The 46,010-nt window shown below is 63.9% G+C and carries 45 protein-coding genes and 1 tRNA gene (2 of these 46 only partly in view); 20 read left to right on the top strand and 26 right to left on the bottom strand.

Annotated features, from left to right (window positions below; translation table 11 throughout):
- Positions 1-1,228, top strand: the 3' portion of a protein-coding gene (locus tag FJ930_RS02225) for a M23 family metallopeptidase (protein WP_181176374.1). 743 nt of this gene lie to the left of the window's left edge; only the last 1,228 of its 1,971 coding nucleotides appear in the window; its start codon lies off the left edge, out of view; its stop codon occupies positions 1,226-1,228.
- Between the two features lie 10 nt (positions 1,229-1,238).
- Here FJ930_RS02225 and FJ930_RS02220 read toward each other — a convergent pair whose 3' ends face one another.
- Positions 1,239-2,798 (bottom strand): MFS transporter, encoded by a 1,560-nt coding sequence (locus FJ930_RS02220; protein ID WP_141834274.1) that lies wholly within the window; start codon positions 2,796-2,798, stop codon positions 1,239-1,241.
- 151 nt (positions 2,799-2,949) lie between these two features.
- On the opposite strand from FJ930_RS02220, the gene FJ930_RS02215 reads away from it, so the two are divergent.
- Positions 2,950-3,582: a TMEM175 family protein gene (locus FJ930_RS02215; protein WP_140742679.1), complete on the top strand. Its 633-nt coding sequence runs from the start codon at positions 2,950-2,952 to the stop codon at positions 3,580-3,582.
- On the opposite strand, the gene FJ930_RS02210 is transcribed toward FJ930_RS02215, so the two are convergent.
- The 8 genes from FJ930_RS02210 to FJ930_RS02175 all read right to left on the bottom strand — a co-directional run bounded on the left by FJ930_RS02210 (position 3,556) and on the right by FJ930_RS02175 (position 15,546).
- Positions 3,556-5,097, bottom strand: coding sequence for a L,D-transpeptidase family protein (locus FJ930_RS02210; RefSeq protein ID WP_141834271.1), 1,542 nt, complete (start codon positions 5,095-5,097; stop codon positions 3,556-3,558). The genes FJ930_RS02215 and FJ930_RS02210 overlap by 27 nt on opposite strands.
- Positions 5,098-5,354: 257 nt before the next feature.
- Entirely contained in the window at positions 5,355-5,720 is a 366-nt protein-coding gene (locus FJ930_RS02205) for an MmcQ/YjbR family DNA-binding protein (RefSeq protein ID WP_141834268.1), read from the bottom strand.
- 140 nt (positions 5,721-5,860) lie between these two features.
- Complete coding sequence (gene clpB / locus FJ930_RS02200) at positions 5,861-8,467, bottom strand: ATP-dependent chaperone ClpB (protein ID WP_141834264.1); 2,607 nt, start codon at positions 8,465-8,467, stop codon at positions 5,861-5,863.
- A gap of 222 nt (positions 8,468-8,689) precedes the next feature.
- Positions 8,690-9,679: a DUF4167 domain-containing protein gene (locus FJ930_RS02195; protein WP_141834261.1), complete on the bottom strand. Its 990-nt coding sequence runs from the start codon at positions 9,677-9,679 to the stop codon at positions 8,690-8,692.
- Between the two features lie 302 nt (positions 9,680-9,981).
- Positions 9,982-10,860, bottom strand: coding sequence for a peptide chain release factor N(5)-glutamine methyltransferase (prmC, locus tag FJ930_RS02190; RefSeq protein ID WP_141834258.1), 879 nt, complete (start codon positions 10,858-10,860; stop codon positions 9,982-9,984).
- On the bottom strand, positions 10,853-11,932 hold the full coding sequence (gene prfA, locus FJ930_RS02185) for a peptide chain release factor 1 (protein ID WP_141834255.1): 1,080 nt from the start codon (positions 11,930-11,932) through the stop codon (positions 10,853-10,855). Before prfA ends, prmC begins: the two co-directional genes overlap by 8 nt.
- An 8-nt stretch (positions 11,933-11,940) precedes the next feature.
- Positions 11,941-14,211: a phosphoenolpyruvate--protein phosphotransferase gene (gene ptsP / locus FJ930_RS02180; protein WP_140742693.1), complete on the bottom strand. Its 2,271-nt coding sequence runs from the start codon at positions 14,209-14,211 to the stop codon at positions 11,941-11,943.
- 81 nt (positions 14,212-14,292) lie between these two features.
- Entirely contained in the window at positions 14,293-15,546 is a 1,254-nt protein-coding gene (locus FJ930_RS02175; RefSeq protein WP_140742695.1) for an aspartate kinase, read from the bottom strand.
- Positions 15,547-15,807: 261 nt separating this feature from the next.
- Here FJ930_RS02175 and FJ930_RS02170 point away from each other — a divergent pair, with 261 nt between their 5' ends.
- Positions 15,808-17,646, top strand: a complete 1,839-nt coding sequence (locus FJ930_RS02170) for a CHASE3 domain-containing protein (protein WP_141834252.1) — start codon at positions 15,808-15,810, stop codon at positions 17,644-17,646.
- A 183-nt stretch (positions 17,647-17,829) separates the two neighbouring features.
- Positions 17,830-18,579, top strand: a complete 750-nt coding sequence (gene ubiG, locus FJ930_RS02165; protein WP_140742699.1) for a bifunctional 2-polyprenyl-6-hydroxyphenol methylase/3-demethylubiquinol 3-O-methyltransferase UbiG — start codon at positions 17,830-17,832, stop codon at positions 18,577-18,579.
- Positions 18,580-18,588: 9 nt separating this feature from the next.
- On the opposite strand, the gene FJ930_RS02160 is transcribed toward ubiG, so the two are convergent.
- Entirely contained in the window at positions 18,589-19,101 is a 513-nt protein-coding gene (locus FJ930_RS02160; RefSeq protein WP_141834249.1) for a flavin reductase family protein, read from the bottom strand.
- Between the two features lie 120 nt (positions 19,102-19,221).
- On the bottom strand, positions 19,222-20,346 hold the full coding sequence (locus tag FJ930_RS02155) for an LLM class flavin-dependent oxidoreductase (protein WP_140742703.1): 1,125 nt from the start codon (positions 20,344-20,346) through the stop codon (positions 19,222-19,224).
- Positions 20,347-20,457: 111 nt separating this feature from the next.
- Here FJ930_RS02155 and FJ930_RS02150 point away from each other — a divergent pair, with 111 nt between their 5' ends.
- Positions 20,458-21,048 carry a winged helix DNA-binding protein gene (locus tag FJ930_RS02150; protein WP_141834246.1) on the top strand — a complete coding sequence of 197 codons (591 nt, stop codon included), beginning with the start codon at positions 20,458-20,460 and terminating at the stop codon, positions 21,046-21,048.
- 6 nt (positions 21,049-21,054) lie between these two features.
- On the opposite strand, the gene FJ930_RS02145 is transcribed toward FJ930_RS02150, so the two are convergent.
- Positions 21,055-21,969 carry a DMT family transporter gene (locus FJ930_RS02145; RefSeq protein ID WP_140742707.1) on the bottom strand — a complete coding sequence of 305 codons (915 nt, stop codon included), beginning with the start codon at positions 21,967-21,969 and terminating at the stop codon, positions 21,055-21,057.
- Between the two features lie 101 nt (positions 21,970-22,070).
- On the opposite strand from FJ930_RS02145, the gene FJ930_RS02140 reads away from it, so the two are divergent.
- Positions 22,071-22,556, top strand: a complete 486-nt coding sequence (locus tag FJ930_RS02140; RefSeq protein WP_140742709.1) for a MarR family transcriptional regulator — start codon at positions 22,071-22,073, stop codon at positions 22,554-22,556.
- A gap of 4 nt (positions 22,557-22,560) precedes the next feature.
- On the opposite strand, the gene FJ930_RS02135 is transcribed toward FJ930_RS02140, so the two are convergent.
- Genes FJ930_RS02135 through FJ930_RS02120 form a run of 4 tightly spaced genes read right to left on the bottom strand, consistent with a single transcriptional unit; the run spans position 22,561 to position 24,955 of the window.
- Positions 22,561-22,986, bottom strand: coding sequence for a DUF1178 family protein (locus FJ930_RS02135; RefSeq protein ID WP_141834243.1), 426 nt, complete (start codon positions 22,984-22,986; stop codon positions 22,561-22,563).
- Positions 22,983-23,849, bottom strand: a complete 867-nt coding sequence (locus tag FJ930_RS02130) for a carbon-nitrogen hydrolase family protein (protein WP_141834240.1) — start codon at positions 23,847-23,849, stop codon at positions 22,983-22,985. Before FJ930_RS02130 ends, FJ930_RS02135 begins: the two co-directional genes overlap by 4 nt.
- 10 nt (positions 23,850-23,859) lie before the next feature.
- The gene (gene grxC / locus FJ930_RS02125; protein ID WP_140691806.1) at positions 23,860-24,129 is read right to left on the bottom strand and encodes a glutaredoxin 3; all 270 of its coding nucleotides are present in this window, start codon (positions 24,127-24,129) and stop codon (positions 23,860-23,862) included.
- Between the two features lie 25 nt (positions 24,130-24,154).
- On the bottom strand, positions 24,155-24,955 hold the full coding sequence (locus FJ930_RS02120) for a ComF family protein (protein ID WP_141834237.1): 801 nt from the start codon (positions 24,953-24,955) through the stop codon (positions 24,155-24,157).
- A gap of 68 nt (positions 24,956-25,023) precedes the next feature.
- Between FJ930_RS02120 and FJ930_RS02115 the strand changes: the two genes are divergently transcribed.
- Positions 25,024-25,896 (top strand): methyltransferase domain-containing protein, encoded by an 873-nt coding sequence (locus FJ930_RS02115; RefSeq protein ID WP_141834234.1) that lies wholly within the window; start codon positions 25,024-25,026, stop codon positions 25,894-25,896.
- A 26-nt stretch (positions 25,897-25,922) separates the two neighbouring features.
- Here the strand turns inward: FJ930_RS02115 and FJ930_RS02110 are convergent, their stop codons facing one another.
- From FJ930_RS02110 to argJ, 5 genes are all read right to left on the bottom strand, one after another.
- The gene (locus FJ930_RS02110; RefSeq protein ID WP_140742721.1) at positions 25,923-26,102 is read right to left on the bottom strand and encodes a Flp family type IVb pilin; all 180 of its coding nucleotides are present in this window, start codon (positions 26,100-26,102) and stop codon (positions 25,923-25,925) included.
- Positions 26,103-26,212: 110 nt separating this feature from the next.
- Positions 26,213-26,527: a hypothetical protein gene (locus FJ930_RS02105; RefSeq protein ID WP_140742723.1), complete on the bottom strand. Its 315-nt coding sequence runs from the start codon at positions 26,525-26,527 to the stop codon at positions 26,213-26,215.
- Positions 26,528-26,653: 126 nt separating this feature from the next.
- Positions 26,654-27,076 (bottom strand): (deoxy)nucleoside triphosphate pyrophosphohydrolase, encoded by a 423-nt coding sequence (locus FJ930_RS02100; protein ID WP_141834231.1) that lies wholly within the window; start codon positions 27,074-27,076, stop codon positions 26,654-26,656.
- Positions 27,069-27,821, bottom strand: coding sequence for a GNAT family N-acetyltransferase (locus FJ930_RS02095; protein ID WP_141834228.1), 753 nt, complete (start codon positions 27,819-27,821; stop codon positions 27,069-27,071). The genes FJ930_RS02100 and FJ930_RS02095 overlap by 8 nt, the downstream gene beginning before the upstream one ends.
- A gap of 29 nt (positions 27,822-27,850) precedes the next feature.
- On the bottom strand, positions 27,851-29,092 hold the full coding sequence (gene argJ, locus FJ930_RS02090; RefSeq protein ID WP_141834225.1) for a bifunctional glutamate N-acetyltransferase/amino-acid acetyltransferase ArgJ: 1,242 nt from the start codon (positions 29,090-29,092) through the stop codon (positions 27,851-27,853).
- A gap of 257 nt (positions 29,093-29,349) precedes the next feature.
- On the opposite strand from argJ, the gene FJ930_RS02085 reads away from it, so the two are divergent.
- Entirely contained in the window at positions 29,350-29,991 is a 642-nt protein-coding gene (locus tag FJ930_RS02085; RefSeq protein ID WP_141834222.1) for a TetR/AcrR family transcriptional regulator, read from the top strand.
- 10 nt (positions 29,992-30,001) lie between these two features.
- Here FJ930_RS02085 and FJ930_RS02080 read toward each other — a convergent pair whose 3' ends face one another.
- Positions 30,002-30,922, bottom strand: coding sequence for a peptidylprolyl isomerase (locus FJ930_RS02080; protein ID WP_140691790.1), 921 nt, complete (start codon positions 30,920-30,922; stop codon positions 30,002-30,004).
- A gap of 264 nt (positions 30,923-31,186) precedes the next feature.
- On the opposite strand from FJ930_RS02080, the gene secA reads away from it, so the two are divergent.
- The 3 genes from secA to FJ930_RS02065 all read left to right on the top strand — a co-directional run bounded on the left by secA (position 31,187) and on the right by FJ930_RS02065 (position 36,932).
- On the top strand, positions 31,187-33,919 hold the full coding sequence (gene secA, locus FJ930_RS02075; RefSeq protein WP_141834219.1) for a preprotein translocase subunit SecA: 2,733 nt from the start codon (positions 31,187-31,189) through the stop codon (positions 33,917-33,919).
- A gap of 332 nt (positions 33,920-34,251) precedes the next feature.
- Entirely contained in the window at positions 34,252-35,652 is a 1,401-nt protein-coding gene (locus tag FJ930_RS02070; protein WP_141834216.1) for a lipopolysaccharide biosynthesis protein, read from the top strand.
- Entirely contained in the window at positions 35,652-36,932 is a 1,281-nt protein-coding gene (locus FJ930_RS02065) for a GNAT family N-acetyltransferase (protein ID WP_141834213.1), read from the top strand. Before FJ930_RS02070 ends, FJ930_RS02065 begins: the two co-directional genes overlap by 1 nt.
- A gap of 34 nt (positions 36,933-36,966) precedes the next feature.
- Here the strand turns inward: FJ930_RS02065 and FJ930_RS02060 are convergent.
- Positions 36,967-37,051 (bottom strand) — tRNA-Leu (locus FJ930_RS02060).
- Between the two features lie 180 nt (positions 37,052-37,231).
- On the opposite strand from FJ930_RS02060, the gene FJ930_RS02055 reads away from it, so the two are divergent.
- A complete protein-coding gene (locus tag FJ930_RS02055; RefSeq protein WP_140742741.1) occupies positions 37,232-37,825 on the top strand; it encodes a YqaA family protein in 594 nt (197 codons plus the stop codon).
- A gap of 76 nt (positions 37,826-37,901) precedes the next feature.
- Positions 37,902-38,420 (top strand): disulfide bond formation protein B, encoded by a 519-nt coding sequence (locus FJ930_RS02050; protein ID WP_140742743.1) that lies wholly within the window; start codon positions 37,902-37,904, stop codon positions 38,418-38,420.
- A 156-nt stretch (positions 38,421-38,576) separates the two neighbouring features.
- Here the strand turns inward: FJ930_RS02050 and FJ930_RS02045 are convergent, their stop codons facing one another.
- Both FJ930_RS02045 and FJ930_RS02040 read right to left on the bottom strand, forming a co-directional pair.
- Positions 38,577-39,134 carry an HNH endonuclease gene (locus tag FJ930_RS02045; RefSeq protein ID WP_027167440.1) on the bottom strand — a complete coding sequence of 186 codons (558 nt, stop codon included), beginning with the start codon at positions 39,132-39,134 and terminating at the stop codon, positions 38,577-38,579.
- Positions 39,135-39,322: 188 nt separating this feature from the next.
- On the bottom strand, positions 39,323-39,964 hold the full coding sequence (locus FJ930_RS02040; protein WP_141834210.1) for a DNA-3-methyladenine glycosylase: 642 nt from the start codon (positions 39,962-39,964) through the stop codon (positions 39,323-39,325).
- 75 nt (positions 39,965-40,039) lie between these two features.
- Between FJ930_RS02040 and gluQRS the strand changes: the two genes are divergently transcribed.
- Both gluQRS and FJ930_RS02030 read left to right on the top strand, forming a co-directional pair.
- Positions 40,040-40,915 carry a tRNA glutamyl-Q(34) synthetase GluQRS gene (gluQRS, locus tag FJ930_RS02035; RefSeq protein WP_141834207.1) on the top strand — a complete coding sequence of 292 codons (876 nt, stop codon included), beginning with the start codon at positions 40,040-40,042 and terminating at the stop codon, positions 40,913-40,915.
- A 150-nt stretch (positions 40,916-41,065) separates the two neighbouring features.
- Positions 41,066-41,962, top strand: coding sequence for a DMT family transporter (locus tag FJ930_RS02030; protein WP_141834204.1), 897 nt, complete (start codon positions 41,066-41,068; stop codon positions 41,960-41,962).
- Positions 41,963-42,006: 44 nt separating this feature from the next.
- Here FJ930_RS02030 and FJ930_RS02025 read toward each other — a convergent pair whose 3' ends face one another.
- Positions 42,007-42,858 (bottom strand): YihY/virulence factor BrkB family protein, encoded by an 852-nt coding sequence (locus FJ930_RS02025; protein WP_140742751.1) that lies wholly within the window; start codon positions 42,856-42,858, stop codon positions 42,007-42,009.
- A gap of 58 nt (positions 42,859-42,916) precedes the next feature.
- Between FJ930_RS02025 and FJ930_RS02020 the strand changes: the two genes are divergently transcribed.
- From FJ930_RS02020 to FJ930_RS02000, 5 genes are all read left to right on the top strand, one after another.
- Entirely contained in the window at positions 42,917-43,783 is an 867-nt protein-coding gene (locus tag FJ930_RS02020) for an SDR family oxidoreductase (RefSeq protein ID WP_141834201.1), read from the top strand.
- A 26-nt stretch (positions 43,784-43,809) separates the two neighbouring features.
- Positions 43,810-44,001: a twin transmembrane helix small protein gene (locus FJ930_RS02015; RefSeq protein WP_140610534.1), complete on the top strand. Its 192-nt coding sequence runs from the start codon at positions 43,810-43,812 to the stop codon at positions 43,999-44,001.
- A 19-nt stretch (positions 44,002-44,020) separates the two neighbouring features.
- Complete coding sequence (locus FJ930_RS02010; RefSeq protein ID WP_140742755.1) at positions 44,021-44,602, top strand: cob(I)yrinic acid a,c-diamide adenosyltransferase; 582 nt, start codon at positions 44,021-44,023, stop codon at positions 44,600-44,602.
- Between the two features lie 32 nt (positions 44,603-44,634).
- Positions 44,635-45,435, top strand: a complete 801-nt coding sequence (locus FJ930_RS02005; protein WP_141834198.1) for a rhomboid family intramembrane serine protease — start codon at positions 44,635-44,637, stop codon at positions 45,433-45,435.
- 181 nt (positions 45,436-45,616) lie between these two features.
- Positions 45,617-46,010, top strand: the 5' portion of a protein-coding gene (locus FJ930_RS02000; protein WP_141834195.1) for an electron transfer flavoprotein subunit beta/FixA family protein. 356 nt of this gene lie beyond the right edge of the window; the window shows 394 of its 750 coding nt (coding positions 1-394); it begins with the start codon at positions 45,617-45,619; the stop codon falls past the right edge of the window.

Genomic DNA, 46,010 nt, shown 5'->3' with positions numbered 1-46,010 from the left:
CGTGAAGATCGTGCCGGAAAACGTCTCCGTGGCGCCGCGCGCCAATGTCGACGATCAGGCACCGGCTTTTGCCGAGGAAATCATCCCCTTCACCAAGGATCTCGACATCGCCGAGGCCTTCGCCGATTCGGGCTATACGGGCGAAGATGCCATTGGCATGGCCCAGGCGATCGCCAAGCTCTTGAACGCGCCGGCGCTCAAAGCCGGAACCGTGTTGCGCGTTGGTCTCGAGGTCCATGGCGACGCCGCCAAGGTCGTGCGCGCCAGCATCTACGACAAGACCACACACATCGTCACCATCGCGCTCGACGATCGTGGCCAGTATGTGCCGGCGCAGGAGCCCGAAACCAATCCCGAATTGCTGACGGCCTTCGATGATTCGTCGGGGCCGGTGGTGGTGCGCGGCAATCTGCCCAATGTCTATGACGGCATCTACCGCGCCGCCTATTCCTACGGCATGTCCAAGGCGATGACGCAACGGCTGATCAAGCTCTTGGCATCCGACGTCGACTTCCAGTCCCGCCTCAACCCCTCCGACCGCCTCGAAGTGCTGTTCTCGCAGCCCGACGGCGATGACCAGACCTCTGACAATTCCGAACTTCTCTACGTCTCGGCGACATTTGGCGGCACGACGCGCAACTTCTACCGCTTCCAGATGCAGGATGGCAGCACCGACTATTTCGACGAGGACGGCTCGAGCGCCCAGCAGTTCCTGCTGCGCAATCCCCTGCCTGCCGGGAAATTCCGCTCCGGCTTCGGCGCACGCAAGCATCCGATCCTCGGCTATGTCCGCATGCATACCGGTGTCGACTGGGCAGCCCCGATCGGCACGCCGATCATCTCCGCCGGCAATGGTGTCGTCGAGAAGGTCGGCTGGGCCGGCGGTTACGGCAAACAGATCATCATCCGTCACGCCAATGGCTACGAGACGTCGTACAATCACCAGAGCGCCTTTGCCAAAGGTATCGAGCCGGGTGTGCGCGTCCGCCAGGGCCAGACCATTGGCTATCTCGGCCAGACCGGCCTCGCCACCGGCCCGCATCTTCACTACGAGCTGATCGTCAACGGCACCAAGGTCGATCCGATGCGTGTCCGCCTGCCGGTCGGCAAGGTGCTTAAAGGCGATGACCTCGTCGCCTTCAAGCGCGAGCGCGAGCGCATCGACGATCTCTTGAAGCAGGAAGATGGCAATTCGCTGAAGGTTGCCAGCGCCAAGATCGAAGGCTGAGCCTTCGCTTTCAGTCCTGCCTGGTTTCTGCGCGCCGCGACCACGGCAGCGCTTCGCCGGGAATCGTTGTCCATGCGGTCACGGCCGAAACCAGGCAAAGCAGCGCCGTCACCGAGGAGACAGCCGAAAAGGCTGCGTCGCTGGCGGCGAGCCTTGCCGCATCGAGCGCAGGCGCCAAGCCGGCCGGTGCCAGTTCGCCGAAGCCGGGCACGCTTGAAATCGCATTCCCATCCAGTGCCTTGGCGTAGACCCAGGCCGCCAGCGACCCCATCGCCGCCACCGCGATCAGGCCGCCAATGCGCGAGACGGCATTGTTGATCCCGGAAGCGGCCCCCGTGTCCTTGTCTTCCACCGCCGTCATGATCGCGGTCGACAATGGCGACACGACCAGCGCCATGCCGAGCCCCATCAGCGCCATCAGTGGAAATGTTCCGGTCCAGAAATGATGGATGCCGGCATGGGTGAGCAGGGCAAGTCCGGCGAAGGCGAAAGCCACGATCAGGCTGCCGCAGGCGATCGGGAAACGCGGTCCGATCCGGTCCGACAATTGTCCGACAGGTCCCGACAGAAGCGCGATCGATGCCGACAGCGGCAGGAAGATGAAGCCGACTTCGGCCGTGCTCAGACCCCAGCCGGCGATCATGAGCATCGGCAGGTAGAAGAGATTGGCCGACAGCGCGAAATAGAGGAAGAAGGTCGCCGCATTGGCGCCGGCGAAAGCGCCGATGCGAAACAGGCTGAGATCGATCATCGGCTCGCGTTGCCGCTGCTCGAACAGGATGAAGACGGCAAGCAGCACAGCGCCGGCGGCAATGCTCGGTCCCGCCATGTGGCCCCCGCCGCTGGCGCTCATCGAGGTCAGCCCATAGGCGAGCGCGCCGAAGGCCAGTGTCGCAAGCCCGCCGCCGCCCAGATCAAGGCTGCGTTTCTCAGTCGGCTCATCGGCCGGAATTTTGGCAAGCAGGAGATAGATCGAGATCAGGCCAAGCGGCAGGTTGACGGCGAAAATCGCCCGCCAGATGCCATCGCCGAAAGCCGAGAGCACCAGGCCGCCGAGTACTGGGCCGAGCGCGGTGGTCAGCGCGGAGGCCGCCGCCCAGATGCCGATCGCGCGGCCCCGCTCTTTTTTCGGATAGGCCTTGGCGATGATGGCGAGGCTGCCCGGCACCATGATCGCCGCGCCAATGCCCTGGAGGGCGCGAAACGCGATCAGCACGATCGCGTTCGGCGCCAGCGCGCAGGCAAGCGAGGCCGCGACGAACAGCGCAATGCCGGCCACGAAGGCGCGGCGCAGCCCGAACCGGTCGCCGGCGGCTCCGCCGGCAAGGATCAGCGCCGAGAGCGTCAACGCATAGGCATTGGAAATCCACTGTGCCGCGGCAAGGCTGGCACCGAGATCGACGCGGATCGCCGGCATGGCGATGGCCAGGATCGAGCCGTCGATGAAGCCGAGCGCCGAAGCCAGGATCGCCGCAACCAGCACGTATCGCCGCTGCGAAGGCGGACAGAAAGTTCCGTTCGTGACCGGACTGGTCAGCGGGATTGCGGAGGCTTTATCTGGTGAATGCATGACACATTGCTTAGACCGTCGGTGTGTCGGCAACAACCGGCCAGCGGCTCGCAGTCACTGAACCCAGCCAACTGGGCAGGGTCGCGCCGCACCGGATGCAAACGGCGGCAGTCATGCTAAGTTCCGGAGAGCCGCAAGCGGGGAGAAATCTATGAAGCGTCCACTCGAAGCATCGGCGGAGGGACGCGGCCGCATTGTCGGCATCACCGACGGCGTCTTCGCCATCGCGCTCACCCTGATCGTGCTCGAGATCAGGGTGCCCGCGCATGAGACGATCCATTCCGAGCATGATCTGCTCGCTGCGATCGCGGCATTGGCGCCGCGCTTCCTGACCTACGCCTTGAGTTTCCTGACGCTGACGATCTTCTGGTTCGGCCAGCAGGCCCAGCATGGGCTGATCGCCAAGTCCGACAGGCGGCTTGCCACGCTGAACCTCTGCTTTCTCGCCTTTATCGCCTTGCTGCCGTTCTCGACCGACCTTCTGGCGGACTTCCTCGAATTCAGGACCGCGGTGCTGGTCTACTGGCTCAACCTGCTGATGCTCGGCGTCACGCTGTTCGCCAGCTGGCATTACGCGGAGAAGAACGGCTTTGTCGCGGAAGACGTCGACGCTGAAGCAAAGCGCACGGTCTATCTGCGCATCGTCAAGGCGCAGATCCTGTGGGCAATCGGCGCCGCGCTCTGCCTGGTCACCCCATTGCTCAGCGTCGGCTTCATTCTGGTGGTGCAGCTGATCTATGCCGCCGCGCTGCGCGGCTCATTGCTGCGCAAAGTCATCGGCTGAAGATCCCCCGACGAACTCCACGGTGACGCCTGGCGACACCAACTTGGCGAGCTCGCGCGCGTCCCAGTTCGTCAGGCGCACACAGCCATGGCTTTCGGTCTTGCCGATCTTCGATGGGTCTGGCGTGCCGTGGATGCCGTAGGTCGGTTTGTCCAAGGCGATCCAAACCGACCCGACAGGTCCGTTGGGACCTGGCGGAATGGTGAGAATCTTGTCGTTCTGGCCTTGTTTGAAATTGATGTTCGGGTTGTAGGTGTAGTTCGGGTCGAGCGCGACACGCGACACCGTGTGTATCCCGGTGGGCGACGGCGTGTCGGCCGAGCCGATGGTCGCGGGATAGGCTGCGACCAGCTTGCCGTCCGCATCGTAGGCGTACACTTCCTTCTTGGCCTTGTCGGCGACGATACGCGCGACTGGCGTTGACACCAGCTTGCCGAAATTGGCGACCTTGATGATGGTGCCGGGGCGATTGAAGTCCAGGCCCTTGTTGATCGACTTCAGATAGATCTCATCCATGTGGAAGCGCTCGGCGAGCGCTTCCGTGACGGAGGTGTAGCCCATGCGGTCGAGCTTGGCCTTCTGGCTGTAGTCCTCCGGGATCGAGGCTACATAGGGGCCAGCCGCGTCTTCGGGGGTGATCGTGTAGGAAGCGAAAGCGTCGCCGCCGGTCTGGGCAAGGGCCGCCTGGATGCCGACCGCGTCGGTCGATTTCAGATTGCTACCGGTGATCTGGTTGTAGGCGGCCAAGGCCTTGTCGACGTTAGAGCCGAAGCGCCCGTCGATCACCCCCGGCGAAGCGCCCCCGCGGTCGAGCAGCACCTGCAGCGCCGCCACGTCCTGCCGCGCGCCGAGCGACAGCGACGGATCGATGGTGGCCTTGCCGCCAGTGTCCGGCGGAAGGGACGTCTGCGTTTCCGGATTGGCCGGCTGCAGTTCGGGCTGGCCCGGCTGGGCCGGTTCTATCGAGGCCTCATCGAGCGGCTGGCGTTGGATGGTGTGCGGCTTTGCCGGCTGCGGCGCCTCGGGATAAGTGTTGTCGTAGCTGCCGTCATCCTGCTGCGAAGGCGGATAGGCTTCAACCGAATTGTCGCCATAAGGGTCGGCCTCGTCCGCCGGCGGGGGGATGACCCGGCCTTCTTCTTCCAACTGCTTGCGGCGGAACCGCGCCATGTCTTGCGGATCGTCGAGATAGTAGCGGTCATCGTCGGCTGGGGCACGGCCCAACTCGCGCAGTCTTGTATCGCGGCGCAGCGCGCGCCGGTCGAGCCTCGTCTGCGGCGGCTGGATGGCGATCACCTTGCCTGTATCGGCATCAACGATGACGCGATTACCCCTGGCGTCATAGTAAATATCGAGATTGCCGTCCTGGGCGACAAGGATGCCACCGTCGCTGATGCCACCGCCGCTGGCGGTGCGGCTAACCCTGGGTGCATTGTCCTGCGTCGGCGCCGCGAGCGCGCCGCAAGAAAGCATCCCGGCTGCGAGGGCCGAAAAGACGAAGATCGTGCGGAACATGGTGGCCAAAACTCTCCGGTCCGTAGATTGCCGTCGCCCGGCGTTGTCCCTGCGAGGCGAACCCCTTCGCCAGCAAACCAGCTATCCACAATATGGTTCCAACATGAACCGGGCATGAAGATGGCGGTTTTCCGGCACCTCTGGGAACATCAGCTAATGCATGTCGCCCAAAAGTGACCTCGGTTTTGGGAGAACGACATGCATCAAAACAAAGAACCTAAAGGGCGTCGCATGACTCCGTTCTCACGAGACGCGCTTTAGCCTGCGCCAAGCCCCAACTCGTTGCGCGCCTGCTTCGTCAGCTTGAGCGCAACAAGGCGGTGGCTCTCGCGCAGATAGTCCTGCAACGCCTCATCATCCATGCTCTGGCTTGTCTGACGCTGGATCCATTTCATGCCGCGTGAGGCAAGATACGGCGCGGGCCGCAAGCCCGGCTGTTCCTTCAGCACGTCGTAGGCAATGTCGGAGCATTTGAAGGTGACGAAGAGCTGCGCGCCTTCGTTCCAGCCACCAATGGCAAAGACCTTGGTCCCGACCTTCCAGACATGGGCGCCACCCCACTGCACGACATGGTTCGTGGCAGGCAGAGAGGCGCAGAAGTCGTTGTAGTCGTCCAGCGTCATCCGCGTCCCGTGCTAGCTATGAAAAACGCCGCGCGCCCAAACTGGGCGCGCGGCACTCCGAAGCGCGACGCGCTTCAGACTTCTGTTTTATCCATGTCGTTGTCCCAAAACCAAGGTCGGTTTTGGGCGACACGCATCGGTCAGGCCGCCGCCTCGGTCGCGACGACAGTCGGCTTCGAGCGGAAATTCAGCCGGTCGGAACCGGCGGTGACCTTCACCGTCGAGCCATCGAGGATCTCGCCGAGCAGGATCTTCTCCGCCAGCGGGTCCTGCAGTTCCTTCTGCATCACCCGCTTCAGCGGCCTGGCGCCATAGGCCGGATCGTAGCCCTTGGCCGCAAGCCACTCGACCGCGTCGTGATCGAGCGACAGCGCGATCTTGCGATCGACAAGCAGGTTCTCCAGCCGCTTGAGCTGGATCTCGACGATGCGGTCCATGTCCTGACGGCGCAGCCGATGGAACAGGATCACTTCGTCGACGCGGTTGAGGAATTCCGGCCGGAAATGCGCCCTCACCACGCCCATCACCTCGTCGCGCACGGCGTCGACATCCTGGTCTTCGCCGAGATTGACCAGATATTCGGCGCCGAGGTTCGACGTCATGATGATCAGCGTGTTGCGGAAGTCGACGGTGCGGCCCTGGCCATCGGTCAGCCGGCCGTCATCGAGCACCTGCAGCAGCACGTTGAAGACATCCGGATGCGCCTTCTCGATCTCGTCGAAGAGCACGACCTGATAGGGCCGGCGCCGCACCGCTTCGGTCAGCGCGCCGCCTTCCTCATAGCCGACATAGCCCGGAGGCGCGCCGATCAGCCGGGCGACGGAGTGCTTCTCCATGAACTCCGACATGTCGATGCGCACCATGGCGCTCTCATCGTCGAACAGGAAGCTGGCCAATGCCTTGGTCAGTTCGGTCTTGCCGACGCCCGTCGGTCCGAGGAACATGAACGAGCCGATCGGCCGGTTCGGATCCTGCAGGCCGGCACGGGCACGCCGCACCGCCTTGGAAACGGCCTGCACCGCCTCGCCCTGGCCGACGACCCGCTTGCCGATCTCGTCTTCCATGCGCAGCAGCTTGTCGCGCTCGCCTTGCAGCATCTTGTCGACGGGAATGCCGGTCCAGCGCGACACGATATGGGCGACGTGGTCGGGGGTGACCACTTCCTCGACCATGCCGGCCTTGCCGTCCTGGGCCTCGGCCTCCTTCAGCTTCTTTTCCAGTTCCGGAATCTTGCCATAGGCAAGCTCGCCCGCGCGCTGGAATTCACCCTTGCGTTGGGCAATGGCCAGTTCGTTGCGCGCCTCGTCGAGCTGCTTCTTCAAGTCGGCGGCAAGCCCGAGTTTCTGCTTCTCGGCCTGCCATTTGGCGGTGATCTCGGTCGATTCCTCCTCGAGGCCGGCGAGTTCCTTTTCCAGGCGGGCAAGCCGATCCTTCGAGGCCTCGTCCTTCTCGACCTTCAGCGCCTCGCGCTCGATCTTGAGCTGCATGATGCGGCGGTCGATCTCGTCCAGCGCCTCGGGCTTGGAATCGACCTGCATCCTGAGCCGCGAGGCAGCCTCGTCGACGAGGTCGATCGCCTTGTCCGGCAGGAAACGGTCGGCGATATAGCGGTTGGACAGCGTCGCCGCCGCCACCAGCGCCGAGTCGGAGATGCGCACCTTGTGGTGCTGCTCGTATTTTTCCTTCAGGCCGCGCAGGATCGAGACGGTGTCCTCGACCGTCGGCTCGTCGACAAAGACGGGCTGAAAACGGCGGGCCAGCGCCGGATCCTTTTCGACGTGTTTTCTGTATTCATCGAGCGTGGTCGCGCCGACGCAGTGCAGTTCGCCGCGCGCCAGGGCCGGCTTCAGGAGGTTGGACGCATCCATCGCGCCATCCGCCTTGCCGGCACCGACCAGCGTGTGCATTTCGTCGATGAACAGGATGATGCTGCCGTTGGCCGAAGTGACTTCCGAGAGCACGGCCTTCAGCCGCTCCTCGAATTCGCCGCGATATTTGGCGCCAGCGATCAGCGCGCCCATGTCGAGCGCCATCAACTGCTTGTCCTTCAGCGATTCCGGCACGTCGCCATTGACGATGCGCAGCGCCAGGCCTTCGGCGATGGCCGTCTTGCCGACGCCGGGCTCGCCGATCAGCACCGGATTGTTCTTGGTGCGGCGCGACAGCACCTGGATGGTGCGGCGGATTTCGTCATCACGGCCGATGACCGGATCGAGCTTGCCGGCACGGGCATCGGCCGTGAGGTCACGCGCGTATTTCTTCAGTGCATCATAGCCCTGCTCGGCGCTCGCCGAATCGGCGGTGCGGCCCTTGCGGAGATCGTTGATGACCTGGTTCAGCGCCTGCGCGGTGACGCCGGCCTTGGCCAGGATTTCGGCTGATTTGGCCGATTTTTCCATGGCAAGCGCCTGCAGCAGCCGCTCGACGGTGACGAAGCTGTCGCCGGCCTTCTTGGCCAGTTCCTCGGCGGTCGAGAACACCTTGGCCAGAGGCTGCGCCAGATAGAGCTGGCCATTGCCGCCTTCCACCTTGGGCATCGCCTCAAGTGCCGCCTCGACACCGAGCTTGACGTCGCGGACATTGCCGCCGGCGCGCTCGATCAGCGACGCGGCTAGGCCCTCATCGTCGTCGACGAGTACCTTCAAGATGTGTTCGGGGGTGAATTGCTGGTGATTGCGGGAGAGCGCCATTGTTTGCGCGGACTGGATAAAGCCGCGCACGCGCTCGGAGTATTTCTCAAGATTCATATCTGTCTCCTTCCATCACCGGCCCGCTTTGCGGCACCGGATCAGATTGCGGTGACGGACCCGCCCATTCGAGCCGGATCCTGTTCAGCCGAGATATGGTGCATAGGCCATGCTGTCTCAAGACGCCTTGATGTCGGTCAACGCATAATATTCCACGGGCGCTAGAAAACGAAAACGGCGGAGATTTCTCCCCGCCGTTCAACGTCTTCAAGTGCTGTTCGATCAGTTGTCGATGTCTGAGATCACGGGCTCGGCGCCGCCGCCGTCGGCAGGGGCCGCGGCCACCTCGCCGGCATCCGCATTGCGGCCGCCGCCGTCTCCCTGGTCGGCATTGGCGCGCGGGCGGCGCGGGCGCCGCGGGCGGCGAGCGGCGCCGCTCTCGGCTGCCGCCTCATTGAGCTCGGCCTGGGCGGCCAGACCGGCTGGCGAAAAATTCTCGAACAGCGGAGCCGGTTCGGCCGCCGCGGCGGTTTCGGCCGGCGAAGCGGGCTCTGCCTGCACCTCAGCCTGTCCCGGAGCCTCGTTGCGCTGCTGCTGGCCGCCTTGCTCGGCGGACGAAGCATAATCGCGCTGGCCGTTCTGGCCATAACCGCCATTGGGGCGGCGATCGCGATGGCGACCGCCATTGTTGCGTCCACCACTGTCACGGCCACCATTGTCACGATTGTCGCGGCCGCTTTCCCGGTTGAGCGCGACCTCGGCCGGCACGCCTTCGATCACTGGCTGCGGACCGGCGCCATGGTTGATCACTGGAACTTGCGGATCGGAAATGGTGTTGCCGCCGCTGCTTGCTCCGCTGTTGCTGACCCCGATGTTGCCAGCCCCGCTGTTGCCAGCCCCGCTGTTGCCAGCATTGTCGAACTCGTCACGGTCCTCGTCGCCGTCATCGTCGAAGTCGTCACGGTTCTGCTGGACGTTCTGGATCGGCATCTGCGCTTGCGCGGCGGCAATGATGCGATTGTAGTGTTCGGCGTGCTGGAGATAGTTCTCCGCCATGACCCGGTCGCCGGAGCTTTGCGCATCACGGGCAAGGGTGGCGTATTTTTCGGCGATCTGCTGAGCCGATCCACGAATCTTCACGTCCGGGCCGTTGCTCTCGTAATTGCGCGTCAGCGGATTCGGGCCTTTGCGGTTGTTGTTATTGTTGTTGCCACCGCCGCCGCCACTATTGTTGCGACCGCGCATGCGCCTGTTCTGCTGTTGTGGCCTCATTCGACTCTCTTCATCTTGAAATTTTCGAAAACTCGTTACGAACGGAGGCGCTCATGCAGCCAGCCGTTTCGTTTCTTCACCGGCGTTCGCCCGCATCGATTGCGTTGGCGCCACGTGCCATCCTGTTCCGGTTACATCACTTGCCGGACGATTCCCGCACGAAGCTTGGGCGTCGTTTGCGCAAGAAGGCAGCTATTTCCAAGGAAACCGAATCGCTAAGAGCACTGCCTGCTTCGTCTCATCCGGTTGAGGCGACCCTAGCCGCATTCCCCGGCATTGCCAAGCGGTTTTTTCGCACCGCGTCAAGGCTTTCCCCGTTGAAAGACAAGAACCCTGTCGTTTCCACCGAGATCGCCAAACACCTCGCCGGCGGCATAGCCGGCTATACGAAATATGTCGTTGACCTCATTGCGTTGCGTGTGGCCGATCTCGACCGCAATCCTGGCCTCGGCTTCCAGAAACCTTGCCGCCTTGGCGGCGATGATCCTGTAGGGGACCAGTCCATCCACACCGCCATCCAAGGCAAGATGCGGGTCGAAATCGCGAACTTCGTCCTGCAGATTTCCAATGTCCTGCGATGCTATATAGGGAGGGTTTGCGGCAATTACATGGTATCGGCCAGAAACTTTTTCGAACCAATCCGACCGCAGTGCCGTGAACCGGCCGCCGAGCCCCAATTGCCCGGCATTGCGGGTCGCCGTCGCCAGCGCGCCGTCGGAGATGTCGACACCAGTGGCGGTTGCGGTCGGCACCACGCTCAGCAGCGCCAAGGCGATCGCGCCCGTCCCGGTGCCGAGGTCGAGGATGCGGCATGTGCCCTCCCGTGCGGCCGTTGCCTTGACGAATGGCAGCACCGCCTCGATCAGCGTTTCTGTGTCCGGCCGCGGCTCCAGCGTTTCGGGTGACAGCGACAAGCGCAAACCGTAGAATTCACGATAGCCGAGGATGCGATGCACCGGTTCGCCACCGACTCGCCGCGTCAGGGCGGTGTCGATCGCGGCGATGGCGTTCCCGTCGACCTTGCATTCGGGGTCGGCAATGGCCTGCGTGCGCGTCGTCCCGGAAAAATGTTCGACGATCAGCCGCGCATCGAGCGCCGGATCCTCGACCGCGGCGGCCACAAGCCTGGCCCGCGCTTCCCGCAGCAGCGGCCCCAGCGCCTCGGGCAGAGGATCAGCCATTGAGGCCGATATCAGCCAGCAGCTTCGACTGGTGATCGGCGATCAGCGCGTCGACGATTTCGTCGAGCTCGCCCATCATCACCCGGTCGAGCTTATAGAGCGTCAGGTTGATGCGGTGGTCGGTGACGCGCCCTTGCGGGAAATTGTAAGTACGGATGCGCTCCGAGCGGTCGCCGGAGCCGACCTGCGACTTGCGCGATTCGGAACGCTCCTCGTCAGCCTTGCCGCGCTCCAGATCATAGAGCCGGGCCCGCAGGATCTGCATGGCCTTCGCCCGGTTCTGGTGCTGCGATTTCTCCGCCTGCACCACCATGATGCCAGTCGGCAAATGCGTGATGCGGACCGCCGAATCGGTGGTGTTGACGTGCTGGCCGCCGGAACCCGAGGCCCGCATAGTATCGATACGGATGTCTTCGGCGCGGATCTCGATGTCGACCTCTTCCGCTTCCGGCAGCACGGCAACGGTGGCGGCCGAAGTGTGGATGCGGCCGCTGGCCTCGGTTGCCGGCACGCGCTGCACGCGATGCACACCGGATTCGAATTTCAGATGGGCAAACACGCCCTTGCCCGACACGGTGGCGATGATTTCCTTGAAACCGCCGGCATCGCCGTCGCTGGCCGACACCGTTTCGAACCGCCAGCCGCGTTCGGCGGCATAGCGCTCATACATGCGAAACAGGTCGCCGGCGAAGAGTGCCGCCTCGTCACCGCCGGTGCCGGCGCGGATTTCGAGGATGGCGTTCTTGTCGTCGGCCGCATCCTTGGGCAAAAGCAGGATCTGGATGTCCTTTTGCAACCCTTCGATGCGCTCCTCGACGCCGGGCAGGTCGGCTTCGGCGAGTGCCCGCATCTCGGCGTCGGTGCCCTTGTCGGCGAGCATCGCCTCGAGATCGGCCTGCTCGTGCTCGGCCGAGCGCAGCGCCCGAACCTTGGCCACCATGTCCTGAAGCTCGGCATATTCGGACGCCATTTTCACATAGGCATCCGGCGCCGGGCCGGCCGACATCTGCGCTTCGAGCATCTCGAAACGCTTGACGACTTGATCCATGCGGTCGCGGGGCAGGTTGATCATGACAAATGCTACAGCGGAATGGAGCGGTCGTCGGCAAAGGCCTGCAGCAACGCCCGCATCGGCAGCCCCTGCGCCGGCGCCATCAGATTATCGTCGAAGAATGCTTTCAGCTCGTCCAACGGCAGTTCCGTCAGCATGGCTTTGACCGGGCCGATCGAGGCCGGCGACATCGAGATCGAGCGGAAACCGAGGCCGATCAGCGCCATTGCCGAGATCGGCTTGCCGGCGAGTTCACCGCACAGCGTCACGGGCGTGTGGTTGCGGGCGCCGGCGTCGGCGATCTGCTTGAGCACACGCAGGAACGGCGCCGACAGCGTATCGAAGCGGTTCGCCAATTGCGTGTTGCCGCGGTCGACCGCCATGACGAACTGGAACAGATCGTTTGAACCGACCGAGACGAAGTCGACGGCTTTCATCAATTCGTCGAGCTGGAACAGGAGCGACGGCACTTCCAGCATGGCGCCCAGCTTGAGGCTGGTCGGGAGGTGGTGGGCGAAGCGTGAGAGATGCCGCACCTCGCGATCGATGATCTCGCGCGCCTGGGCGATCTCGCCAAGCTCGGTCACCATCGGCAGCATCAGCTTGAGTTCACGCCCACCGCTGGCCTTGAGCAGGGCGCGGATCTGCGTGCGCAGCAATCCCGGCCGGTCGAGCGTGAGTCTGATCGCCCGCCAACCGAGCGCCGGGTTCTCTTCCTGGATGGCGCCCTTGAAGTAGGGCAGCACCTTGTCCCCGCCTATATCGATGGTGCGGAAGGTTACCGGCTTGCCGCGCGCGGCCTCGAGCACGTCGCGGTAGAGTTTTTCCTGCGCTTCGGCGCGCGGAAATGTCGAGGCGACCATGAACTGCAATTCGGTGCGGAACAAGCCGATGCCGGCCGCGCCCGCCTCGGCCAGCTGCGGCAGGTCGACGGCAAGCCCGGCATTCATCAGCAGGTCAACCTGCACGCCATCCCTGGTCATCGACGGCTTCTTGCGCAGCTCGCGGTAGACTTCCTGCCGGCGTGCCCTGAACCGCACCTTTTCGGCATAGGCTGCCTCGAGATCGGACTGCGGCCGCAGATGGATCGCGCCTTCCTCGCCGTCGACGATGATGGCATCGCCGTTTTCCGCCATGGAAACGGCGCCCTTCATCTGGCCGGCGACCGGAATGCCCATGGCGCGCGCGACGATGACGACGTGGCTGGTAGCCGCGCCATCCTCGAGCACCAGTCCACGCAATTTGTCCCGGGGATAGTCGAGCAGTTCGGCGGCGCCCATGGAGCGGGCGACGATGATGGCATCCTTCGGCAGCGATGCCGCGACATCTTCCGGCCCGCGTCCCATCAGCTGCCGCAGCAGCCGGTTGGCGAGGTCGTCGAAGTCGCTCATCCGCTCGCGCAGATAGGGATCGGTCATGTGCAGCATGCGCGCGCGCATGTCGCTCTGCACCTTTTCCACCGCCGCTTCCGCCGTCAGGCCGTTGCGGATCGCCTCTTCCAGGCGCCGCACCCAGCCACGGTCATTGGCGAACATGCGGTAGGCTTCCAGCACCTGGCGATGCTCGCCCTCGAAAGCGACGTCGCGGCGCTCCAGCATGTCGTCGATGGAGAGCCGCAGCGAGCCGAGCGAGCTTTCCAGCCGCCGGACCTCTTCCTCGCTGTCCTCGTTGAACAGGTTGGTGACGACGATGCGCGGCTCGTGCAGCACGACGTGGCCAAGCCCGACGCCGTCGTTGAAGGACAGGCCGGTGAAGCTCACCGGGCGGCGCAGGTCGAGTTCCAGGCCCGGCCGGGTCAGCCGCGCCAGATCACCGGTGGCGATCATCTCGGCGATGACCATCGCCGTCGTTTCCAGCGCCTCGACCTCGTCGTCGCGGTAGTGACGCATGGTCTTGTTCTGGACAACCAGGACGCCCAGCGTGCGCCCTGCCCGCAGCACCGGCACACCAAGGAAGGAATTGTAAATCTCTTCCCCGGTCTCTGGCAGGTAGGCGAAGGCCGGGTGTTCCTGCGCGTTGGAAAGGTTGAGCGGCCGCGCGCTGGCGGCGATCGTGCCGACCAGGCCTTGCCCCAGCCTCAATTGCGCCAGGTGGACGGCGTTGGGGTTCAGACCTTCGGTGGCATAGAGCTCGAGCACCGAATCGGCGCGCAGCACATAGAGCGAGCAGACTTCGGCGACCATGTTGGACGCGATATCGCGCACGATCCGGTCAAGCCGCTCCTGCGGCTCCAGCGGCTCTTGCATGAGCTCGCGGAGCCGTTTCAGCAGAACGCGCGGGCCAACGGCCGTCTCACGCATCGCGGCTTCTTCTCCAATGAAACACTTGCCGGCGCAGTTTCCGCCGCTGCCGGCACGCGCGCAACAACTGATTCAGTCTTGCTACTGCTTATCCAGACCGTAGACGGAATGCAAAGTGCGAACAGCAAGTTCCGTGTACGGGCCGTCGATCAGTATCGAAATCTTGATCTCGGAAGTGGTGATGGCGCGAATGTTGATCGCCTTGTCCGCCAGCGCCTTGAAGGCGGTGGCCGCGACGCCGGCGTGGCTCCTCATGCCGATGCCGATGACCGAAACCTTCGACATGCCGGCTTCCGACTGTACGACATCGTAGCCGACCTCGGCTTTCAGCCGATCGAGCACGGCAAGCGCCTTGTCGACGTCTCCGGAAGGCACCGTGAAGGTCATGTCGGTGAACTTGCCGTCCTCGGAAATGTTCTGGACGATCATGTCGACATTGATGTTGGCCTCGGCCAGCGGCCCGAAAATGCCGGCGGCAACGCCGGGGCGGTCGCCGACGCGGCGCAGCGAAATCTGGGCCTCGTCCTTGGCGTAGGCAATTCCGGTGACGACCTGCTGTTCCACGATCTCTTCCTCGTCGCAAATGAGCGTTCCCGGAGGATTGAGCAAATCCCCCATTCCGGGCGCGTCGGGATCGTCGAAGGACGACCGCACGAAGGTACGCACCCTGTGCACCATGGCAAGTTCGACCGAACGCACCTGCAGCACCTTGGCGCCGAGCGAGGCCATTTCGAGCATTTCCTCGAAGGAAATCTTGCCCAGCCGCCGCGCCTTGGGCTCGATGCGCGGATCGGTGGTATAGACCCCGTCGACATCGGTGTAGATGTCGCAGCGATCGGCCTTGACCGCCGCGGCTATGGCCACGGCACTGGTGTCGGAACCGCCGCGGCCAAGTGTGGCGATGCGGTTGTCCGGCCCGATACCCTGGAAACCGGCGATGACAGCCACCTGGCCCTCGCCGAAACGCTTGACCAGGAACGCGCCGTCGATGTCGAGGATGCGCGCCGCGCCATGCGCGTTGTCGGTTTTGATCGGGATCTGCCAGCCCTGCCAGGACCGCGCATGGATGCCCATGTTCTGCAGCGTGATCGCCAAAAGCCCGGCGGTGACCTGCTCGCCGGAAGCGACAACGGCATCGTATTCGCGTGCGTCGTGCATCGGCGAGGCCTCGCGCGTCCAGGCGACCAGTTCATTGGTCTTGCCGGCCATTGCCGAAACCACCACCGCCACCTCATGGCCGGCGTCGACCTCGCGTTTGACGTGACGCGCCACATTGCGGATGCGGGCGATGTCGGCGACGGAGGTTCCGCCGAATTTCATCACGATGCGCGCCATGGAAGCGAATTGCCTTTGACTGAAGCCGGACCCAACCCAGAAAGCGGAATCCCGAAAAGCGGAAAGACACGTCCGGCTGCGCCGGCCGCTGAATGCGCGGCCTCCTTAGCCAAATGCTTTCGGTTTCGCAAGGCTGGACACGTATTGCCGGCTTCAAGAAGACGGCATATTGCCTTGGAGGCTGCTGCCGCTTACCAAATGCTGCCCGCGGGAATTCCTTTTGGTCCGGCAGAACAGATGATTGCTCGTCTTCGACGTGCCATGCGATGGCAAACGTTTCCGATTGTCGCCGGTTTCGTGGTGCTGGCGCTGATCGTCGGCGCCCGCGCCATGCTCGTTGAAGACCAGAGAGCCAATCGTTCCGCCGCACGCCAGACTCTTGAATATCAGCAGTTGCTTTCCGGCCTCCTTGCTCTGGCACAGGACGCCGAAAGCGGTCAGCGCGGCTATCTCCTGACCGGCGAGAAATCCTATCTCGACCCCTACCGGAAGGCAGTCGATGCAATTCCGGGGCAGCTCTCCCGCATCGACGCCATGGCGGCTTCGGACGACCCGTTCGTCCAGCAGATCAATCACATCAAGGATGCGCTTTCGCAAAAGCAGGCTGAACTGGCCGAGACCATCGCCCTGTACGACAGGGGCGATGTGGCCGGGGCGTTGCAACTGGTCCGCAGCGGCCAGGGCAAGGCCGCCATGGATGAAATCCGGACCAGCATGGATACGATCCGCCGCAGCGGCGCGGCCGACATCGCGGCGCGCGACGCGCACACGGACCAGGTCGAGGCCTGGCTGCGCGTGGGTTCGCTGGCGGCCCTCGTCGCGATCTTCCTGCTTGGCGCCTACACCATCCACGTATCCCGCCGCCGCTTCCGCGAGGTCGCCACCGCCCAGGAAGAGTTGATGCGCAAGAACATCGAGCTCGGCAACGAGATCCTGACGCGTGAAAAGGCCGAATCCCAGATACGCCAGATGCAGAAGATGGAAGCCGTCGGGCAATTGACTGGCGGCATCGCCCACGATTTCAACAACATGCTGGCGGTGATCCTCAGTGCCATGAACCTTGCCCAGCGCAAGCTGAGGCGTGGCGAGCATGATATAGAAAAGCTGATCGAAGCCGCGACCGACGCGGCCAGCCGTGCCGCCAATTTGACTTCCCGGCTTCTTGCCTTCTCCCGTCTGCAGCCGCTGGCGCCGCAGGTCGTCGACACCAACCGGCTGGTGACCGGCATGTCCGACCTCCTGCGACGGACCCTGGGCGAGGGCATTCGCATCGAAACGGTGCTGGGGGGCGGCCTGTGGAAAACTCACGCCGACCCCAGCCAGATCGAGAACGCGATCCTCAATCTGGCCATCAACGCCCGCGATGCCATGGATAATGACGGCAAGTTGACCATCGAGACCGCCAACAGCTACCTCGACGAGGCCTATGCCTCGACGCATGCCGAAGTCACGCCCGGCCAGTATGTGATGGTCGCGGTGACCGACACCGGTGCGGGCATGTCACCGGAGGTCATTACCAAGGCCTTCGAACCCTTCTTCACCACCAAGCCGGTCAACAAAGGCACGGGACTGGGGCTGAGCCAGGTGTTCGGCTTCGTCAAACAGTCAGGTGGCCACGTCAAGATCTACTCCGAACCGGGGGAAGGCACGACGATCAAGATCTACCTGCCACGCTTCTTCGGCCCCGAGCAGCCGGCCGCGCCCGCCGAGCGTGGCAAGAGCGTCTCCAAGGTCACCGAGACGATCCTCGTGGTCGAGGACGACGCCCGCGTGCGAGCCGCCACGACGGACACCATGCGCGAACTCGGCTACACCGTCATCCAGGCCGGAAGCGGCCCGGAGGCCCTTCAGAAGCTGGCCGCGACGCCTGGCATCGCCCTGCTTTTCACGGATATCGTCATGCCGGTGATGAACGGCCGCAAGCTCGCCGAGGAAGCGGTCGCGCGCCAGCCCGGGCTGAAAGTCATCTTCACCACCGGCTTCACCAGGAATGCCGTCGTCCACAACGGTGTGCTCGACCATGACGTGCATTTCCTGGCCAAGCCGTTCACCATCGAGCAGCTGGCCGCGAAGTTGCGCGACGTGCTGGACACGAAGTAGGCGGGCTTGGCGGCAGGGAGAAAATGTTGCCTTGACATTCGAGGCCTCACGCCCGACTTCCTAGCGCATGACCCCGAAATCGACTTCGATTTCGGAAAGGGATCATGCGCAGAATCAAAGTGCTACAGCGTCCTTTGCGCGTCCGAAGGACGCGCGGCGCTGTAGTGTCGAGGAGACCAATCTATGCCAGAGCCCCGACGATCGACGATCGATGCCGGAGAAGTGGAACGCTTTTCCGCCCTTGCCGCCGAATGGTGGAACCCGAACGGCAAGTTTCGCCCGCTACACAAATTCAATCCGGTCCGGCTTTCCTATATCCGCGACCAGATCGCGACGCGCTTCGGCCGTGACCCGCGCGCGGCACGGCCGTTCGAAGGCCTGCGCATCCTCGACATCGGCTGCGGCGGTGGCCTTTTGTGCGAGCCGATGGCGCGGCTTGGCGCCGAGGTCGTGGGAGCCGACGCCTCGGAAACGAACATCGAAGTGGCAAAACTGCATGCCGCCGAAGGCAATGTGAGCGTCGACTATCGCGCCACGACGGCCGAGGACCTCGCCGACGCCGGCGAGACATTCGACGTCATTCTCAACATGGAAGTGGTCGAGCATGTCGCCGACATCGACCTGTTCGTCGCCAAATGCGGACAGATGGTCCGGCCCGGCGGCATCATGTTCGTGGCCACCATCAACCGTACGCTGAAGGCGCTGGGGCTGGCCATCATCGGCGCTGAATACGTCCTGCGCTGGCTGCCACGCGGCACCCACCAGTTCGGCAAGCTGGTGCGCCCGGAAGAACTGGAAAAGGCGCTTGGCGGCGCCGGCCTGACGGTCATCGACCGCACCGGCGTCACCTACAACCCGCTTGCCGACCGCTGGTCGCGGTCGAAGGATATGGACGTCAACTACATGGTGCTGGCGGAAAAAGGATCGGTCTGACCTTTCTCGCTATTCGGCATTGAGCGGACGGTAGCCGCCGCGCCAGTAGATCAGCGCCTGGCTGGTGTCGCGGGTGCGCACCGCCTCGACCGAACCGATGACGATGGAATGCGTGCCGCGGTCGATCATCTCGTCGAGGCTGCAGTCGAAGGCGGCCACCGCGTCCGAAAGCAGCGCGGCTCCGGTTTTCAGCGTCGTCCATTCGGCGCCATCATAGCGGTCCTTGCCCTTGATGCCGCCAAAGCCGGAGAAACGCTCGGCCACGTGCTGGTGCTGGGGACCGAGCGAATTGACGCCGAAATGCCGGTAGCGCTCGATTACCGGCCAAGTCGATGACGAGCGGTTGACGCAAGCGATCACCTTGGGCGGTTCGGCCGACAGCGAGACCACCGAAATGACCACGAGACCAGAACGGTCGTCACCGATGCCGGCGGTGATGACGCTGACATTGCCGACGATGAGCCGCATGGCGGCGCGGAAATCGGCGACGCCGACGAGGCCCTCCCCCAAAACTGTGGACATAACCTCCTCCTTCGCAGCCTGGATCGGTTCATCGTTTCACGGAAACGCCGAACCACTCCATCTGTTTGCCTTGACGCAATTCCGGGCGGAAAACCGTTTCACACTTTTCCTGGAATTGCTCTAAGCCGCCGACTGCATCGTGGCCGGCGCGATGCGGACACCTCTCTCTTCGAGAATGGGTAGCACGGTGTCGCGGAAATAGGGGAATTCCCCGGCATAGTCGACAAAGGACAGCGTCGAACCGCGAAACCCGGCCGCATGCAAGGCAGTGATCCCGTCGGCGACCTGTTCCGGCGTGCCGGTGAGCGGGAAGCCGCCATGGCCCGCCGCCATACGGTCGCGGATGAGCGCCAAGAGATCATGCGGGAACGACTGCGCATGGGCGAACTGCAGCTTCACCAGATTGTCGACCGCCGCCCAGTCGGCGTTGGTGCGGCCGAAATGTTCGAGATAGTCCCTGGCTTCCTTTTCGGTCGGCCGGCACACGACATGGGCGAAGGTCAGCACGTCGACATCGCTGCCGGCGGTCCTCGCTTGCTCCTTCAGCGCAATGATCTCATCCTTGGAGCGCGCCAGGTCGATTGCCGGCGTGAACAGGAAATCGGCGTTGCGGACCGCGAATTTGCGGCCCGCTTCTGAACCGGCGGCGTTGAGGATGGGCAGCCGCGAAGCCGGGCGCGGGTCGCCAAGCACATTCCTGAGCTTGAACCAGTTGCCGTCCCAGTCAAAGGCCTCCGTGCGCTCCCACAACGCGTTGACGATATCGAACCATTCCTGGGCATAGCCGTAGCGCGTGACGTGGTCGTCGGGCAGCGTCAGCCCAAGCGCTTCATATTCCGGCTTGTTCCAGCCGGCGACGATGTTGAGGCCGATGCGGCCACGGCTGATCTGGTCGATGGTCGCCAGTTGCTTGGCGACGACGACGGGATGGTTGGCCGCGGTATGCGTCGTGGCAAAGACGGTGATGTTGCGGGTAAGCGCCAGCAGCCCAGCGGCCCAGGTGATCGTCTCCAGCACATTGCCGTGGAAGTTGGTCTCGCCGCCATAGCCGATCCAGCGCGCGATCGGCAGCATGAAGTCCATGCCGGCCTCGTCGAGCAGATACGCCAGCCGCAGATTGTTGTCCCAGGAACTGACCCAGCGCTCCGGGATCTTGGTGACGGTCATGCCGCCGGAGCAATTGGACGCGAAAGTGCCGAGGAAGAAGGGTTGCGCATCAGGCGCAGTCTTGTCGAGCATGCTCATTGGGGGGTGTTCTCCTCATTTTTTATTATAATTTATAATAGAAAGTCTATCATAAATCCATGTAGACGCAACCACCGGGATCGGCGCATGCTCATAGCGGGGAACAGGCAGATGAATGATCGGCGCAAATCTCAGGAAACAGAGGCCAAGTTGCTGGATCGCGGCTGGCATCTGGCGCGCACGCCGCTGGAAATCGATGTCACCGAAGTCGAGTATGCGCTGATGCGCTCCTATGAGGCGTTCGGCCATTGGCAGGCCGAATGCCTTGCCACGGTGATCGAGTTTTCCGCCAGCGGCCCCGAGAACGCGCTGCTCCATGTCATCCGGATGAACGACCGCCCGAAAAGCGTGCGCGATCTTGCCCAGATGACCAATCGCGATGACATTCCCAACATCCAGTACAGCCTGCGCAAATTGCTCAAGGGCGGCTTGATCACCCGCACCGGCAGCGGCAGGGCCGGCGTTACCTATGAGGTCACTCCACTCGGGCATCGCGTGACCGAACGCTACGCCGACATCCGCTCCGTTCTGCTCATCGAAGCCGTGACGCGCATTCCCGAAATGGCCGATAAGCTCGAGGAGGTCGCGCGCACGCTCGAGCTGATGACCGGCATCTACGAACAGGCGGCGCGCGCCGCCGCCACCCACCGCCGCCGGCATCCAAGGCCGGAGCCCGGAGGCGACGCCGATGGCAAGGGCTGAAGACGCTCAGGCGGCCTGGCTCTGCGCTCTCGCACCGGTCTGGCCTTGCGCCCTGGTGGTGATGAACACGCCGGCGGTGATGATAACGGCGCCGGCCCAGGTCAGCAGCTGGTAGTGCTCGCCCAGGAAGATCGTGCCGGCAAACAGCCCCACCGCGGCCGCCACATAGCCGATCTGGCTGAGATAGACCGGGCCGCCGACGGCCTGCAGCCGGAAGAAGAAGGCGAACATCGCCGATGCGGATGCGACCTGCGCGACGACCACCAGCGGCACGCCGCCGAGCGGGGCGAAAGCCCTGACGCCGAACAGGGCGAGAATGCCGGCGAGCAACAGCGTCGCCGACGCCAGATGGCTGCCGACGGCAAGCTCGATCGGGCCGGTGCCTTCCGGCCAGTCGACGGTACGGTAGATGTTGCCGGCGGCGAGGCTGACCGGAATGAGCAGCCCCACGGCCACCCAGAAATAATCGGCCGGCTGGCCGGCCTCTCCGCGCGTAAGAGCGACCATCACCGCACCGATGAAGCCGACGGCAATGCCTGATATGCCGAGCATATTGGGGCGCCGGACACCGAGCAGGATCGAGAACACCAGCGTGACGACCGGCGAAAGCGTGAACATGATGCCCGTATAGCCGGCGCCGAGATGCGGGATGGCTGAAAACATCAGGAGATTGGGAAACGCGTAGGACACCGCCGCGGTGACGAAGAAATAGCGCAGCTTATGCGCCGTCAGCCGGATCTTTTGCCTGCTGAGCAGCAATGCGCACAAAAGCACGCCACCGGCGCCGAGCGAAATAACGAAGGCCCAGACCATGGCCGGCACGCCGGCCGCCGTGGCGAGCTTGCCGAAGGGCAGCGTCAGGCCAAGAAGGCCACCGGTGACCACCAGCAGGCCGAGCGCCGAATCCCAGAGAAATTTCATCGGACGGTCCCGTCGTTGACTGGCGGCGCTTGGCCGCCGGGATATCTTGCGATAAGATAATGCAAAGATTCTTAGCGTCAAGATATTTGATGGTGAGATATATGGATAGAGCAGCAAAGGCCATCGAACAGTGGCGGCGGGAACGGCCGGATCTCGACGTGTCGCCGATGGGCGTGATCGGCCGGCTGAACGAGGCGTCCTCGCTGATCGCGCGTGACCGCCTCGCGCCGGTTTTTGCCCGCTTCGGACTCCAATCGGGGGAATTTGACGTGCTCGCGACGCTGCGCCGTTCCGGCCAGCCTTACGCGCTGACACCGACCGAGCTCTATGAGGCGACGATGGTGACCTCCGGCGCCATGACCGCCCGGCTCGACCGGCTGGAGAAGGCCGGACTGATCCTGCGCGCGCCGCACCCCAGCGACCGGCGCGGGGTTGTTGTGCAATTGACGGAAAAAGGTCTCGCGCTGATCGACGAGGCTGTCACCGCCCATGTCGCCAATGAACACGAGATTCTTTCGGGCCTGACGAAGGCCGAGCATGAGACGCTTTCGAGCCTGCTCGAGAAGCTGATCGGCAACGTGAGCTGATCGTTCAGTTGCGGTCGTCCGGAAACACCGGGATCGGCATGAAATCGACGCCGTCCTCGGCCAGGCTCTTGGCCTCTTCCAGCGTCGCTTCACCATAGATGCCGCGCGGGTCGGTCTCGCCGAAGTGGATTTTTCGCGCTTCCTCGGCGAACTTGTCGCCGACATAGTCGGCATTCTCGCGCACCTTCTCGGCCATCGCCTTCAGTCGCGCCATGGCTTGCTTCTGCGCCTCGCCCATGGCCAGCGCAATGGTTTCCTGCTTGCGGGCGGTCGAGACGGCGGGCGCCATCAGGGCCTTCTGCACCTTATGGGAGCCGCAGTTGGGGCAATCGACAAAGCCGCGCTTCTTCTGGGTGTCGAAATCGTCATTGCTGCGAAACCAGCCCTCGAACTCGTGCTCGTTTTCGCAGATGAGGGAAAAGCGGATCAAAAGGCGGCACCCCTGAGACGCGGCGCCTCCACCGCGCCAGCATTGATGGTGAAATCCCGCGCATTTCTGAGGTTCGGGATCTTCTTGCGCGCCGCGAGCGACTGCGCCGGGTCGATCTCGGCGACGATCACATCGGGCTCGTCATGCGCGGCTTCCGCCAGGATGCGTCCCCACGGATCGACGATCAGCGAATGGCCATAAGTCTCGCGGCCGTCCTCGTGCAGGCCGCCTTGCGCGGCGGCGACGACAAAGGCGCCGTTCTCGATGGCGCGGGCCCTCAGCAGCACGTGCCAGTGTGCCTCGCCCGTCTGACGGGTAAAGGCCGCGGGCACGGTCAAAAGGTCGGCGCCCGCCATCGCCTCGGCACGGAACAGCTGCGGGAACCGCAGATCGTAGCAAACCGCGAAACCCAATTTCGCGCCCGCGATCTCGGTCACAACGGCCTCGGTGCCTGGTTCATAGGAGGCGGATTCGCGCCAGCTCTCGCCATTGTCGAGATCGACGTCGAACATGTGGATCTTGTCATAGGTGGCAAGCGTGGTGCCGTCCGGGCCAAACAACAGCGCCCGGTTGGCGAGCTTGCCGTCGGCGCGCAGGATGGCGGTCGAGCCGATATGCAGGTAGACGCCGAGTTCGCGCGCCAGTCCGCGCGCGGTCGCGACGACGATGTCTTTGTCCTCGGAGGTAAAGGAGGCGGCACGCGCTTCCTTGTCGCGGATCAGCGCCCCTGTCATTTCAGGCGTCTGGATGTAGGTGGCATTTTGCGCCGCCGCTTCACGCACCAACCGTTCGAGATCGACCGCGTTGCGCTCTGGACTTTCGCCTGAGCGCATCTGGATCGCCGCGGCCTTGAAAACATCCATGATCATACCCTCAAATCGTCGTGCCGTTGGCGAGCAGTTTGTCCAGCCGGCCTTCGGCCTCCAGATCATGGAGGTCGTCGCAGCCGCCGACATGCCTGTCGCCGATGAAAATCTGCGGAAAGGTCGTACGCCCATGAGCGCGCGAAATCATCTCCTGGCGCAGTTCCGGCGAAAACGAGGCGTCATGCTCGGTATAGGCGACGCCCTTGCGCTCCAGCAGCCGCTTGGCCGCCGTGCAATAGCCGCACATCATGCGGGTGTAGATGGTGACATCGGCCATGACGTTTCCGTTCTCTGTTGCCGACTTATATAGTCACGGACTCGTCCGCCCGGAAGTCCCCCGGCAACACGCGGGCAAATGTCAGCACGTCGACGGCGACCGCACCTCCTCTTTTCAGCGCCTTGGTGGCGGCACGCAGGGTGGCGCCCGTGGTGTAGACATCGTCGACCAGAAGCACCCTGCGGCCGGCAATCTCGATTTCCGCTTCCGCCGGCACACGAAACGCGGCCCGCACATTCTCCTCGCGTTCCTGTCGCTCCAGCCCGACCTGCTGGCGGGTGAGTTTCACGCGCCGCATGGCGGAGGGCGCGAAGGACAGCCCGCTGAGTTCGCAAACCGCGCGCGCCAATTCCGCCGACTGGTTGAAGCGCCGCCTGAAAAAGCGCCGCCAGTGTAGCGGCACCGGCACCACCACATCGGCCTCGGCAATGAGATCGGCGCCCGCGCGCACCATCCAGCGCGCCATCCAAGGCGCGAGATCGGTGCGGTCCTGGTATTTCAGCCCTTGCACCATCTGGCGAGCCACGCCGGAATAGGCGACGGCCGCCCGTGCTCGCTCGAAGGGCGGTGGATCGGCGATCGCCTCGGCCGACAGAAAGCCCTCGCCCATATGGTGGATGAATGGTGTGCCCATCACCGGGCACCAGGGTCGTTCCAGCAGCCTGAGTTTCGGCCAGCAGGCGCCGCACAGTACGCCGGGCTGCGAGACATGCCGGCGGCAGCCGGCGCAGACGGGCGGAAACAGAATGCCCGACGGCCAGCCGAGAGCCGATCGGGCCAGGCTCCTGATGTCGATGGACTTGATCTTGGACATCGGATCGGCCACGTGGTTCTCTGCCATCATACCAACTATATCAGTGCCCCCAGGGCAGGGACAAACAAGGATCCGCCCCCTTGCAGCCTATAATGGATACCTCACTATGGCTGGCGCACAAGCGGCGCGCGCTTGCTCATCCTGTCGACGGCGCCGATTTCCTGATGAACCGCGCCGCCGAGGACCTTGCCGACCGGTTGGGTGCCGTCGAGCGCCGGTTCGGCAAGGCGGCGGTGCTGTTTTGCCAGACGCCGGCGGCAGCCGACGTTCTGGCTGCGAGCGGCAAGGTTGAGGACGTCGTCCGCGTCGAGACAGACGCCGCCTTCCTGATCGGCAGTGCCGGCTTGGTCGCACCCCTGGAGACCGTGCCGTTCGAACCGCAAAGTCTCGATCTGGCCGTGTCGCTTCTGTCCTTGCAGGCGATGAACGACATCCCCGGCATGCTGATCCAGATCCGCCGCGCGCTGCGGCCGGATGGGCTTTTCCTCGGTGCCTTTGCCGGTGCAGGTACGCTCGGCGAGCTGCGCGAAAGCCTGCTTGCGGCCGAGACCGAGCTTTACGGCGGTGCCAGCCCGCGCGTCATCCCGTTCACCGATGTGCGCGACGCCGGTGCGCTGCTGCAGCGCGCCGGTCTGGCACTGCCGGTCGCCGACGTCGAGACGGTGACGGTGCGCTATGCCAACCTGTTTGCCCTGATGGCCGATCTGCGCGCCATGGGCGAAACCAGCGCACTGGCCGATCGCAGCCGACGACCGGGGGTTCGCAAGCTGTTTGCCCGCGCCGCGGAAATCTACGCCGAGCGTTTTTCCGACCCCGACGGTCGGATCCGGGCAAGTTTCTCGATGGTCTGGATGTCCGGCTGGGCGCCCGATGCGTCACAGCAAAAACCGCTGAAGCCTGGTTCAGCCAAGGTCTCGCTGAAGACCGTACTGGAGGAACCCGAAGGGCATTGACCTGCCCGCCACGCTGACAGCCAGGATCAAGGCGCGAAGGCGTTCGCAAGCCGGCTGGAGTTGTCGCTGAACAGCCAGGTAATGGAGTTGAAGACCTGGCCGATGCCGCCGATGATGGTCAGGGACAGCACGGTGACAATCAGCGCGTATTCGACGGCGGTGGCGCCGGTGTCGTCCTTCAGAAAACGCAGCAGCACTGTTTTCATGGCCTCGATCCCCGTTGCCGGGACCTTAGCGCCGATCTGTTAAGAAAGGTTAATGGCAAAGGCTTAACAGGCGGTGAAACAGCCGCTCCCGCGAAAATGTCTTAACCATCTCAGCAGTCGCCGCTGGTCCTGCCATCCGACCCGATGATGCAGACCGAACCGGGCTCCGGCTGCAGCACGCTGCGGCGCACCGTATAGGTGCTGCGATGGCTGATCGAACCGGTCGCCGTCATGTCGAGACCGGGAAAACCGTCGCGAGCCGACTGCGAGCGCGTCTGACTGTCGAGGAAAGGCGTCGCGATCAGCGCCAGCGCCACCGCGGCCGATCCGAACAGCAACGTGACGCGCAAGATGCCCATCCCGGCATCGGCGGCACGGAAGCCGCGGTCGGGCCGGATCGAATCCCAATCCCTGTCCAGGCTCATGCTATCGCTCCCTGCGATTCGGCGGCGACCGCGACAAATACGGCCTGCATCAATTTTTCATGATGAGATAAATCTTCCATTAACGCTGGCTGACATGGACCATGGTCCCGATCAGCTCACCGGTCCTCAGAGGAGATCGATGAGAAACGGAATCAGCGGCGCGTCGGCTGGCGGCATCGGGTAGTCGCGCATCTGCTTTGGCCGCACCCATTTCAGCCCCTGCCCTTCCCTGGGCTGGGCGATGCCGCGGAAGCGGCGGCAGACAAACAGCGGCATCAGGAGATGGAAGTCGTCATAGGAATGGCTGGCGAAGGTGAGCGGCGCCAGACACGGGATCTCGGTCTCGATGCCGATCTCCTCATGCAGCTCGCGGATGATGCATTGTTCCGGCGTCTCGCCGGGCTCGACCTTGCCGCCAGGAAATTCCCACAGGCCGGCGAGTTGCTTGCCTTCAGGTCGCTGCGCCAGGAGCACACGGCCATCGGCGTCGACCAGCGCGCAGGCGGCGACCAGGAGCAGGCGCTTGCCGGGATCGATCAGATCATTCATGCCCGGGCGGCCGGCGGTAGTGATAGCGATAGACTTCGTCGAAACCGAGCGAGCGGTAGAGCGCCAGCGCCGGCGCATTGCCCGCCTCGACCTGCAGCCAGGCTTCCCGCGCGCCGCGCAGCCTCGCCCATTTCAGCGCCGACAGGATCAGGTTGCGGCCGTGCCCCTTGTTGCGCGCCGACTTGTCGGTGGCGACCTCGAACAGTCCGGCGAGATCGCCATCATGCACACAGATCAGCGTCGCCAGCGGCTCCGCTTCATCCTCTAGGGCGAACAGCCCGGCCTCCGGCTGGATGGCGCCGATGATCTCCGACAGGCCAGGCCGCAGCGAAACGTCGGAGCCGCTGACCTTGAGCGACGCGCCGATGAAGCGGCTGATGTCCTTGAGCGGAATCTGGTCCATGGCCGCATCGAGCTGCGCGTCGGCCAGCGGCAGCCGCATGACCAGCGATTCGTCGAACCGGCTCCAGCCCTCCTTGTCGAGATGGCTGGCCAGATCGGGACCCGACAGCGGCGACATGCGGAACGTCAGCGGCCGGCCATAGGCGTCGAATCGGCGGCTGGCCCGGCCGATGCGATCGGCGATGTGCTGGGTGTCGCCCGGATCGAGCGGATTGACCGAATTCAGCCGCTTGGCCGGGTGGCCGGCGGTCAACCGCACCACCCAGGTGCCGTCATAGTGGACGGCGGCCGCCGGCCACGCGCGAAAGCCGGCCGCTTCGTAGCGGCGCACGGTTGCGAGCATGCTTGCCGGATGGCGCGAGACCAAGGCGATCAGCTCCGGTAGTCGCCGTTGATGGCGACATATTCCTTGGTGAGATCGCAAGTCCACACAGTCGCCTTGCCGCGGCCGATGCCGATATCGGCGCGGATGCGGATATCGTCGCGCTTCATGTAGGCCGAGGTCTTTTCTTCCGAATAGGCCGGGTCGCGCTCGCCCTCATGGGCCAGCCTGTTGTCGCCGAACCAGATCGACAACCGGTCGCGGTCGGCGGGCTCGCCGGCCTTGCCGACGGCCATGACGACGCGGCCCCAATTGGCATCCTCGCCGGCGACGGCCGTCTTGACCAGCGGCGAATTGGCAATCGACAGCGCGATGCGCTTGGCCGAGCGGGCCGATTTCGCGCCGGTCACGGTGACTTCGACCTGCTTGCGCGCGCCCTCGCCGTCGCGCACCACCTGCAGCGCCAGCGACTTCAGCACCTTGCCGAGCGCCCGACGAAACGCGCCGAGCCGGGCATCCCTAGGGTCGGTGATCTCAGGTGCGCCGCGCTTCGCGGCCTTGCCGGTGGCAAAGAGCAGCAGCGTGTCGCTGGTCGACGTGTCGCTGTCGACTGTGACTGCGTTGAACGTCTTGGCCGTGCCGCGCGACAGCAGATCCTGCAGCACCGGTGCGGCGATCGGCGCGTCGGTGGCGATGAAGGAGAGCATCGTCGCCATGTCAGGCGCGATCATGCCGGCGCCCTTGGAAATGCCGTTGATGGTGACGTCCGTGTCGCCGAGCTTGACGGTCTGCGTCGCCACCTTCGGATAGGTATCCGTGGTCATGATGGCCTTCGCCGCCTCGGTCCACAGGTCCGGCTTGCCGTCGCTGACCAGCCCGGCGAGCAGATGGCTGAACTTGGTTGTGTCGAGCGGCTCGCCGATGACACCGGTCGAGGCCAGGAAAACCTCGCCCGCCGTGCAGCCGGCCGCCTTGGCCGCCGCCTCGCCGGTCAGCGCGGTGGATTCGCGGCCCTTCTTGCCTGTGAAGGCGTTGGCATTGCCGGAATTGACGACCAGCACCCGGGCCTTCCCAGCGCCAAGGTTCTGCCGGCAGAAATCGACCGGCGCCGAGGGGCATTTCGACTTCGTGAACACGCCGGCGACCGCGGTCCCGGCGTCGAAGACCATCGCCAGCAGGTCGGTGCGGTTCTTGTATTTTATCCCCGCCTCGGCGGTGGCGATGCGCACCCCTTCGACGACAGGCATCTTGGGGTATTTCTTCGGCGCGAGCGGTGAAATCGTGGTGGACATGGCAACCTCGGGCGGGAAAATCGCAAGGGGAAGGCCGGTTTGCCCGATACGGCGCGCCGGCGCAAGGGCGTTTTCGCCACGCCTGCGGGGCGGGAAACCCACTCCGGATCCAGCCTGCGTTCGGGACCGACAAGGGATGGCGCATCGTGTCGGAGACATCGCAGATGACGGACGCGCTCTCACGCTGAAAAACGGGGCGTTTCGTTTCATCGCCGGATCACTTATCATCGCCGGCAATTGAGGCGAGGGCGACAGGAATGGCCGAGGAGGCGGATACGGCGCGCAGATCGATCGGTGCGCGGCGCAATCCCGACAGTGCGGATGCCATTCTGGAGGCCGCCGAGGCATTGCTTGTCGAGACCGGCTATGCCGGCTTCTCGATCGAGGCGGTGGCGCGGCGCGCCCGCGCCGGCAAGCCGACCATCTATCGCTGGTGGCCAAGCAAGGCCGCGCTGCTGCTCGAGGTCTACCAGCGCCAGAAGCGCGTCGACGTTCCCGATACCGGAAATCTGGAAGAGGATCTCGTCGGCTTCCTGCAGAACCTGTTCTTCCACTGGCGCGAGACATCGTCGGGCAGCGTGTTCAGGTCGCTGATCGCCGAGGCGCAGTCGGATGAAGCCGCAGCCGCGGCCCTTGCCGGCTATGCCGGCGGGCGCCGAGCCCACACCGGTCAGATCATCGAGCGCGCCAAGGCAAGAGGCGAGGTCGCGGGCGACATCGATCCGGCCGTGGTCGCCGACCTGCTGGCTTCCTATGCCTGGCGGCATCTCCTGACCAACCGGCTCGACGAGCCCGAGGCAACGATCCGCACGGTGGTCCGCTATCTCCTGAAAGGCATAGCGGCCGGCCAAAAACAAAGGGCGCGGCAACCTTCGCTGCCGCGCCCTTTCGAAAAATAGTCCTTGAGGTTTACTTGCCGCTTTCCAGCGTATCGACGGCCTGCTTCAGCTTGGCGTCGGGGATCTCGACCTTGGCGCCGGCGCGCAGCGACTTGACCAGGGCGAAATACTTGTCGCGGATGACCGCCTGCTTGGCCTGGTCCTTGACGTCGTCAAAAGCCGGCGGCTGCTTGGCGCGCTTGTCCTCGAGCTTGATGACATGCCAGCCGAACTGCGACTGCACCGGCTGCTCGGTGTATTTGCCGACCTCGAGCGCAAAGGCCGCCTTGTCGAATTCCGGCACCATCTGGCCGGGTCCGAACCAGCCGAGGTCGCCGCCATTGGACTTGCCTGAAGGATCGCTGGTGTGCTCGTTGGCGAGCTTCTGGAAATCGGCGCCGCCGTCGAGCTGCTTGATGATGGCCTCGGCCTCCTCCTTCGTCTTCACGAGGATGTGACGGGCATGTACCTCGTTGACCGGCGGTGTGTTGGCGATCTCCTGGTCGTAGCGGGCGCGAACCTCGGCGTCGGTGACCTTGTCGACAACCCCCTTCTCGACCATCTCGCCATGCAGGGCGCGCTGCTGCAGGAAGGCCATGCGGCGCTGGAAGTCTGGATCCTTGTCGAGACCATCGGTGACGGCCTTGGCGGCCATGACGCGGATCTCGATGGCCGCGGAGAGTGCGGCGGCGCGGCGCTGTTCGGGCGGCAGCTGCGCGAATTGTTGCGACAGCTCGCCTTCGGCAAGCACCAGATCGGCTTCAGTGAGCGATTGGCCGTTGACCGTGGCGACGACGGCATTCGGATCGACCGGCTTCGCCGCGGGTGCCGCCGCGTCGGCCGGAGCAGCAGGAGCGGTCTCCTGCGCCATCAGCGGCGACAGGCAAAGAGCCGACAGGCCGAAGGCCAGGCCAAGGCTGGCAAGCGACGCACGGCGGAACAACAAGGGCATTGGAATGACTCCGGTGAAGGATTGTAAGGAGGACGATGGCTTCCAGATCAGCCAGATTGCGGCGGAATTTGGCGCGACCGCCAAGGCTAGCGCGGCGTTGACATCAGTTGAGCCCCCTCTTATCTGTCCAACGACTTGGCGTCCAGAACCGTTTTCCGGGCGCTTTTTGTGTTTGCCCGTATTCAGGCGGCGCGTTCACGCGGATTTGATGGGGCCGGCCGGCGCCCGTCTCAAGATTGAGAATTCTATCGAAAGGACCATTGGATGGTCAGTCTCGGCGGTCTCGCCCGTAAGGTTTTCGGTTCCTCCAACGACCGTCGGGTCAAATCGACCCGGCCCCGTGTCGAGGCGATCAACGCCATGGAAAACGAGATGCGGGCGCTCTCCGACGCCGAGCTTGCCGGCCGCACGGAGAAATTCCGCCAGGAAATCGCCAACGGCGCCAGCCTTGACGACCTTTTGGTACCGGCCTTCGCCACCGTCCGCGAGGCGGCGCGCCGAGTGCTGGGCATGCGGCCCTTCGATGTCCAGCTGATCGGCGGCATGGTGCTGCACAATGGCGGCATCGCTGAAATGCGCACCGGCGAAGGCAAGACCCTGGTCGCGACGTTGCCGGTCTATCTCAACGCGCTTGCCGGCAACGGCGTCCATGTCGTCACCGTCAACGACTATCTAGCCACGCGCGACTCCGAATGGATGGGCCGCGTCTACAAGTTCCTCGGCCTCTCGGTCGGCGTCATCGTTCACGGCCTGTCCGACGAGGAGCGTCGCGTCGCCTACGCATCCGACGTCACCTACGCCACCAACAACGAGCTCGGCTTCGACTACCTGCGCGACAACATGAAGTACGAGCGCGCGCAGATGGTGCAGCGCGGCCACAATTACGCGATCGTCGACGAAGTCGATTCCATCCTGGTCGACGAGGCGCGCACGCCGCTGATCATTTCCGGTCCGCTCGAGGATCGTTCGGAAATGTACAACACCATCGATACCTTCATTATCCAGCTGCAGCCGCAGGATTATGAGATCGACGAGAAGCAGAAGACTTCGATCTTCACCGAGGAGGGCACCGAGAAGCTGGAGAACATGCTGCGCGATGCCGGCCTGCTGAAGGGCGAGTCGCTCTACGATGTCGAGAACGTCGCCATCGTCCACCATGTCAACAATGCGCTGAAGGCGCACCGGCTGTTCCAGCGTGACAAGGACTATATCGTGCGCAACGGCGAGATCGTCATCATCGACGAGTTCACCGGCCGCATGATGCCCGGTCGCCGCTATTCCGAAGGCCTGCACCAGGCACTCGAAGCCAAGGAGCACGTGGCCATCCAGCCGGAGAACCAGACGCTCGCTTCCGTCACCTTCCAGAACTACTTCCGCCTTTACAAGAAGCTTTCCGGCATGACCGGCACGGCGCTGACCGAGGCCGAGGAATTCGGCAATATCTACGGCCTCGAGGTCACCGAAATCCCGACCAACCTGCCGGTCATCCGCAAGGACGAGGACGACGAGGTCTACCGGACGGTCGAGGAGAAATACAAGGCGATCGTCAAGGAGATCCGCGAAGCCAGCGCCAAGGGCCAGCCGACGCTGGTCGGCACGACCTCGATCGAAAAGTCGGAGCAGCTCGCCGAGCGCCTGCGCAAGGAAGGTTTTAAGGATTTCGAGGTGCTGAACGCCCGCCACCACGAGCGCGAGGCGGCGATCGTCGCCCAGGCCGGCAAGCCCGGCGCCATCACCATCGCCACCAACATGGCCGGCCGCGGCACCGACATCAAGCTCGGCGGCAATGCCGAGATGCGCATCGCCGAGGAACTGGGCGACATGCCCGAGGGCCCCGAGCGCGAAGCACGCGAAAGGGAAATCAACGCCGACGTCGAGCGCCTGAAGGAAAAGGCGCTGGCCGCCGGCGGCCTCTACGTTCTCGCCACCGAGCGCCATGAATCGCGCCGCATCGACAACCAGTTGCGCGGCCGCTCCGGCCGCCAGGGCGACCCTGGCCGCTCGAAATTCTTCCTGTCGCTGCAGGATGACCTGATGCGCATCTTCGGCTCCGAGCGCATGGACGGCATGCTGCAGAAGCTCGGCCTTAAGGAAGACGAGGCGATCATCCATCCCTGGATCAACAAGGCGCTGGAAAAGGCGCAGAAGAAGGTCGAGGCGCGCAACTTCGACATCCGCAAGAACCTCTTGAAATATGACGACGTCTCGAACGACCAGCGCAAGGTGGTGTTCGAACAGCGCATCGAGCTGATGGACGGCGAAGGCCTGTCGGAAACCATTACCGAGATGCGTGAAGGCGTCATCGACGAGATCGTCGCCAAAGCCATTCCGGAAAATGCCTATGCCGAGCAGTGGGACGTCGCTGGCCTGAAGGCCGAGGTCGCCGAATTCCTCAATCTCGACCTGCCGGTCGACGAGTGGGCCAAGGAAGAAGGCATCGCCGAGGACGACATCCGCGAGCGCATTTCCGCTGCCGCCGAAGCCGCTTCCAAGGAGCGCGCCGAGCGTTTCGGGCCCGAGGTGATGAACTATGTCGAGCGCTCGGTGGTGCTGCAGACGCTCGACCATCTGTGGCGCGAGCACATCGTCAATCTCGACCACCTGCGCTCGGTCGTCGGCTTCCGCGGCTACGCCCAGCGCGATCCGCTGCAGGAATACAAGAGCGAGGCATTCGAGCTGTTCCAGGCGATGCTCGGCAATCTGCGCCAGGCCGTCACCGCGCAGCTGATGCGCGTCGAACTGGTCCGCCAGGCCGCTGAGGCCCCGCCTCCGGAAGCGCCCGACATGTTCGGCACGCATATTGACGGCAGCACCGGCGAGAATGATTTCGAAGGCGGTGAGACCGCCCTTCTGGTGCGCCAGGAGAACAGTGCCATTGTCGCCCCGGAAGACCGCGACCCGAAGAACCCCGCCACCTGGGGCAAGGTCGGCCGCAACGAGGCCTGCCCCTGCGGTTCCGGCAAGAAATACAAGCACTGCCACGGCGCCTTCGCATAACGGCGCAGCGCTTTCCTTCTCCCCGTCCCTGTACGAGGAGAAGGTGCCCGAAGGGCGGATCAGCGGCGGCGCGAAGTCCCGCGATTATCGCATGCCCCAACCGGGAGATGACATGCCGGACTGCGCAAGCCGATTCGTCTACAGTTAATCTAATTCTCCTCACCCGGCCCATCAGCGCAATCTCCGTAGGCTCGCGCCGCCCCTCATCCGCCTGCTGGCACCTTCTCCCCGTATAGCGACGGGGAGAAGGAAGGTTCTCCGCCCACGTTTTCTTAAGGTGTTTTGGCTACACCAAAGCCCGAAAAAGAAGCGGAAAACGGAGTTTAATCGGGGTGCGCTTTTCCGCGGCCACGACTGCCGGGCGGTTCTTGCCGCAGCGTTTGGCGCTGCGCGTGGGGCCGCTGCTTGACCGCATCGATGCCGTCCTGTTCACCGCCGACGAGCGCGGCGAGGCGGGCCGCATGTCGGTCATCGCCTTCTCGATCCGTATCGTCAGCGCCGTCATCGCTTTCGTCAGCCAGGTGCTGATGGCCCGCTGGATGGGCTCGTTCGAGTACGGCATCTTCGTGCTTGTCTGGGTGACGATGGTCATCGTCGGCAATCTCGCCTGCCTCGGTTTCCACACCTCGGTCATCCGCTTCATCCCCGAATACCGCGAGCGCGGCCTGATGGACGAGCTGCGCGGCATCGTCGTCGCCAGCCGGCTGTTCGTGCTGATCGCCTCGACGGTCATCGCTGGGCTCGGCGCGCTCGGCGTCTGGCTGGCGGCGCCCTGGATCGAAAACTATTACGTGATCCCGTTCATCCTCGGCGTCATCTGCCTGCCGATGATCGCGCTGTCGGATCTGCTGCAAGGCCAGGCAAGGGCGAACAGCTGGGCGCTGTTTGCCCTGTCGCCGACCTATCTGGTGCGGCCGGTGCTGATCCTGCTGTTCATGGCGCTGATGCTTTTCGCCGGTTACGCCGCCGATGCCAGAACCGCGATCTTCGCCTCGATCGCCGCCACCTACGTCACCACTCTTGGTCAGTTGATCGGCGTCACCCAGCGCATGGAAAGACAGATCCCCACCGGGCCGATGAAGGTGCATTTCGCGCAATGGTTCATCGTCTCGCTGCCGATCTTCCTGGTCGAAAGTTTCTTCTTCCTGCTCACCAATGCCGACGTGCTGATGGTCGGCGCCTATATGGATCCCAACGACGTCGCCGTCTATTTCGCCACCGTCAAGACGCTGGCGCTGGTGCATTTCGTCTATTTCGCCGTCAAGGCCGGCGTCGCGCAGCGCTATGCGCAGTTCACCCACGGCGAGCCGGAAAAGCTTGCCGCCTTCGCCCGCGAGACGGTGTCGTGGACCTTCTGGCCGTCGCTCCTGATGGCGCTCCTGGTGCTGGCGCTCGGCGAACCCATGCTGGTGCTGTTCGGCCCCGAATTCACGACAGGCTATCCGCTGCTGTTCCTGCTTGTCTTCGGCGTCGTGGCGCGGGCCGCCGTGGGCCCCTGCGAAAGCCTGCTCACCATGAGCGGCAACCAGAATATCTGCGCCGCCGTCTATGCCATGACGCTGGCCTTGAACATCGGCCTCAACGTGGTGCTGATCCCGCTTTTCGGCCTGTGGGGCGCGGCCATGGCCACCGCCTTTGCCATGATCTTCGAGGCCAGCGCGTTGTCCTTCACGGTGTGGCGCAAGCTCGGCATCGCCATGGCGATCTTCGTGCCAGCCGAAGGAGCCGCCTGATGGCCGCCATCCCGTTGCTCGAGGAAACCAGCGGCGGCCCCGCCGGCGCCATGGTATCGGGCCTTGCCGGGCTGGCGCGCGACCCCGACCCGGCCCATATCGAGATCCTCGCCAACAACCGCCCCGAGCGCAAGCTGGCCATCTACCCGGCCTCGGCGGGCTTCGACCTCGTAGAGGAACTGGATTACCTCTGCACCCGTACGATCGAGCCGAACGTCTTCTTCAACCCGCGTTTCCTGGCGCCGGCCATGCCCCGGCTGGAGGACCGCGAGGTGCGCCTGGCGGTGATCCGCGACGGCGACGAATACCGCAACCGGCTGCGCCTTCTGGTGCCGTTCTCGGTGGAACGGCCGGTGGTGCCGCTCGGCGTCCCGGTCATGCGCACCTGGTCGAGCCCGTTCGGCCCGCTCGGCACGCCGCTGATCGACCGCGACGATCCGGTCGGCGTCGTCGAGGATTTCTTCTCGATGCTGTCGCGCCCGCACCTCAAGCTGCCGAAAGTCTTCGTCCTGCCCGACATCTGGCTCGACGGTCCGGTGGCGAGCCTGCTTGGCACGGTGGCCGAGACGCGCGGCCTGATGCTGGTCACCACCGGCCAGACCCCACGCCCCGTGCTGGAGAGCCAAGCCGACGGCGACGCGTATCTGAAGGCCTCGCTGCGCTCGCACCATTATCGCGAGTTCCGCCGCCTGAAGCGCCGCCTTGCCGATCTCGGCAGGCTGGAGCACATCGTGGCGCGCGGCCCCGAAGAGATCCGCCACGCCATCGAAAGCTTCCTGACGCTGGAGGCGGCCGGCTGGAAGGGCCGCGAGCGCACCGCCATGGCGATCGACCGCTACCGCGCCGCCTTCGCCCGCGAGGCCGTGCACAGGCTTGCCGAACAGGACATGTGCCGCATCCATTCGCTGACGCTCGACGGCCGCACCATCGCCTGCCTGATCGTCTTCGTCGAGTCCGGCATCGCCTATACCTGGAAGACGGCCTATGAAGAGACTCTGGCCGCCTATTCGCCGGGCACGCTGCTGATGATCGAGGTGACCAGGCGGCATCTCGACGATCCCAACATCATGATGACCGATTCCTGCGCGGTGCCGGACCATCCGGTGATGAGCAGGCTGTGGAGCGAGCGCAAACCGATCGGCACACTGGTGATCGGGCTGACGCCGGACGCCGACCGCCTCGCCCGCCAGGCGGCCTCACAGTTGCACCTCTATCGCGAGACCCGCAACATGGCGCGTCTGCTGCGCAACCGGATGAAGAGCTTGTTGAGGCGGCGCTGAGCCAATCGAATTCGCGAAGGCGTGCGAAGGAATTTGGTGCCCCTAGCCGGGATCGAACCAGCACTCCTTGCGGAACTCGATTTTGAGTCGAGCGCGTCTACCAATTCCGCCATAGGGGCTCAGGCCGGGCGGCCTGGATGGGCGCGGACTATACGGTTGGAGGGCTGTTCGTCAACTGCCCAATTTGCAGACCAGCTCACAGCCGCGACCAGACGGCACCTTTCCAATTTGTAAGACCGCGGCCATTGTGCAGCGCGAAAAACCTTTCTAGACAGACGGGCCGTTCCATAGGAGAGCCGATGCTTCGCGGACTGTACGACTGGACCCTGTCACTGGCGGCGCGCAAATCCGCCGAATGGTGGCTGGCTTTCATCGCTTTCGTCGAGAGCTCGGTATTCCTGGTGCCGGCCGACGTGCTCTATCTGCCGATGGCTTTGTCGCGGCCGGATCGCGCCTATCGCTATGCGCTGGTCGCCACCGTCGCCTCGGTGCTGGGCGGCATCGCCGGCTGGTTTATCGGCCACTACGCCTATGACGCGGTGGCGCGGCCGATCCTCCAATTCTACGGCAAGTACGACGAATTCGAGCAATTGCGAACTTCGGCGGGCGTAAGCATAGAATTCATCGCCCTGATGCTGGTCACCTCGGGTGCAGCCCATCTGCCGCCGATCAAGGTGGTGACGATCCTGTCCGGCGCCCTTGGCGTCAACCTGGCCCTGTTCATCGTGCTCGCCATCGTGGCGCGCGGCGGCCGCTTCCTGCTGCTGGCCTGGCTTTTGCGGCGCTATGGCGAACCGATCCGCGAATTCATCGAAAAGCGTCTCGGCCTCATCGCCAGCGCCGCCGCGGTAGCCCTGATTTTGCTTTATATCGTGATCAAGTACGCCCTCTGAGCCATCTCTCTCAAACCGCGCAATGCTTTTGGGTAAGCGGACCTGGCGGGCGGCGAACACAATGGACGAAAGACCCATGACAGCGACGATGAATGCCGATACCGGACGCCAGCGCACGCGGACCGCCCTGTTTCTCGCCGTCGCCATGGCCGCCACGGTCGGCTCGGCGCTCTGCTTCCAGTATATTGGCGGCTACATCCCCTGCCACCTCTGCCTGGAGCAGCGCACCCCTTACTATATCGGCGCGCCTTTGATGCTGCTGGCGGTGGTTGCTTCGCTGCTGCGTGCGCCCGCATGGCTGACGCGCGGCCTGCTGGGCATCGGCGGCCTGCTGATGCTCTACGGCCTCTATCTCGGCGTCTACCACTCCGGCGTCGAATGGGCCTGGTGGCAAGGTCCGGCCGATTGCACGGCGGGCGCCGGTCCGGTCGACACCGGCGGCAAGGGCGTGCTCGACGCGCTCGACAAATTCGTGCCACCCTCTTGCGACAAGGCCGCGCTGCGCATCCTCGGCCTGTCGCTCGCCGGCTGGAACGCCATCGCCAGCCTTATCCTCGCCGCCGTCGCCTTCCGCGGCGCGCTTGCCCGCGATTGAGCTATAGAGCCGACGCGAGATCGTTCAAGGAATTCGGCAGGCCGAGTCGTATGGAGTGATTGTCGAGAACCGAAGCGGAGCGGACATTTGGTCCGTGAGCATCGGAAGCGCAGGCAATTGCTCCAGACGGCCGGCCTCCCGAATTCTCGAACGATCTCAAGGTTCGAGTTCGACATCCCAGTAGAGATAATCCATCCAGCTTTCATGCAGGTGGTTGGGCGGAAACAGCCGGCCGTTGTTGTGCAGATCGTGCACCGTCGGCTGATAGGGCTTCTGCAGCGGCCACATCTTGGCTTGCGCCGGCATCATGCCGCCCTTCCTGAGGTTGCAAGGAGAACAGGCCGCGACGACGTTCTCCCATGTCGTGGCACCACCACGATGGCGCGGGATGACGTGGTCGAAGGTCAGATCCTCGGGCGTACCGCAATACTGGCACTGGAAGCGGTCGCGCAGGAAGACATTGAAACGGGTAAACGCCGGATGCCTGGAGGGCTTCACATAGGCCTTCAGGCTGACCACGCTCGGCAGCTTCATCGAGAAGGTCGGCGAGGAAACCGCATGCTCGTATTCGGCGACGATATTCACCCGGTCGAGGAACACTGCCTTGATGGCGTCCTGCCAGGACCAGAGCGACAAGGGGTAATAGCTGAGCGGACGGTAATCCGCATTCAGCACCAGCGCTGGAAGCCCATCCGGAGATACGGCAACCGTCACCTTGTTGACCTCCTTGGTTCGCACATGACCCCGAAAATCGAATTCGATTTTCGGGGAGGGTCACGTGCAGCTTCAAAAGACCCGCCGTTCGGCGCGGATACTGTAAGCCCGACATGACAGGGATGTGAAGCGGATTGTCGTTTGCCCGGAGTGCCAAAAATACGTGATTTTCATGCCTTTTTGCGGATTCAGGCAGGCGGTGCGGCGTCGCGCCCCCTGGTTTCGCGATAATAGGACCAGAAAAGCCGCGATGCGACACCTCGCCACGGGCTCCATGATTCGGCCAACGCGATCAGCGTTTTCTCCGGCGGACGCGGCTCGATGCCGAGCGCATGGCCGACAGCAGCCTGCAGGGCGACGTCGCGCGCCGGGAAGATGTCGGGGTGCCCCGCGGCAAACAAAAGGTACACTTCGGCTGTCCAGGGACCGATGCCGGGAACCGCGGTCATCGTCGTGATCGCCTCGGTTGCGTCGAGCGAACACAGGTGATGGAGGTCGAGACCGGCGGCCACCGCCTGGGCAACCGCGATCAGCCCGCGCTGCTTGGGCCGCGACAGGCCGGCCTCGCGAAACATGTCCTCGTCGGCGGTCAGGATCGCCTGCGGCGTCAGCGGGTCGACGAGCCTTGTCAGCCGGCCGAAAATCGCATCGGCGCTTGCGCGGGAGACCTGCTGCGAGACGATAATCGAGGCCAGGCTCCTGAACCCCGGCTCGGAAAGCCTGAGCGGTACCTCGCCGGCCATGCCGCGCACCTTTTCCAGGCGCGGGTCGATGACGCAAAGCGCATCCAGCCCGCGCGCAATGTCGTCCAGTGTCGCGATGCGTTGCATGGTATCCTTATCCGCGAATGTGCCGCAAAGTAGCAATTGCCAAAACCGCAGCACAACCCGATTGCCGCCTGAGACATGACGCTCCTGACATTCCGCTTCGCCCCCAGCCCCAACGGGGACCTGCATCTCGGCCACGCCTATTCGGCGCTGCTCAATCAGAAGCTGGCAAATACCTCTGACGGCCGCCTGCTGCTTCGCATCGAGGACATCGATACGACGCGCTGCACGCCGCAATTCGAGGCTGGCGTGCTCGCCGACCTGAAGTGGCTGGGCCTTGGCTGGGAGGAGCCGCTGCGTCGCCAGTCCGAACATTTTGCCGAGTACAAGGCGGTGCTCGACCGGCTGATCCGCGAGGAACTTGTCTATCCCGCCTTCATGAGCCGTGGCGAGATCCGCGCCTTTATCACCGACTGCGAAAAGCGCGGGCGCGACTGGCCGCGCGATCCCGACGGCGTGCCGCTCTACCCTCCGACCGACAAGGCGCTGCCGATGAGAGAGCGCAAGCGGCGCATCGACGATAACCAACCTTTCGCCTGGCGGCTCGATGTCGGCGCCGCCTTGGCGCATGTCGGCAAGGACCTCGCATGGGCCGAATTCAGCGATGAGACGCTGTCCGCGACGCGCTCGGTCGGGGCCCGTCCGCGAGACTGGGGCGACGTGATCGTGGCGCGCCGCGACATCCCGACCAGCTACCACCTTGCCGTCGTCATGGACGACGCCCTGCAAGGCGTCAGCCATGTCGTGCGCGGACAGGATCTGTTCTCAGCAACCGGGGTGCAGCGCCTGCTCCAGGAATTGCTTGGATTGCCGCAGCCGGCCTATTTCCATCATCGGCTTATCCTTGGGCCGGACGGACGAAAGCTCTCCAAGAGCCTCGGTGATTCAGGCCTGGCCGCATTGCGCGGTGCCGGCGCGTCACCGGACGATATCAGAAGAATGGTTGGTCTCTGAGCCTGCAACCCCCCGGAAACCCGCTTATCGGACGTACCGCCCATTCAATTCCGGTGACGTATGGATCAATGGTTTCGTTTTGCACGCCGGTCTGAACAGGACTAGAGCAATCGCCACGGTCAGTTCCCACCAATGTGGCGGTTCCCGGAAATGCACAGCATCAAGCGGTTCATCCCCGCCACCTTCGTTGTCCTGTGGGCGACCGGCTTCATCGGCGCCCGCTACGCCATGCCATGGGCGGAGCCCTTTACGTTCCTCGCCGCGCGCTTCGTCCTGGCGGCGGTCCTGTTCGCTATCCTGACGGTCATTCTGGGTTCGAAAAGAGCCACCCGTGAAGAGGCGCTGCATGCGGCCGGCGCGGGCATCCTCATGCACGGCGTTTATCTCGGCGCCGTGTTCTGGGCCATCCACAGGGGCATGCCTGCAGGGCTTTCGGCGCTGATTGTCGGACTTCAGCCGCTGATCACGGCGGTGCTTGCCGGCAAATTCCTGGGCGAGGCCATTCTGCCGCGCCATTGGGCCGGCCTCGCCGTTGGTCTGATCGGCGTCGTCATCGTGCTGTGGCCGAAACTTGGCGCGCTCGGCGGCGGCGTGACATCGGCGACACTGACCGCCTCGCTCATCTCCGTGCTCGGCATGGCCGCCGGCACGATCTGGCAGAAGCGTTTTGCCTCCGGCGGCAATCTCGTGGCGGCCACGATGTGGCAATATGTCGGCGGCGCGGCGCTGATGATCCTGGCCGCGCTTGCCTTCGAAACGCACACCGTCGTCATCAATGGCGAGTTGATCTTCGCCATGGCCTGGCTGGTGCTGGTGCTGTCGGTCGGCGCCATCTTCCTTTTGATGGTGATGATCCGCGACGGCGAGATGTCGAAAGTGGCCTCGCTGTTCTACCTGGTGCCCGCGGTGACCGCCGTCATCGCCTGGGCCCTGTTCAACGAGCAGCTCAACGCGCTTCAGATTGCCGGCATGGCGATCACCACCTTCGGCGTTGCCCTGGCAACGGCTCGGCAGACCAAGACACAGGCTGAGCCAAGCAAAGCATGATCCCGAAAAGTGGGAACCGGTTTTCGGAAGAGATCATGCTCGGCTCAGCCGACTCTCGCCCGTGCCTCGAGATAGCGGCTGATGGCGGCATTGAGCTCGCCGCCAAGAATGAAGATCGCCGAGACGATGTAGAGGAAAACCACCGCGATCATGATCGAGGCCAGGCCGGCATAGGTCGTCACATAGGATGAGAAATGGTCGAGATAGGTGGCGAATATCGTCGAGCCGATAAGCCACGCGCCCAGCGTGAAGATGATGCCCGGCACCAGCGAGACGAAGCGGCGCTTGCCGGCCGGCAGCCAGTAATGCACGGCAAACAGCCCACCGATGATGACCGTCGAGGCAATGACGTAGCGCCATAGCGTGATCGTGCCGGTATAGGGCTTTATCCATTCGAAATGGGCTTCCGCCAGCCGCGCCAGCAACGGCGCGAACACCAGCAGCACGCTGATCGCAAGAAAACCGGCGGTGGCGATCAGCACGAAGAAGATGCTCTGCACCCGGCGATAGATGATGCCGCGCGTTTCCGTGACGCGATAGGCCCGGTTGAGCGAGGTGCGCAGCGCCTCGATGCCATTCGACGCAAAGTAGGCGGCAAGCAGCACGCCATAGGTCAACAGATCGCTGCGCCTGACGGTCAGCACGTTCAGCACCTCACGCGCGATCGGCTTGGCGATCTGATCCGGCCAGGTGTCGAAGACCAGATGCACGGCCGTGTCGGCAAAGGCCTGGGCGCCGAGGAAACTGGCCAGCGTCGTGGCGAAGATCAGGAACGGAAACAGCGCCATCAGCGAGGTGATCGCCAGATGGCTGGCCATCGCCCAGCCATCATCGGTGGTGAAATGGCCGATCGCGTCGTAGAGCACGCGGCGCAGGGCGACAATATTCCGCAGCAAGAACGCGCGCTCCCTTCGATTGTCTCGACGCCGCGAATATGGGAAGTGAATGCGGCAAATGGCAACCCTTCGTCAAACCACGAATTCTCCAGCGGCAGAGTTGCGCACCGTCATCGTCACCGGTGCGTCTTCAGGCATAGGCGCCTATTGCGCCCGGGCATTGAAGGCCGAAGGCTGGCGGGTATTTGCCACGGCGCGCAAACCTGAAGACATTGCCGCACTCGAGGCCGACGGCATCGAGGCTTTCTATCTCGACTATAGCGAGCCGGATTCGATCGCCGCCCTGGTGCCAGCGGTGCTCGGCCGCACCGGCGGCCGGCTCGACGCGCTGTTCAACAACGGTGCCTACGCCCAGGCCGGCGCGGTCGAGGACCTGTCGGTGGCAGCGCTCAAGGCGCAATTCGAGGTCAATTTCTTCGGCTGGCACGACCTGACCTCGCGCATCGTGCCGGTGATGCGCCGCCAGGGCCACGGCCGCCTCATTCATTGCTCATCGATTCTCGGCCTGGTGCCGGTGCGCTTTCGTGGCGCCTATTCGGCATCGAAGCATGCGCTTGAGGCGCTGATGCTTTGCCAGCGCCAGGAACTGACAGGCAGCGGCGTCCACGTCTCGCTGATCGAGCCGGGGCCGGTGAAATCGAAGATCGCCAGCAATGGCCTGCCCTGGTTCCTCAGGAATATCGACCACGAGAATTCCGTGCATCGGCTGGACTATGAGGCGCAGCTGAAACGGCTGCGCGCCGGCGGCAGCCAATCGGCGCTGAAGCCCGGGCCGGAGGTGGTTCACAAGGCTCTGCGCCATGCACTTCTGTCACGGAGCCCGCGCCCGCACTATGTGGTAACGGTGCCGGCGAAGATCGGCGCTACGCTCAAACGCATCCTGCCGGCATCGATACTCTACCGCCTGATGGCCAAACGCGCCTGAACAACAAGAGAACTGGAAACGCAACAATGGCATCCGTCTTCAACATCCTGGCCATTCTGGTCATGGCCGCCGTGGTGATCGTTCTGATCCGGGGGCTCATCAACATGATGCGCGGCGGTTCCGGCGTTACGTCGAACAAACTGATGCAGGCACGCGTCATGCTGCAGGCCGTGGCGCTGGCGCTGATTCTGCTGGCCGTCTATTTTACCCGCAAGTGAAGGCCTTTCGGGGGGCGACATGGTCAAGCTCAACAAGATCTACACCCGCACCGGCGACGATGGCACCACCGGCCTCGGCACCGGTGAAAGGCGGCTGAAATCCGATCTGCGGGTTGACGCCTACGGCACGGTCGATGAAGCCAATGCCTGCATCGGCATGGCGCGCGTCCACACCGCCCAGACCCATCCGGCGATCGACGCCATGCTCTCGCGCATCCAGAACGATCTCTTCGACCTCGGCGCGGATCTCGCGGTGCCCGACGATGGCAAACCGCTCGGCTATGAGGCGTTGCGGATCACCCCCGCGCAGACCGACCGCGTCGAGAAGGACATAGACCTTCTCAACAAGGATCTCCAGCCGCTCAAATCCTTCGTGCTGAACGGCGGCACGCCGGCCGCCGCCGCCCTGCATCTCGCCCGCACGGTGGCGCGGCGGGCCGAGCGGCTGATGGTCGCGCTCGCCCAGGATCCGGGGGAGCACGTCAACCGCGACGGGCTGAAATACGTCAACCGCGTCTCGGATTTCCTGTTTGTCGCCGCCCGGGCGGTCAATGACAATGGAAATGCCGACGTGCTATGGGTTCCCGGCAAGAACCGCTGAACGGATCGAAAGGCCGGAGGGGCCAGGGACCGATGTTCATCCCGCTTTACGACACCAACAGGCTGCGCCACATCCGCCTGCAATATGTCACGATCGGGCTGATCGTAGCCAATGCGCTGGTCTATTGCGCCACCGCGCTCGGCGGCGAGAACTTCACCAATGCCGCCGTGCTCGGCCTCGGCTTCATCCCCGCCGTGGTTCACGACACGGCCGAGCTCGACCCCCGCTTTGTCGTCATCCCTCAAAGCCTGAGCTACCTCACCTATTCCTTCCTGCATGCCGACATTCTTCATCTGGGTGGCAACATGCTTTTTTTGTGGGTGTTCGGCGACAATGTCGAGGACGCGCTCGGCCACATCCGCTACCTCATCTTCTATTTCCTGTGCGCGGTTGCCGGAGCGGCCTTCCAGAGCCTCGTCGCCTGGGACTCGCAGGTGCCACTGATCGGTGCCTCCGGTGCCATCGCCGGCGTGGTCGTCGCCTACCTGATCCTCTATCCCAGGGTGAAGGTCTGGGTGCTTGCCTTTGCCCGCATTCCCCTGCGCATTCCGGCCTTTATCCCGCTCATCCTGTGGGTGCTGTTTCAGATCATCATGTTCGCCGCCGGCGGCGAGGACCAGATTTCCTGGGCCTGCCACATCGGCGGCATTATCGCCGGGGCGATTCTGGTGCTGGTCTTGCGCAGCCGCGGCGTGCCGCTGTTTGCCGCCGCCGACGAGGATACCGTGGCTCCCATACCCGACCAGCCGTCGGTTCCCGCTGAGCCAGTGGCGGCCGAACCGCCGGCCACCACGGCGCGCTGGGGCCGGGGAAACCCTTCTGGTCCATACTGAACCGATTTGAGCCGCCTTCAGCGTATTGACGCGCAGGATTACCACAACTACGGAAACGTCTCCGTCGCAGCCCAAGGCGGTCAGAGACCAGAATTTCCATCCGGAATGTCGGCTTTCGACAACTCAGAAAGGGCGCAGGCTGCTATAGCGCGCCCAACTAGCGTGAAGAGGTGACAGGCAAATGAAGATCCTTGTGCCCGTGAAGCGGGTTGTCGATGCGAATGTGAAGGTTCGCGTCAAGGCTGATGGTTCGGCGGTGGAACTCGCCAACGTCAAGATGGCGATGAACCCGTTCGACGAGATCGCGGTGGAAGAAGCGATCCGGCTGAAAGAAGCCGGCAAGGCCGAAGAAATCATCGTCGTTTCGGTCGGCCCGCAGCAGGCGCAGGAAACGCTCCGCACCGCGCTTGCCATGGGCGCCGACCGCGCCATCCTGGTCAAGACCGACGAGCAGACCGAGCCGCTCGGCGTCGCCAAGGTGCTGAAGGGCGTGGTCGAGACCGAGAAGCCTGGCCTCGTCATCCTCGGCAAGCAGGCGATTGACGACGACTCCAACCAGACCGGCCAGATGCTGG

The sequence above is a fragment of the Mesorhizobium sp. B2-4-15 genome (assembly GCF_006658505.1).
Lineage (GTDB): Bacteria > Pseudomonadota > Alphaproteobacteria > Rhizobiales > Rhizobiaceae > Mesorhizobium.
Note: the sequence above shows the minus strand (reverse complement) of the source record. Positions and strands in the feature narration are given on the sequence as shown.

Coding starts and splice junctions, on each gene's coding strand:
- FJ930_RS02220 (WP_141834274.1), bottom strand. CDS start 2,798: ATGCATTCACCAGATAAAGCCTCCGCAATCCCGCTGACCAGTCCGGTC.
- FJ930_RS02215 (WP_140742679.1), top strand. CDS start 2,950: ATGAAGCGTCCACTCGAAGCATCGGCGGAGGGACGCGGCCGCATTGTC.
- FJ930_RS02210 (WP_141834271.1), bottom strand. CDS start 5,097: ATGTTCCGCACGATCTTCGTCTTTTCGGCCCTCGCAGCCGGGATGCTT.
- FJ930_RS02205 (WP_141834268.1), bottom strand. CDS start 5,720: ATGACGCTGGACGACTACAACGACTTCTGCGCCTCTCTGCCTGCCACG.
- clpB (WP_141834264.1), bottom strand. CDS start 8,467: ATGAATCTTGAGAAATACTCCGAGCGCGTGCGCGGCTTTATCCAGTCC.
- FJ930_RS02195 (WP_141834261.1), bottom strand. CDS start 9,679: ATGAGGCCACAACAGCAGAACAGGCGCATGCGCGGTCGCAACAATAGT.
- prmC (WP_141834258.1), bottom strand. CDS start 10,860: ATGGCTGATCCTCTGCCCGAGGCGCTGGGGCCGCTGCTGCGGGAAGCG.
- prfA (WP_141834255.1), bottom strand. CDS start 11,932: ATGATCAACCTGCCCCGCGACCGCATGGATCAAGTCGTCAAGCGTTTC.
- ptsP (WP_140742693.1), bottom strand. CDS start 14,211: ATGCGTGAGACGGCCGTTGGCCCGCGCGTTCTGCTGAAACGGCTCCGC.
- FJ930_RS02175 (WP_140742695.1), bottom strand. CDS start 15,546: ATGGCGCGCATCGTGATGAAATTCGGCGGAACCTCCGTCGCCGACATC.
- FJ930_RS02170 (WP_141834252.1), top strand. CDS start 15,808: ATGCGATGGCAAACGTTTCCGATTGTCGCCGGTTTCGTGGTGCTGGCG.
- ubiG (WP_140742699.1), top strand. CDS start 17,830: ATGCCAGAGCCCCGACGATCGACGATCGATGCCGGAGAAGTGGAACGC.
- FJ930_RS02160 (WP_141834249.1), bottom strand. CDS start 19,101: ATGTCCACAGTTTTGGGGGAGGGCCTCGTCGGCGTCGCCGATTTCCGC.
- FJ930_RS02155 (WP_140742703.1), bottom strand. CDS start 20,346: ATGAGCATGCTCGACAAGACTGCGCCTGATGCGCAACCCTTCTTCCTC.
- FJ930_RS02150 (WP_141834246.1), top strand. CDS start 20,458: ATGAATGATCGGCGCAAATCTCAGGAAACAGAGGCCAAGTTGCTGGAT.
- FJ930_RS02145 (WP_140742707.1), bottom strand. CDS start 21,969: ATGAAATTTCTCTGGGATTCGGCGCTCGGCCTGCTGGTGGTCACCGGT.
- FJ930_RS02140 (WP_140742709.1), top strand. CDS start 22,071: ATGGATAGAGCAGCAAAGGCCATCGAACAGTGGCGGCGGGAACGGCCG.
- FJ930_RS02130 (WP_141834240.1), bottom strand. CDS start 23,849: ATGGATGTTTTCAAGGCCGCGGCGATCCAGATGCGCTCAGGCGAAAGT.
- grxC (WP_140691806.1), bottom strand. CDS start 24,129: ATGGCCGATGTCACCATCTACACCCGCATGATGTGCGGCTATTGCACG.
- FJ930_RS02110 (WP_140742721.1), bottom strand. CDS start 26,102: ATGAAAACAGTGCTGCTGCGTTTTCTGAAGGACGACACCGGCGCCACC.
- FJ930_RS02105 (WP_140742723.1), bottom strand. CDS start 26,527: ATGAGCCTGGACAGGGATTGGGATTCGATCCGGCCCGACCGCGGCTTC.
- FJ930_RS02100 (WP_141834231.1), bottom strand. CDS start 27,076: ATGAATGATCTGATCGATCCCGGCAAGCGCCTGCTCCTGGTCGCCGCC.
- FJ930_RS02095 (WP_141834228.1), bottom strand. CDS start 27,821: ATGCTCGCAACCGTGCGCCGCTACGAAGCGGCCGGCTTTCGCGCGTGG.
- argJ (WP_141834225.1), bottom strand. CDS start 29,092: ATGTCCACCACGATTTCACCGCTCGCGCCGAAGAAATACCCCAAGATG.
- FJ930_RS02085 (WP_141834222.1), top strand. CDS start 29,350: ATGGCCGAGGAGGCGGATACGGCGCGCAGATCGATCGGTGCGCGGCGC.
- FJ930_RS02080 (WP_140691790.1), bottom strand. CDS start 30,922: ATGCCCTTGTTGTTCCGCCGTGCGTCGCTTGCCAGCCTTGGCCTGGCC.
- secA (WP_141834219.1), top strand. CDS start 31,187: ATGGTCAGTCTCGGCGGTCTCGCCCGTAAGGTTTTCGGTTCCTCCAAC.
- FJ930_RS02065 (WP_141834213.1), top strand. CDS start 35,652: ATGGCCGCCATCCCGTTGCTCGAGGAAACCAGCGGCGGCCCCGCCGGC.
- FJ930_RS02055 (WP_140742741.1), top strand. CDS start 37,232: ATGCTTCGCGGACTGTACGACTGGACCCTGTCACTGGCGGCGCGCAAA.
- FJ930_RS02050 (WP_140742743.1), top strand. CDS start 37,902: ATGACAGCGACGATGAATGCCGATACCGGACGCCAGCGCACGCGGACC.
- FJ930_RS02040 (WP_141834210.1), bottom strand. CDS start 39,964: ATGCAACGCATCGCGACACTGGACGACATTGCGCGCGGGCTGGATGCG.
- gluQRS (WP_141834207.1), top strand. CDS start 40,040: ATGACGCTCCTGACATTCCGCTTCGCCCCCAGCCCCAACGGGGACCTG.
- FJ930_RS02030 (WP_141834204.1), top strand. CDS start 41,066: ATGCACAGCATCAAGCGGTTCATCCCCGCCACCTTCGTTGTCCTGTGG.
- FJ930_RS02020 (WP_141834201.1), top strand. CDS start 42,917: ATGGCAACCCTTCGTCAAACCACGAATTCTCCAGCGGCAGAGTTGCGC.
- FJ930_RS02015 (WP_140610534.1), top strand. CDS start 43,810: ATGGCATCCGTCTTCAACATCCTGGCCATTCTGGTCATGGCCGCCGTG.
- FJ930_RS02010 (WP_140742755.1), top strand. CDS start 44,021: ATGGTCAAGCTCAACAAGATCTACACCCGCACCGGCGACGATGGCACC.
- FJ930_RS02005 (WP_141834198.1), top strand. CDS start 44,635: ATGTTCATCCCGCTTTACGACACCAACAGGCTGCGCCACATCCGCCTG.